The sequence below is a fragment of the Runella sp. R0.1_18 genome (genome assembly GCF_057652155.1).
In genome coordinates this window covers 173,015-230,685 of sequence record NZ_JBYFCK010000006.1, presented here as the reverse complement: position 1 = coordinate 230,685, position 57,671 = coordinate 173,015, and the positions used below count along the sequence as shown (strand labels likewise).

Here is a 57,671-nt window from a genome sequence, read left to right as displayed (position 1 = left end):
TACCAGCGCCCCATTACAATCAAAGGCTTTCACCGTTACTCCTTCCAGCCCTTGGGTTTCACCCGTTTGTTTTAACCCATCGGCATTGTAATCAAAAAACACCGAGCCTCCCGTTTGATTAGCCCCACAAACCAACGGTTCGCAAGCAGCTGGTGCACTGAAGGTGGTGCTAGTAACCGAGCAGGAAGTCGTTGTTGAAAAATTGGCACTTACCGATAACCCACTTGCGCCATTGGCAGGAATTTCAAAAGCAATCACTTGGGGTGAAACAATGGTTTGAGAGCCAGTTGCCCCAAAACCATAATTGACACTGATTGACCCAGGCGTAATTGTTCTGGTTGCGGGTACACTCCCCGCTGGCCCCGTTACCGTGATGGTTTCGCCCGCTGGCGCGTTTTGCCAGGCTACTTCAACGCTGACCGTGGCCTTGCTGCCATTGTTTTGGTAACAACCCGAAACCATTGGCTTGACGGTAATAGAGCAAGTGGCAGTACAGGTTACTGCCGCTACTGTGATGGTTGTATCTTTGGTACAGTTATCGGCCCCGTTGAAAAATCGAATCGTGTAAGTTCCTCCTGTATTGGGAATGGCCGTTTGTACATCCATTGGTAGTGTACCGATGGCCATTGCAGCTGCATAGTTTGGAGTACCCGAATAAGTTGCTCCTGTTGAAACGCCAAATTTAGTGGCATCCGCAGCCACCGTTAGGGTGATCTTTCCATTATTTTGGGCAATACTCGATGCACAGGTGGGTGCAGTTTGGTCAAGGGTAAAAGTGGGAGATACACAGGGTGCTCCAGTTAAACTTACTAAACCAGTACCTCCTAGGCCAGAGGTGGCTCCAAGACCAGTATTTTTGGGGTTATTTGGTTGAAAGAGTTCAGGAAACTGAGCCTGAAGCGCAGCTGTGGTTGCAGGAAGTGTAGCTACTAATGCAGCCCCCATCGTGACACCGTTAGCCCGCGAATAAACCCCTGCTGCATTGTATTTAGTAACCCATGTTGCGAAATCATAAGTAACTCCTGCAACTGTAACCGTACCCCAAGGGTCGGGTACTGGTGCTCCACCCAACACAGACCAAGTAACCCCTGAGCCAATAGATGGTAGAGTAGAGACCGTAGAGTTATCTCCTTTGTTGGTAGCAGTATTGGTAGCAGTAACAAGGCTTGGGCTGTCAAACCAAATACCACCGCCACCGCCACCGCCACCTGGGGCACCGACGTGTTGAGTACCAGCTCTTGCTGGACCACCACGACCACCATTGGCAGTAATAGTAGCATTGCTTAGGGTGGTAGCCTTGATATAAATCTGTCCACCTGCTCCTCCTCCAGAACCACTTGATGGGTATCCGTTACCTCCAATACCCTTTGATCCGTTAGCAGCTATTTGATAATTATTACCAGTTATAGTATCGAAGTCAAGAAAAATGATGCCCCCTCCAGTACCTCCCGCAGTGTTAGGGCTACCAGAACCAAGTCCACCTGCACCACCCATCATAAGCTTGGGATTAGTATTATTTAGAAAATGGTTGGCATCAGTAATAGCAGTACTTAGTGCCTCTGCGCCAGGCAAACCATTGGCATGTTGTCCGTTACCATATGCAGTACCTCCAATACCTCCCAGTCCTCCGCCTGTCCATGAGCCACCACCGCCGCCACCAGCAGCATAGGCAGAAGAGAACGTAGTTCCCGCAGTTCCTCCACCAGCACCGTAAGAACCACCTCCACCTCCTCCAGCGCCTGCATATTTAGAATCATCATTTTGTACATCAAATGGTGCATTTCCACCATTACCTATCAAGCCAAAAACCCCTCCATTCTTACCTGCTATAAAGTTGCCTCCAGTTCCAGCTTGACCTATACCTTCGGCGGTAGCCGTAGCTTGGGTTGGCGATACGCTTGAGGTGTTGTTAAGACCAGCTATAGTAATTTTAGCAGCAGTAGCCCCTCCACCGCCACCACCACCTATAATACCTCCTCCTCCTCCAGCCCCAGATGCTATGTGTGCGCTACCTGTGACAGCAGACGAAAGGTCTACAATAGCTGACATCCCATCTTTAGCCGCATTGGGAGGTGCAGACCTAGTAAAACCAGCTCCTGAGGCATCAATGCGGGCGTTTAATGTCAAATTAGTACCCGAAAGAGCCACTACCCCCCCTACTGTGCCATTCCAAGGCGTTGGCGTAACAATTCCAGTGACCACCACATCTGTTGCATCTGGCACCCAAATCAGTTGCTTAACCCCTGTGCTGTAAGTTCGGTTTACTGGTGTAGTAAAACTGACAGTCGAGCCTGATATACCAGCAACTGTTTTGATTTCATAGACACCCATATTGGGGCCATTCATTTCCATGAGTATTACTTTGTCGCCAGCAATGAGTGTATGTGTTGCACCTGCAGTAGTAGCACCCAAAGTTACACTTGAAGCACCCACCGTAGATACCTGTTTGTAAGAATTCACTACGCCCGAAACGTTGGTTTGAGCCCGCACCTGATTCAAAACCGCAAACAGGAACAAACACACCCCTCGAACAAAGATATTCACCCTCAGCACTTTAAATGTCTTTAAGAGTATCATTTTATTCATTATTTTAACTGCTTTCGTGTTACTTATTTATTTTTTTTACTTTAATTTCGACACATTTAACAGCCTGGCAATCCGGCTCGGCTAAGGTCAGGAATTGATTGGCGGCCACATTCTGCATTTCAGTGTGTTGCCCTGATGGCCAAGTGATACTGAGTTTATCTATTTTTGAGGCCGTTCCTATCCCCAAAATTTGAGTGAGTGAATTACTCATCCCGAAACTCTCGCCAGCTCTTACTTCTCTTAGGATGGTTTTAGTTCCTAATCTAGCGGTGATTCGCGCCCCAACGCTGCTTTTATTACTTTGAGTCCCAATCAACCTGACGCTTAAAAAATGATTTTCGTTTTTGTTATTAAGCCAAAGGCGGTCGGGGTCGGTACTACCATAGTTATAGGAAGTGTACAAATCCAAAAAACCATCGGCATTCAAATCGCCCCATGCGAAGGAACGAAGGGGCATATCTCCAGTGGGGTTGGTCAATGGAAGAGCGATTGGCGTAAAAGTCAAATCATGGTTATTTTTGAAAAAAGTTGCCCCAGTTATACCTGATACCAATAAGTCCATGTAACCATCATTGTCAAAGTCCTGCATCAGTGCATGGAGAATGCCTTCTGGAACGACTCCCAATAGTCCTGAAGCAGCAGTGATATCCGTGAAATGCCCATGGCCATTATTGAGCATCAATCTGGAGGGAGAGTGGTGGTTGGCAATAAAAGCATCCAAATCGCCATCATTGTCAATGTCCTGAAACTCCGTTACCCAAGTTTGGCTACTATCGGCCATGCCAAAAGATTTGGCCTGTTCTAAAAAGGTACCGTTGCCTTGATTTACAAAAAGTTGATTTATACGTCTGGGGTCGAGAGAGTCATGAGGAGCAAAACGGCTGCATTTTGATAGGTAGAGGTCTAAATCTCCGTCGTTGTCAAAATCAGTAAAAATACTGCCGTAGTTGCCTGAATTATCGGAAAGTGGAACTGTGTTAAGATTAATCCCGAGAGTATTTCGTTGAAATGAGCTATTCCCCAAATTTCGCCATATTCCGCTGGTGCCCTCGTCATGACAGACAAAAATATCTAATAGACCATCTCTGTCTATGTCGGCAATAGCCGAGGCTTGGGTATATATACTATCTTGTGGAAGTCGAGAAACAGAATATGTACTCGCAGAAGCATTAGAAGTAACTACCCGAACTCCATCGTATGCTCCACCAGTAAGAATATCAAGAACACCATCGTTGTTCAGGTCGGCCAACACTATACTGAGAGGGCTTCTATTTTGTACTAAACCGATGGACGACTCGCTGAATGTACCGTCAGCAAGTTGGTAGAGAATATAAAACTTTCCAGTGTTGTCAGCCCGTACGATATCATCTCTTCCATCCTGATTCACATCGGCAACTGCTTGGTGAAGAAAAGAATAGAAAGCACTATTTCTTGGCAATTTAGATGAAGCATCAGAAAATGAAATCTGAGCAAACAAATCACTGTTTAAGAATAGTAATATGATGTACAGGGTTAGTCTTTTCATAGTTGCTTTAAAATCAGCGCGTTCACAACACATCTAGTACCTCTCACAGTTATTGTATTAGCACCAATTGATGGATTAATACAATAAAAACCTGCATCAAGAGTATGATTTACACTCACTCGGGTGCACTTTTCTTTCAGTTGAGTAATTGAGGTTGCTAATATTGACTTCTATCTATTAACGGTCTTTTAAACTAACGCCCCATACATTATTTGGCGCTTGCATTGTTTGGGCTACCATTGACATAACACGGAACTCCCACAACGGGCGTTTGGGCACGTACTAAATAATTGACCGTACATTGCAAAATCAACACAATGTATCCAATGACAGGCAAATAAAGTTTTTGAGTTTTCATTCAAGAAAATTCTAAATAGTTGAAAACGAAATTGATGTGCTCCTACTTAGTAACCATCTTCTCATCTATTCACATGCTGTATAATGCGAAATAAATTATTTCATTTTTGTAAAATATATACCCAAAAATGAAGGATTACTTCAAAAGAAGGCCACAATTTGGTTTGTAGCAACTACCATACCATTTTTCTCAAATGATATACTTTATTCTAAAAAATCAGCATATTAAACACTAGTTATTTATTCCATTTTAGTTATTAAAGGAAATAGCCCACCAATAAAAAACGCTATTTACGGATATATAGAGTGTATTAAAGCCCACTCTATGTATGTCTTTTAAGTGTTTAATCAAAAGTTTTTGAAACATTCAAACTAGTCTCGGTACAGGCGTAACATTTGTAGTAGCAGCTAACCTTTATGTTCAACTATTTAAGGATCGATACACACCACACAAAACCCTCATTTTCAAAAATTTACACCTTTAATAAGTACAAAAAAAATAGGCTGCCTTTTGGGCAGCCTATTTAAAGTTGATTTAACTATCCTCTATTTATTTTTTCACTTTTCGCACTGTAAATGGCACACAAACTTCGGCTGGGCAACAATTTGCACCCGCTTCGATGATGACTGGGCAACAGCCGTTGGCTGGACACGTCTGGTTCGTCGCTGTGAAAGTATAGACTCCCACTTCCGAGAACAACACCACATTCCCCGTCGCGACTGCCGTCGTGCCGCCGTTTTTGAACCATTGTACATTCGTTAAGTTGGCAGGAACTCCTACTTCTAACTTCTGACCCGCGCACAACTCAAACGGTACCGTGAAACATTGTTGGTCGATGTCGTCTTCCCCACCTTTGCCGTTGCCTGGCGTGCTGTCTCTGTCTTTCTCGTTGGCCTTGCTGATTTCAGCCGTGTTCAAGTGTACTCCCGCCTGCGTCGCTCGCACTTGGTAGCGTAACGTTACCGTATCGCCTGCCGCAGCGATGTTACCAATGTTCCACTTAATCACGTTGCCGCTGATGGTCGCACTGCCACGACTCGCTACAAAACTGCCGCTCACAAATTGAACCGTCGTCGCGGTGCTGTCAACAACTTCTACTCCCGTCGCGTTCTTAGTCCATTCGTTCCATACTTTGATGGTGTAAGTCAGCACATCACCAACCCGCGCTATCTTCGTATTAATTGACTTCTTCAACGCCAAGTCAATCGTATCGATACAAGTCTGCGCATTAATCGTCGCTGGGACGCGGCTTGTACTCACTGCCGTCGGACACGTTGGGTCGGTACTACGTGCTTGGGCGTAAAAGACTGTATTTGCGGCTACCGTACCACTTGGTTTGAAACTCAAGCCTGTCGCTAATACCGTGCCGCCCGTTTGTTGGCTAAACCATTCTACCGTTGCTAGTCCTACCACCGTCGCCTTCAAAGTTGGGAAAGTATCCCCGATGCAAGCCGTCAAACTTGGCGTCAGCAATTGGGGCAAGGCTGGATTACAGTTACAATTAACGCCCGCGATTGTCGTATCAGTCTTACAAATTGCGCTCAAACTATCGGTAATAATTACACTTTGACCCGATGGAATACCCGATACCGTGTAAGGATTATTTCCACTCAACGTCCCTTTGTTCACTTTCACAATACCCAATTTGTTGGTCACTGTGAAGGTAAAACTATACGTCTGAGCATCGTTTGAACAAACGGGTGCCGCTGAACTAATCGACGATTTAATACAAGGGGCAGGGCAAGTAGGTACAATTACTTTCACCGTATCTTGGCAGCCATTTACCGAATAAACAAAATTAAACGACTTGCCTTGGGCGGTGGCGTTGGTGATGCTTACCAAACCTGAACTGCTCACCGTCGCACCCGTTGGATTGCCCGTCAATGCTGACCATGTGCCTCCCGTTGGACTCGCTGACAATTGAACACTTGATGGTACATTGCCGTTTGAACAAACCAAGGTCGTGTCTTTCTCTGCGCTTGGTTTGGCATTCACCGTCACTACTACGTTCGCCGTGTCTTTACAACCAGCCGCATTTTGAGCTACCAATACATAAGTCGTTGTACCAGTTGGTTTCACAGACGCTGGCGTCGTCACTACCGTGCCATTCGCTGTACCTACTGTCCACACGGGGCTCAAGTATGTGTTGTAATTCGCAATTTTCGTAGTCAAATCAACTGATTCACCTGCGCATATTGTGGCACTTCCGTCGGCAATCACGGGTTTGGCCAAAACTACTACTTGCGCTGTATCCGTACACGTTTGGCCACCACTTGTTACCGAATAGACAAACTTATACGTGCCCGCTGCATTCAAACCGCTGATATTGCCACTGGCATCTATCGTCGCTGCTGACGGATTGGCGGGGCTGCCAATCGGTGCCCACGTACCGCCCGCAGTTACTGCCGTCAGCTTCGCTGTTTTGCTCGGTTGACATACATTTGCTGCATCTGGGCCTGCATTGGGTTTTACACAACCTGCGCAAGGTGCTACTGTTACTGCTACCGTGTCTTTGCAACCTGCGGTCGTCGTGTAAATAAACTGGTACGTTCCTGCCACACCCATGCCCGTTACGTTGTTACCAGAAATCGTCGCGGTCGTTGGTGTTGTCCCCAACTGTGACCAGCTTCCTCCTGCGGGGCTTGGCACTAAGGTATAACTTGTCGCCAAAGTATTTGTCGCCGCATTTACACAAGCCAAGGTCGTGTCTTTCCCTGCATTTGGTTTGGCATTCACCGTCACTACCACATTCGCCGTGTCTTTGCAACCAGCCGCATTTTGTGCCACCAACACATACGTCGTTGTACCAGTTGGTTTCACAGACGCTGGCGTCGTCACTACCGTGCCATTCGCCGTGCCCACTGTCCATACTGGACTCAAATAAGTATCGTAATTAGTAATTTTCGTAGTCAAATCAACCGACTCACCTGCGCAAATCGTCGCAGAACCGTCGGCAATCACTGGCTTGGCAAGTACAGTCACTTGCGCCGTGTCCGTACAAGTTTGGCCACCACTTGTTACCGAATAGACAAACTTATACGTACCTGCTGCATTCAAACCGCTGATATTGCCACTGGCATCTATCGTTGCTGCGCTTGGGTTGGCGGGGCTGCCAATTGGTGCCCATGTGCCACCTGTCGTCACTGCCGTTAACTTCGCTGTTTTGCTCGGTTGGCATACATTCGCCGCATCAGCACCTGCATTTGGTTTCACACAACCTGCACATGGCGCGACCGTTACTGCGACAGTGTCTTTGCAACCTGCTGTTGTTGTGTAAATAAACTGGTACGTACCGACTGCCGTCATTCCTGTTACATTGTTGCCTGAAATCGTCGCCGTCGCTGGAGTTGTCCCGATTTGCGACCAGCTTCCTCCTGCGGGGCTTGGTACTAAGGTATAACTTGTCGCCAAAGTATTTGTCGCTGCATTCACACAAGCTAAAGTCGTGTCTTTACCCGCATTTGGTTTAGGATTCACCGTCACAACTACGTTCGCTGTGTCTTTACAACCAGCCGCGTTTTGAGCGACCAATACGTAAGTCGTTGTTCCAGTTGGCTTTACAGAACTAGGCGTTGCTACTGCTGTGCCGCCCGCTGTGCCTATCGTCCACACGGGGCTCAAGTAGGTATCGTAATTCGTGATTTTTGAGGTCAAATCCACTGACTCGCCTGCGCAAATCGTCGCAGAACCGTCGGCTATCACTGGCTTGGCATTTACCACCAAACGTACAAAAGCCGTATCCGCACAATTCACATCTCCCGTCGTGTTTACTACCACTGCGTAATATTTTGTTCCAGCCGTGGTTAATGCTGCGCCACTTGGTGTAAACGTCGCACTCGTCGCGCCGCTCACTGCTGTGCCTAAGCTACTCGTCGTATCTGCCAATGGGCCATACCATTTGTATTGCACGCCCGTGCTTGGCGTTGCGGTGTAAGCTGATACCGTACCGCCTGCACATATCGTTTGTACTTTTGGCGTAGCCAACGCTACAGGTTTTGTACAGCAGCTTAGTGGTTTAATGGTAAACGTAAAGTCTTTGAAACAGCCATTTTCGCCGTTATAAATTCTTACCAAATACGTCACATCCGCTGCGGGATTGTTGATATTTCCAACGATTACCCCTCCCGTCAAACTACTAATCAAGGTTGCATTATCATACGTTGCCAACGTGGAAGCATCGCCCGTCGTGTACGCGACTTTATCTCCAACAGTACCCGTACCCAACACAATACTACCCTTACCTCCCGCACAGGTAGGTTGAGTTACGGTTACGGTATAATTTGGTTTAGTACATTTATAAAACCCAAAGTCAACGCTATAATTGGTTTTTCCATTGTCCAACGGCTCTGCATTGTTCCCAAGCGTAATTGGTTTACTAATAATTCCGCAACCTACTACCGCAGTACCGTTGTCATCGTTTTCGACGTCATCGTCGGGGTCTGGTGCAGGGTCATTTCCTGTACTACTAGCGAAGTCTTTCAACGGCCCATTGAAGTTACCATCGGGTACTTGAACGATGTAATTACCCGCTGGTAAATTGGTAAACGTATAAACACCTGGCAATCCGCCCACGGTGGCCGTAATGGTGGTTGTTACGTATTCGTCGGGGTCAGGCTTGTTGTTATTGTTTCGGTCTTCAAACAAGATGACGGTTACGCCATTAATACCTGTTTCGGTTCCGTCCACTTTTCCATTGTTATTGGCATCATTCCAAACTAAGTTACCCAAATTATACGGCCCCGTTGGAATGATAATTCCCGCATCCCAAGTCAAGTCCACTTCTCCAGCCGTTAGTTCAGTTACTTCGGTTACACCCGTTGAAGTGGGGTCAGAATCCGTCTCATCGCTTGCGCCATTGACTGTTCCTGTATTGGTGGTAAAAGTTTGCCCCGTTGCCAATTTAAATTTCACGAAGTACTTTCCTGGGTCAAGGTTTTCAAACAAATAATACCCAGGACGGCCATAAATGTCGTTAGAAGTGGTATCTCTGGATACGGGCGCCCCGTCGGCCGCATCGGGTTGGGCGATTCCGTCACCGTTGTCTTTGTACAAACAAACGATTACACCGTTTACCCCGTTGGTTGTTGATTCGTCTTGTACGTTGTTCAAATTTTGGTCAAACCACACATAATTCCCTAAGGCTGCTTTGTCCAAATAGATGCCTTGATCCCACCGTAAATCAACTTCCGCAGCATCAATAGTTGTAATGTCAACCACCGTCACGCGTTGACCATTACAAAGCGTCGGTACGCCGTCCGAATCAAGGCTATCTCCTGGAGTTACGACGTTGGGAGTGCTAGTGCTGTACCCTGCTGGCACAAAAAACACCGCAAAATAATTACCTGGAGCCAAGTTAGGGAACAAATACAAACCCCCATTTCCTGTTGCGGTATAGCTAATAAGCGGGTCATTTTTAGGGTCAGCGATTCCGTCGCCGTTATCTTGGTGCAATTCCACTCGTACCCCATCTACTCCTACTTCACCCGTGTCTTGAATACCGTTTTTGTTGGCATCAATCCACACTCGGTTTCCATATACTCCTGGTACCAATGGCTTTAATTTAATCCCTACTTTGTTGGGTTCAGCGGGCAAGAACGGGTCATTGTTGTCGTTCCGTTTTGCTTTGAAAGCAAACGAGTTCCACGCAATTTCGCCGTTGGTAGGTGCATTTACTGGCGCGCGCATGTCCCACGTAAGTTCAACTTCGTCGCCAGGATTTAAGATTTTTGTTCCAAAGTCAAATTTTAATCCCTGAACCGTGGTTGGGTCGGTGGGCAAAACGGTCGTCCAATTGGGTGGGTTACATCCTGAAGGCCCACTCGCAACGTAATCCGTCCGACACGGATTCTGAACGGTCGTATAATATACCGTTACCCCCGTTGGCGTAATCAACGGCGTAACCAAGTTAGGCCGCCATTGGGTCAAACGGGCGGTGAGGTCTTTTACGCCAATATCACCAATGTAAGGTAACATATCAAGCACTTCAATGCTCGACGCAGGCACATTTCCGTTGTTGCGAACAATCAATTTATAATTGGCAATCCCACCAGGCATGGTTTGTCCAAAATCGGGGTGTTTGCTGTAAACCGTATCGCACTGGCCTTTTACCCACTTCACCGACTCCAACTGAGCAACCGAAGTAAGACCAATATAACCCGCTGTAAAACAGATAGTGTCTGCTTTAGAGCCGTCCCCGTCTAAATCAAACTTATCGACGGTTTCGTAACGATCCATGGTTTCATAAATATTTTCTTTGAAACATTTAGCGGCACTACTTCCCGTAAAAAAGGCTGGGTTTTTAATCCCCGCAGGTTGGCTATAGGCATCTTTGGGAGCCCAAGCAGCTTCATTTGACGAAAGGTTTCCGCCTGTACCAAGGGTATTAATTTTTGTTTTTATGCTAAACCATACGTCGCAACCTGAAGGCATGGGCGTGTTCCAAGATAAGCGCACCAAAGTTCTACCCGTACCGTTATAATTGGGAATAATTTCAGTGTTGTCGGCAGGAGGAAAATTACAGCTCGTGGGGTGGTACTGAATCGCGCCATCATAACTCAACCCTAGTGGAAGTAAATCCATTACCACAGGGTTTTGGAGGGGTTGCCCTCCCGACAAGTTCAGCGCTTGAATCATTGACCACACCGTCGTACCAATATTTTGAGAAACACCATAGAAAAGAGCGTACTGGCTTGATGGTTCACTTGTCAGCCATTTATAAACTAACAGCGAGCTGTAACTATCCAGAGGAGCCACAGGGATGGTTTGACAAGCCGACGCAGGCGTAATGGTTACTCCTGGTGTCGAACTTACGGCAGTCAGACAGTTGGTCACCGACGTTGCAGTACTACCTGGCGCAAGGGTTACTTTGATCCCCCCATATTGCACCAACGCTCCCGCAGGTAAAGAACTAATCTCGGTTTTAAAATGCGTTATGTATTCACCCGAAGGAGGCGCATAAGTATAGTCCGTCATCAAAACTTGAAAATACGTGGTTTGGACGTTTGTTTTCACCCAATACGTAATTGTTTCAGTCCCTGCCATATTCACCCTAGAAACCTGATTGACCGCCGTAGCTCTCAAATCTGCGGGCAAAATATCTTCAAGCACTACGTTATCTAATGGTACATTACCAGTATTGCTTGCTGAAAACTCGAACAATACAACATCACCAGGTCGGATTTTTGAAGAGTAAGTACTTTTTCCTATTGCCAACTTGGCTTCTGGTGCTACCAGCTTATCCGTTACAGTAAGCGCAGAAGTACAACTTTCAGTAGTTTGGGTAGCGTAGGTGGCCCCTCCTTGATAGGTAACAGTACTGCCGTTGGTGGCCGTAATGGGCGAACCTCCATCGGGTGTGTAGGCCACTGTGACATTATTTGTAACGTTATCCCCCGCGCTAAAACTTCCACTTGGATACGTAACGTCTATTTTAACAAGTACCCTTGGGGCGTAGGCACTGCCAATTTGGAAGGTCGAAGCAGGAAAAGTACAGGTTACTTTTGGTGCTCCAGGTGTATTATCAACAACGCAAGTACCCGATGGAACCGAAGGCAATGGAGAGCCGTCAATAGCCGTGGCTGTGACGCCATTGATAACGGCATTGGCTGGCAGATTATCAACCATCACCACTGAGCTGACACTAGTTGTTCCAATCCCAGTTGCGCCATAATTACCTGGAAACTGGAGGTAAATATCGTAAACAGTAGAATTATCAATTGCTAAGCCTCGTCCATTGGATTTCGCTGGGCAAAACTTATTGCTTGAATGCAAAGTTGTGGTGACAGTTGCGGTAGCGGGGGTTCCTGATCCCGAAACAATGCTCGCTGTCATCGTACCCGTCGTACCATCTACTTTTCCAAAATCACCTTGGCCCAACAATTCGATGATACCTGTATTCCCAGCTTTCAGCGGGTTTTTAAAGGTAAAGGTAGCTGTTCGTCGATCTGCCGAAAAAGTGTAGCTGTCGATATCCGTTGTTAACCCTATCACTTGGTTGGGAAATGAAATCGACGAAGGAATGGTCGCCGTCATGGTCACGTTGGGGCAATCGCCCGTACCCGCCGCACAACTATATTTAAGCGTGTAGGTAAACGTTTCTCCTGTCAGGATGTCTGATTTGTTGGAGGAAGCTTCAATTGAGAGGGTTTGAGCAAACGTTTGGCTGCTTAAAAAAACAACACAAACAAACATAAAAAACCACATTTTCTCAATTCTTTGAACAAATAAATAGGGATATTTTCTTTTCATTTGTAGGTATTTTTTTAAAAAAACTCATTTACAGGTATATTATATTAATTTTCTCTACCTGTTTTATAAAACATTGCATCCTACAACTTCAAATTCCATACCATTGGATATTTTTTAAACCAAAATCCATTCTAAAAATACATTCGGTCAAAAAATAGATACCATCGTATCATTATTTTATCATTTTTTTTCCAAAAATCGGCTGTACAACAATTGAACCAAATACGAATAGGAATAAAGAAACTTTATACACAACAAATTCGGCAGTTAAATTTGGTACATAAGTTAATATCCCATTAAACAACACTATTGATTTTTAACCCGCCCTACCTTTCACCTCACAACAAAAAAGGCCACCCCGAAGGGCAGCCTTTTTTGTAACAATCCACTCGCTATCTACTTCCTCACTTTTTTCACCGTGTAAGGAATACACAAGTCAACTGGACAACAATTGGTACCTGGCTCGATGATCACTGGACAACAACCGTTGGACGGGCAGGTCTGGTTCGTGGCCGTGAAGGTGTAAACGCCATCTTCACTGAATAACACTACATTGCCCGTCGCCACAACTGTTGTACCACCATTCTTAAACCACTGCACGTTTGTCAAATTCGCAGGTACACCCACCTCCAATTTCTGACCCGCGCACAACTCAAACGGCACCGTGAAACATTGCTGATCGATGTCATCTTCGCCACCTTTGCCGTTGCCTGGCGTACTGTCTCGGTCTTTTTCGTTGGTCTTGCTGATTTCGGCCGTGTTCAAATGTACTCCTGCTTGCGTGGCGCGCACTTGATAGCTCAACGTCACGGTGTCGCCATTGGCCGCAATGTTTCCAATGTTCCATTTTATGACGTTACCGCTAATGGTCGCACTGCCTCGGCTTGGGCTAAAGCTACCGCTCACAAATTGTGCCGTCGTTGCTATTGAATCCGTTACTTCTACTCCTGTCGCGTTCTTCGTCCATTGGTTCCACACTTTTACCGTGTAGGTAAGCACATCACCTACCCGCGCTATTTTGGCGCTAATTGACTTCTTCAAAGCCAAATCAATGGTGTCAACACAGTTCTGTGCGTTAATATTGGCAGGAACTCGGCTTGTGCTGATGGCTGTGGGGCAACTTGGGTCAGTGCTGCGCGCTTGGGCGTAGAACACTGTGCTACCCGTTACGGTGCCAGTTGGCTTATAATTCAAGCCCGTTGATAACAATGTTCCGCCTGTTTGTTGGCTAAACCACTCTACTGTCGCCAAACCTACTACGGCCGCTTTTAAGGTCGGGAAGGTATCACCGATACAAGCCGTCATACTTGGTGCCAACAACACGGGTACTGGCGGGTTACAGTTACAATTAGGGCCAACAATGGTCGTATCTGCTTTACACAAAGCACTCAAGCTATCAGTGATAATCAAACTCGCACCCGATGGAATACCTGTTACGGTATATGGATTGTTGCCCGTCAATGCTCCTTTGTTCACCTTCACGATACCCATTTTGTTGTTTACCGTAAACTTAATACTGTAGGTTTGAACGTCCTGCGAACACAATGGTGCCTCGGTCACAATCACGCTTGATTTCACACAAGGCACAATCAAACCTGCATCCACTGTCAAGTTATCTTTCGCAATACCCGTGCCTAAGGCGTCAATTGGCACCACTTGACTCCGTCCTGTCGTTGGGCCAAAATCACTGTCTTTGGTATCATCAGCGCCTTCGTTTTGCTTCGTTGTGATTTTACACGTATCGGCCAAACTCGAAAGAACAAGTTGCACAAAATAATTGCCACTCGACAGGTTGGTAAACAAATATTTACCCGTAGCATCTGTGGTATCTTTGGCTACCAAAACAGGCATTGGCGTAGTAACACCCTCCAAGCGATACAGTTCTAAGATTACTCCAGCCACTCCTTTTTCCGCTGGCAAATCTTGTAAACCATTGTTGTTCACATCTTTCCAAACGAAATCCCCAATTGAACCTTTGGGCGAGTATAAACCTGCATCCACCGTTGGGTTATCTTTGGCCAAACCTGTGCCCAAGGCATTGATCGTCACCACTTGGCTCAAGCCCGTTGTTGGGTTAAAGTCAGAGTCTTTTGTATCATCACCACCCTGGTCTTGTTGACTGCTAATCACGCAACCCGCTGGTAAGCTCGTCGTTACAATTTTTACTTGGTATGTACCACTTTCCAAATTCGGGAATAAGTACAAACCTTGGGCGTTCGTTGTGTCAGTTGCCAAAACCGCGCTGGTCGTTGCGTTCAACAATTGAACAATCACGCCCGCCACTGCTGGCTCGCCCGACTCTTGAATTCCGTTATTGTTTTGGTCTTTCCAAACGTAGTCGCCAATCGAACCTTTGGGCGAGTACAAGCCTGCATCCACCATTGGGTTGTCTTTGGCCAAACCTGTTCCCAAGGCATTAATCGTCACCACTTGGCTCAAGCCCGTTGTTGGGTTAAAGTCAGAGTCTTTCGTATCGTCACCGCCTTGGTCTTGTTGGCTACTAATCACGCAACCCGCTGGTAAGCTCGTCGTTACAATTTTTACTTGGTATGTACCACTTTCCAAATTCGGGAATAAGTACAAACCTTGGGCGTTCGTTGTGTCAGTTGCCAAAACCGCACTGGTCGTTGGGTTCAACAATTGAACAATCACACCCGCTACTGCTGGCTCGCCCGATTCTTGGACGCCGTTGTTGTTTTGGTCTTTCCATACGTAGTCACCAATCGAGCCTTTGGGCGAGTACAAGCCTGCGTCCACCGTTGGGTTATCTTTGGCCAAACCTGTGCCCAAGGCATTGATAGTCACCACTTGGCTCAAACCCGTTGTTGGATTAAAGTCAGAGTCTTTCGTATCGTCACCACCCTGGTCTTGCTGGCTGCTAATCACGCAACCCGCTGGTAAGCTCGTCGTCACAATTTTCACTTGGTATGTGCCACTCTCCAAATTCAAGAATAAGTACAAACCTTGGGCGTTCGTTGTATCAGTCGCCAAAACCGCACTCGTGGTTGCATTCAACAATTGAACAATCACACCCGCCACCGCTGGCTCGCCTGATTCTTGAACGCCGTTGTTGTTTTGGTCTTTCCAAACGTAGTCGCCAATCGAACCTTTGGGTGAATATAAACCTGCGTCCACCGTTGGGTTGTCTTTGGCTATTCCTGTTCCCAAGGCATTGATAGTCACCACTTGGCTCAAACCCGTGGTTGGGTTAAAGTCAGAGTCTTTCGTATCGTCACCGCCTTGGTCTTGCTGGCTGCTAATCACACAACCCGCTGGTAAGCTTGCCGTTACGATTTTCACTTGGTAAGTACCGCTTTCCAAATTCGGGAATAAGTACAAACCTTGGGCGTTCGTTGTGTCAGTTGCCAAAACCGCACTCGTCGTTGCGTTCAACAATTGAACAATCACACCCGCCACTGCTGGCTCGCCCGAATCTTGAATTCCGTTATTGTTTTGGTCTTTCCATACATAGTCCCCAATCGAACCTTTGGGCGAGTACAAGCCTGCGTCCACCGTTAGGTTATCTTTGGCCAAACCTGTGCCCAAGGCATTGATTGTCACCACTTGGCTCAAGCCCGTTGTTGGGTTAAAATCAGAGTCTTTCGTATCATCACCGCCTTGGTCTTGCTGACTGCTAATCACGCAACCCGCTGGTAAGCTTGCCGTTACGATTTTTACTTGGTAAGTACCTGAGTTCAAGTTTGAGAACAAGTACAAACCTTGGGCGTTCGTCGTATCGCTCGCTAAAACTGCACTCGTCGTTGCATTCAACAATTGAACAATCACACCCGCTACCGCTGGCTCGCCCGAATCTTGGACGCCGTTGTTGTTTTGGTCTTTCCATACGTAGTCGCCAATCGAGCCTTTGGGCGAGTACAAGCCTGCATCCACCGTTGGGTTGTCTTTGGTAATTCCTGTGCCCAAGGCATTGATAGTCACCACTTGACTCAAGCCCGTTGTTGGGTTAAAGTCGCTGTCTTTTGTATCATCACCACCCTGGTCTTGCTGGCTGCTAATCACACAACCCGCTGGTAAGCTTGCCGTTACAACTTTCACTTGGTATGTGCCACTCTCCAAATTCGGGAATAAGTACAAACCTTGGGCGTTCGTTGTGTCAGTTGCCAAAACTGCGCTGGTCGTTGGGTTCAACAATTGAACAATCACGCCCGCTACCGCTGGCTCGCCCGAATCTTGGACACCGTTGTTGTTTTGGTCTTTCCATACGTAGTCACCAATCGAACCTTTGGGCGAGTATAAACCTGCGTCAACCGTTGGGTTGTCTTTGGCCAAACCCGTTCCCAAGGCATTAATCGTCACCACTTGGCTCAAGCCCGTTGTTGGGTTAAAGTCGCTGTCTTTTGTATCATCACCACCCTGGTCTTGTTGACTGCTAATCACACAACCCGCTGGCAGACTCGTCGTTACAATTTTCACTTGGTATGTACCACTTTCCAAATTCGGGAATAAGTACAAACCTTGGGCGTTCGTTGTGTCAGTTGCTAAAACCGCGCTGGTTGTTGCGTTCAACAATTGAACAATCACACCCGCTACTGCTGGCTCGCCTGATTCTTGAATTCCGTTATTGTTTTGGTCTTTCCAAACGTAGTCGCCAATCGAGCCTTTGGGCGAGTATAAACCTGCATCCACTGTTGGGTTGTCTTTGGCCAAACCTATGCCCAAGGCATTGATAGTCACCACTTGACTCAAGCCCGTGGTTGGGTTAAAGTCGCTGTCTTTTGTATCATCACCACCCTGGTCTTGTTGACTGCTAATCACGCAACCCGCTGGTAAGCTCGTCGTTACAATTTTTACTTGGTAAGTACCGCTTTCCAAATTCGGGAACAAGTACAAACCTTGGGCGTTCGTTGTGTCAGTTGCCAAAACCGCACTCGTCGTTGCGTTCAACAATTGAACAATCACGCCCGCCACCGCTGGCTCGCCTGATTCTTGGACACCGTTGTTGTTTTGGTCTTTCCAAACATAGTCGCCAATCGAACCGACTGCAGAGTTAAATCCAGCATCAAAGGTATGATTCGCTCCTGCATTTGGCGTTGTTTCACAAATAACAGGATAACCTTGGAGTGCGACAGGAGCCGTATTGGTAGCAATTGCAAAATCACTATCGTTTTGGTCATTACCACCGTCAGTAGTACTGTTTAATTTTGTCAACTGATACCCTATTCCGCCAATCAGTAAGGAACCCGTCGTCGTATTAAATTTACTATCTTCTTTCCCTATCACCACATAATATTGCGTGTTTGGTTGAGGCCCCAAGACATTGGGTTTGGCCGCGCCTAAGGTATCTACCACGTTGGTGGCATCGAAATAATATTCCCCCAGTGCATTGGTGGTATCTTTGGCAAGGAAATTACCCGCTTTGTCGTAAAGGCTTACGACTACGTTAGGGATACCAGGCTCATTACAAGGATCTTGCACTCCGTCTTTATCGGTATCTATCCACAAACGATTACCAATTTGGATAGGAGCCAAATCACAAAGTGCTTCTAAATCCCCTAACGCAATGGCTTTGCTGAAGAACGTAGTATTCATCGTCACTGGAGTCACTTGGTATCGTCTGGCACTATTACCATTGGTATTGTTGAAATACGTAACTCCCGACGAAACCACATCAAAAGGATCCAACACAGTTACCGCCAACTCATTGCGACCTGCGATAAATGCCATACCGCCATAGCTCGTTTCTAGGTGATCTGTCTGATAATTATCACCCGAATAAAACTCTCCTCCACCAGGTCCATGATTATTACCTACTCCTCCCGCTGAAGTATTTGTACCTACTTTACCATTATTTTCTAGGATGAAATTTCCTGCTTGCGCATCTGCTCTCAACACATCTCCTGCTATTGTAGAACGAATGGTAGAAGTTCCGTAGGTTTTATAATTTCTATCGCCTGTTTGGTGACCAAAACGATCAAAAAAGCCCAAAACCATGTCGCCATCTTCCAAAAACTCAATGTCTGACAATACTGGTTGAGGATATACCGTAAATTCAACTTCATTGAAAGCTTTGTCAATTGCCCCCGTCCAAGCTTGCCATCTTTCAACGGATTCTTGGCTGTAAGTACGCCCGTGTCGGTAAGTAAGCGGAACCGTCAGCACAGGGGTAAAAATTGACGAACCATCGTCGGGCAATTCATACACAATGCTTTTGAGTTGGTCTTTGTCTTGGGTCAGTTCGGCAGGGCAAGTAGTTCCTACGTACACCTTTCCTTTGTGGTACTTCAAGGCAAACGGATAAGCTCTGTCTTCAAACTTAGCTCCTGCTACTGACCAAATTTTAATACCACTTAAAATCGCGTTGGCATCACCTCCTGGGTTATCATTGATGGTAATATCCAAACGATCGTCGGTGACGGTTACGTTGTTAAACATTTGCGAAACACTCGCATTTGCCGCTATGGCCAAAGTTTGCGCCGTTGCTTCTACCCTATTGGTCTGGTTTCTTGCCGCAGCATTATTGCCAAAGTAAAGTTGGACATTGTACGTACCATTCGGTACACTAATCAGGTACTGAAAGCCTGCTCCATTTCGGAATGTCGAGTACGCTGCTCCTGTACGTCCAGAAGTAGTCGTCACTCCTCCCGCAAAAAACTCATCTCCTATGAATCCATTGATTAATGCGCCATTGACGTTTCCTCCCGCTTTGATGTACAAGGTATCATAGCTGCTACCACAGGCTTTGGGGATGTTGAAGGTCGTCAAAGCACCTGGCGAGCCGTCGGTATTAATGGCGATTTTATGTAATTGACTTCCTTTGGGATTCACCACCCAAAGGGCCGAATTATCGTGCGAAATATCCATATCGCCCACTCCCACCTTACCAATGAGTGGGAAAGTAGTAGGGTCAGTACTAGGCGCAGTTGGTACTCCTAATTGACGAGCTGCATCATCACCAATTGTACCAAAATCTAAATTGTAAGGCGCTTTGGTCAAATCTGCCCAAACGCTGTTGGTCAAAGTCGCCGCATACGGATCCGAAGTTTGCCAAATGATACCTAAGTCACCTTTGTTATCTCCATCTGTATCTTTCAACCCTGCATGGCGTTTGAGGAACGAACCTGTAAACAACTGTTTGGTCTGGTTGTTGTAAGCAGTGCTCCACACAGAGCCAAACTCGCCTTTGTTGGATAGATATTGGGGTGTAGGCGTTGTTCCAGTCGTATTATAATTAAACTTCACCAAGACTTCTAAAGGATTGACTCCATTACCCGAAGCACCGTTGACAAAGCAAGTAGTAGTCATCAAGGGACTTGCCTGACAATAATCGTGCAAGCCCGTCAATCCCAAATCCACCGTACAATTAGGGGCAATGACAAACTGTACATCCGTACGGCCATCAACTCCATTATTAGTAGGGCGCGCCCAAGCAGGGAACGTGCTACTTACAAACTCAATCCGTACCGTATCGCTAGAGGCCGTCACGTTGGTAAGCGTATAGCGACCACGGTAGTCAGTTATGGCAGAATCAATCTTCACTCCCGCGCAGTTGAAAGCATACACTTTGATACCTGCAAAACCCAGTGAATCGGTGGTATTGAATACGCCGTTGTTGTTAAAATCATTAAAAATGGTTCCGCCGATGGTATTGCTACAAGGCGGAGCAGGACACAATACCGTATTTACTTTGATGGTTGTATCTTTGAAACAAACGTCGTTTCCTTTAAATACCCTCACGGTTATGATATTGCCTGCCGTTTGATTAGTCAACGTAAACGACCCCGTAAACGCTGTTGCCGAAGCGTAGGTCGTCGCTGTGCCTAACGCATACTTATCGCCACTTGCGGTGATTGTGACAGACGCGTTGTTCTGAGCAGTACCGTTGGCGCAAATAGCGTTTACCTGCGTAACGGTCGTGAATACAGGTTTTACACAGGCTGGTATAAAACCAGCGTCGAATGTGTGGTTTGCACCCGCACTTGGAGTAGCTTCGCAAATCACAGGAAAACCTTGCAGCGCCACGGGCGCAGAACTGCCCGCTAGTTCAAAATCATTGTCGTTTTGGTCATTACCGCTATTTTGGGTGCTGTTCGCAATCGTCAATTCGTATTTTTGACCTGTACTCAACGTGAGGACGCCGTCAGTTCGGTTGAACTGTGCTCCCGTTCCGATGGTTTCTTTCCCAATGACTATATAATATTGCGTGTTTGGTTGTGGTCCTCTGAAATTAGGTTTGGCCAAACCTACGGTGTCCACCACGTTCGTCGCATCGAAATAATATTCCCCCAGTGCATTGGTGGTATCTTTGGCAAGGAAATTACCTGCTTTATCGTAAAGGCTCACGACCACGTTGGCAATACCAGGCTCGTTGCAAGGATCTTGCACGCCGTCTTTATCGGTATCTATCCACAAACGATTACCAATTTGGATGGGTTGTGGGTTACATTGTAACTCCATGTCACCCAAGGCATAGCCTTTTCCAAAACTAGCAACGCCACCACTGTAAAGCGTATATGCTTTGTCGGCCAACCCTGTGGTGTTGTTGAGCCAAATAGCTCCTCCTGAATAAATTGTATTGTTGGCATCCATAGCCGCCATGATGACCTGGCCAGAGCCAGGCAATAATGCCAAACTACCCATGCTTCGTTCGTCGTGGTTGCTCATCCACGTATCACCAAAATAGAACTCTTTGCCGCCACGGCCTTGGCCATTAGGGGCATAAGTCGAAGACGCATTGTAATTTTGCTGCGCGGTAGTACCACCTACCGTCAATGGCCCTGCTTTACCGTCATTTTCGATTTCGTAAATGCCGTTGTTATTATACGCCCGCATCACGTCCCCACCCGTTACGCCTTGTTCGGCCAAAACGCCGTTAGGAAAATTATTGGCTTCGCCCGTTTGGTGTCCCCAACGATCCAAAAACCCTAAAATCATAGAGCCGTCCACGTCAAATTCAATGTCTGACAAAACAGGTTGTGGATAAAGATCGTGCAAGCCTGTCTGAACAGCTACTGTAAAGTCATCTGTCCAAGGGTTCCAGTGTGATTGTTTATCTAAGTCACTACCTGTGGTGGCCGTGTACGAGGTAGCCGCCCCACGGTCAAAGTCCAATTTAAAGTTAAGTACCTGGCTGAATGTACCCGTAACAGGCGTAAACTCATAAACCACGGCTTTGAGGTCACTGCGTAGCTGCGAAGTAGCAGCATCACATACCCCACCCACATAGACTTTTCCACGATAAGTTTTGGTAGCCCAAGGACGCCACTCACCTCCTACGCAACCAGGAGTAGGAATCGCCCAACTCGTTACGTTACCCGCCGTTGGGTTTGTTGTAGGTACGCGGTAGAGTTTTTTGGTGGCTAAATTAATGGTATAAAGAAATTCTTCATCTTCGGTAATGTCAATGTCGCCCAAGCTCACTTTACCAATTTGGGCAAAAGTCGTGGCATCCGTATTGGGAGAACCAGCAGCGGTATTTACTCCCCGAGTAGCATTATCTGCTATAGTGCCTGTGCTTTCGACCGTGTTCATGTCAAAGAACAACGTACCGTTGAGACCCGCCGCATCAGGACTAATTTGGTAAATAGCCCCACCGCCGTTAGGCCCCATGGCCGAGTGGCGCTTGAGGAAAGCAGCTGCAAAGAGACGACTGGTGGATTTTTGGTACGCAATCCCCCAAGTTGTCCCAATCTGATTGGTATTTGAGAGTTGTTTCTTATTGGCATTTGCCCCAGCACTTGTTACATCGTACGAGAAGCGTATCAAAGCATCGCCCGTGGCGGTAGTAGCCCCATTGACATGGCAAGGCACCATCACAAATGGGTTGATTTGGCAATAATCAGCCGTCAAGCCTAAGTCCACCGAACAGTTAGGAGCAATCACAAACTGTACGTCTGTACGCCCGTCAGTTCCATTGTAAGTCGGTTTAACCCACGAAGGGAAAGTAGAACGAACAAACTCAATGCGCACCGTGTCGTTGGAAGCCGTTACGTTGGTCATGGTATAACGCCCGCGGTAGTCAGTCACGGCGGAGTCAATCTTCACGCCTGCGCAATTGAAGGCATACACTTTGATACCCGCAAAGCCCAATGAATCGGTGGTATTGAATACGCCGTTGTTGTTAAAATCATTGAAAACGGTTCCGCCAATGGTATTGGTACAAGGAGGAGCAGGACAAAGTTTTTGATTCACCACAATAGTTGTATCGCGGTAGCACGCATCAGCCCCGTTGAAAATACGAAACGTAAGCAGCGAACCAGCGGTGAGATTATTGGCAGTAAATGAACCAGTGAAAGTCGTTGCCGCAGCGTAGAGGGTTGAAGTTCCAACAGCGTATTTATCACCCGTGGCGGTTATTGTTACTGAAGCGTTATTATTGACAACGACTCCTGAACAGGTTGCCGTTACTTGGGCAATGTTTGTTACTGCTGGCAAACACGAACGATAGCCGACATCAAAGCTGTGGTCGGTAGCACCTATATCGCCCGTAGTGAAAGCGATTTGACCATTTGTACCCGCGTCGGAGTCAATCAAATCGTTGCTACCTGCGTTGAGCGTCGTGATTGAATTAGTCCCTACCGCCGTTGGGAATTTTAATATATAATTGGTATTGGGCTGTAAGTCTATGCCATATTTAGCCGAGCTGGTATTCGTACCCGTTGCCGACGAAAAGTAATAGTTACCATTGGCGTCGGTAAGTACTGAGTCTATTTTGACCCCACCCGCATCGCATAAAATCACTTTTACGTTGGCCAGTCCCAGCTCACCCGCATCTTGAAAACCGTCGGCATCAGTATCTTGCCACACACGGTTGCCTATTTCAAGGGGGGCTAATTCTCCCGAAAGCTCCAAATCACCGAGCCCAATGGCTTTTCCTAAAGCCGTATTGGTTGTCCCAGTCACTGGCTCATAATACAACTGATACAGGTTGGTAGCTGCGGCATTGGTGGTTGAGAATTTCCCAGTTCCCCCCGAAACATAATTGATGGGATCCATCAGGGTCAGCATTAATTTGCCATCTCCTTTCAAAACGGCAGCAGCTCCCATCGACGTTTCGGCATGAATACCATATACATCAGCATTAAAAAACTCGCCGTTACCTGGTCCTTGGGCATTGGCTAGGCCACCTGTATATTGCTCTCCATTAATTGAATTAAAACGGCCATTACTTTCCAGCGTATATTCGCCTGTTGTACAATTTAAGCCTGCTATCTGAATATCTCCCCCAATCGCATGATAAATGAGTGTCGTATTGGTAGATAAATAATGATAATTTCTCGCTCCGAATTGGTTTCCAGAGCGATCCATAAAATCCAAAATTATATCTCCACGGTCAGAAAACTCAATGTCGGATAAAATGGGTTGAGGATAGGCGCTGTTGGTACCATTTACAAAAACATTACGTACATCGTTTGTCCAAGTGAACCACTTATTATCTCCAGCAAGGCTACTGGCTGTTCCTTTGTTAAAATCCAACAAATAATTGAGAATAGGGGTCGAATTAAACGTAAACGCCCCCGTAGGGTTATTTACTTCAAACACCACTGCCCGTAAATCGGTAGTACGGCTTCCTCCATTTTCTCCCGTTGTTACGGCACCGACGTATAATTTTCCTCGAAAAAACTTCAAACCCCAAGGCCGTAATACGCCGTTTGGTGCCGTAAAATTCGGCAAGTCGTATTCTGTCGCTTCGCTTACTCCTGTTGGGTTGGTGATGCTATTGAGTTTTAAGCGCACAATTTTTCGAGAAAACACATTCACCACAAACAAATACTGATCATCATCACTGATTTCAATATCTCCTAAGCCAACCTTTCCTATTTGGTCAAAAGTAGCGGGGTCATACGTTGGGGTAGTAGGCGAACCTGTTAAACCACGCTGGCTGTTTGTGCCAAGCACCCCCATTCCTTCGGGAGCACCTGAAACAGGGTCGGTACTTCCCAAATAACTTACCAAAACACCTGTATTGGCAGTCCCCCCTACCGTCTGGGTAGTAAGCGAATAACTCGACCCACTTCCGTAGGCAACCGCGGATGCCGCCGCCCGGGTGCGAAAACCGTTGTTATCTAAATCATAAAATTGGGTTACTTTAAAGGTATTGGTCGAACTATCCTCTAACATGTAAATCCCTCCTGTGTTCATCGGCCCAATGCCCACATGGCGTTTCACAAGCGCCGATGTAAACATTTTCTTGGCGGTTTTACTGTAAGCCACTCCCCAAGTAGGCCCCATTTTATACCCATTCATTTTGCGCGTAGGTGCAGTCGTTCCTGAGTTATTATAAGGATAGCCAACAAACCATGGCTCTGCTCCCGCCGTTCCACCTGCTACGGTAGGGTCACCGTGTACATAACATGGAACATAGACCATGGTATTGGCTGCACCACGGTTAAAGTCATTGGGATTATGAAGTCCAAAATTAATATTGGTGCTATTGCCTTTCGCAAACTGCACCGAACTCCCATAAGCAGCCCCTCCCAACGCCGATATATCAACAGAGTCATTGGCACATAATCCTGACGTTGGAAGCACAAACTCCACGCGGACATCGCCTGTACTACAACCCGCTACGTTGTAGTTGGGGGCGGTATTGCCTGAAGTGGTAGCTGTGCCACAGAGCACCCCCGAACCTGAACTGGTATTGTACACATTAACAATAACCCCTGGAATCAACGGCTCGTTGGTGTCTCGGGTACCGTTTCCGTTAAAATCTCTAAATACAGTACCTCTCACCTGGGCATATCCTTGTAAACAGGATAATGTTAAGCCCAGAGCAAAAAGGAAAGGCACCACGAAGCGACTGGAAGTAAAAGCTATTTTCATAACCAAAATTTGATTTAGGATGCGGACTGCTTGAGTTTGCAGCTAAACAGAAACAATTAGTGTGCCAATCCTTTAGGGATATTCAATATTTCTTTTTGGGACACAAAAACACCTCAATAGCTCCCTAAAGCGCCATATATGCGAACAAACGGCTTTAAACAAAGAAGAAACACCTACAGCTAAAAATCTGATTATCAAATTTTTAACTAAACAAAAAAGAAGATTAAAAGAAAATAAATATGTCTAATAACAAGACAAAAAACAGGTATAAATTCAAAAAGCAACTGGAATACAAAATTTCCAATATAGTACATTATATCATCAAAAACACGGGTTATGTCGTGTTTTAAAATATCACTAAAAGACATAATATTTATCTAATCCCTACCACTACTTCGGTGGTCAACAATGAGCGAGCTCGCCCCCGAAATGTACCCGATAAGGGAGCAATAGACTGAGGCTCTCCCGACGCTGCCAAATACACGTGATTGTTCCCAACGGCTTGTCCTTCCGTAGGGTCAAAGCCACGCCAACCTGCCCCAGGCAAATACACTTCCGCCCAAGCATGTAAATCATTCTCTTGCAATACATTACCATACAGATACCCACTTACAAAACGCGCCGCCAAACCGATACTTCGGCAGCAGGCCACAAACAGTTGAGCAAAGTCCCGACAAGACCCTTTTCGACCAATCAAGGTATGTTCGGGCAACATAGGAGCGCCTACTTCGCGGCGTTCATAAACATAGTCTTGGGCAATGGTTCGACAAAGCGTGGTCAAAAAAGGAACGGTCATCCACCGCACTGAAGCGGCCGTGTGACGGGCATACTGTTCGACATACGTAGTCACCCCTTCCCGTACGAGATACGGTTGTAAATATTTTTTTAGGGAGGCAGAATAATGAAACGGCAGGCGCTCGGTTTCAAACGGAAATAAAACAAATCCGAAGGGATTAAAGGCATTGGAAGCCAAGGTCATTTCCACCGAAATCGACAATCGGTCGGTCATTTCTCGAAAATAGGCGATTTGTTGGTGATTTCCCTCGGCGTCAACATTTTGTACCAGCATACTGGGCGTGGGTTCTATCACCATCGAATACCCAAGTAAGCGCTGATGTGGAGAAGCTTTCGGTTGCAGATAAATGGTATGAGCGTCGAGGCTAACGGCTTCGGAATACGAATAAGAGAGTTTATGCAAAACGTGTATATTCATAACAATGTACCCTGAGTTGAAAAGGCATATATATAAATAAAAAAAAAGGTGGAGATTTACTCCACCTTTTTATACTTTATCTCGAACTTTATCAAGTATCGGGTCCATCCAATCGTTTGGCAAACGCTGGACAGAATTTTGGAGCAGCATACTCCATTGCAGCGACAAATGCGCTAAATCATCTTTTTGAAAGCGGTGTTCGGTCAGATGGAAACTTCCTTCTTCATACATAACCACATCAATAGGATAATCAACGTCGTTGGCACTCACCCGCGTTGAATCAAAAGACAAAAAACCGACTTTCAGTGCATCCATCAAAGAGGAATCATACTTTAAACTCCTGAACAACAGCGGTTTTCCGTAATTAGAATTACCAATAACAAAAAACGGCGACGTTTCTCCCACCTCTACCCAGTTACCTTCAGGATAAAGCAGGTAGAGTTTGTGTTCGTCGTCGTCTTCCAATTGCCCTCCTACAATGGCGTGCAAATTGAAACGAAGTCCAGCGGCATCCAGCGCTTCTTTATCTTCTCGTGCCACTCGCCTTACTTGTTGGCCAAAGGCATTGACGGCCTTATACAGTTTGTTAAAATTCCCATCTTCTTCTTCTAACACTTCTCGAAAATACGTCACGGCTTTGTCACGCACCGAGCGTAGCCCCGATGTCATGATAAACAACGAATGATTTTCGAGCTGATGGACCGAAATTTTTTTGTTGGTACTCACTTCAGTACCCGATGTGAGGCGGGTATCGGCGATGGCTACCAGCCCAGAGGCGACTTTAATGCCAAGACAATAGGTCATTGTAAAAACTTAGGATTGAGATTGGTACTGAAACGCTTCGACAGGTTTGATGTCGAAATACGTTTCAAAAATTGCTTTACTTACCTCATTTCCGCGAATTTGGAATTGGTCGAGGTATTGGTGCAAACCTGTTTCAAAAATATCTTCAATGTCGGTATATTCGATTTCAGAGCGAAGTTTACCCATTTTTTTCTCCGCTTGGTTACTAAAGCGGTTGGAGGTAGGTGTGCCCGAAATTTCGTACAACGATAGCTCCGCTTGACGGATACAATGGGCCATTGCACGGGGGAAGAGTTTATCAAGAATCAAAAACTCAGCGATGTGCTTTGGTGTAAGTATCTGGTTTTGTTGACGATACATATTATAGGCACTTACCGACTTCAACACTGCTGTCCAGAGCACCAGTTCGAGTGTACTTCCTGTCACGTCCGAGTCAGGCATGAGGGTAAAATACGATACATCCAAGAAACGCGACGTTTTGTCGGCCCGTTCCATAAAACGCCCTAAGCGCCCAAAATGCCATGCTTCATTGCGCGTGATGGTCGCATCCACGATGCCGTAAAACAGCTGCGTTCCGTTTCGTACTTCCGAATAGAAATCCTGCATGTGGTTCAAATCCCACTCTTGTTTGGGTTGCACATTGCGCAGCCACAAATAAAGCTGGTTCAGGTTTTCCCACATTTCCTTCGAAATACTTTCCCGAATCGTCCGCCCATTTTCCCGTGCGGCCGAAATACAGGTATAAATCGAGTTTGGATTCCGCTTGTCGAACGTCATGAAATTAATCACGTTTTCGCGCGTGGGCTCATCGTAATGCTGATAAAACAAGTAGTTATCGGCAGTAGCAATCAGCAGTGGCTCCCATTGTTCGCTGACACTGGGAGGCAAGTCAAATGCCAAATTGAAATTTACTCCGATGAAACGAGCATAGTTTTCAGCTCGCTCTATATAGCGATTCATCCAGTAAATGGAATCTGCAACGCGGCTTAACATTGCCATACTATTAAGGTGGGGGTTGGTGAATGACAATCGCTAAACTACTGTAATAATCCGAAATGGCCAAATTTTTTACTGTATGTCTCTCTGTAAACTACTTTACCGAAAATTTATATACTGTTTTGGTATAATATTCTTCGCTAGGGCGTAAAACAACGCTGGGGAATTGGGGCTGATTGGGAGAATCAGGGTAATGTTGGGTTTCAAAACAAAAACCAATACGCTTCCGATAAGTAATGTTATTTTTACCTGTGATGTTATTGCTCAAAAAATTACCTGTGTAAAACTGAATCCCTGGCTCAGTTGTAAAAACTTCCATAAAACGCCCCGAAGTAGGTTCGTAGGCCGTTGCGGTTGGGCGTAAGGTCTTTGGTTCTCCATTGACTACCCAACAATGGTCATACCCCCCAGCTACTTTGATTTGGTCATCCTCAGGGTCGTTGATTCGCTCCCCTACGACATGTGGTTGAAGAAAATCAAACGGCGTCCCTTTCACCGCACGCAGCTCGCCCGTCGGTATCAAGTTTTTGTTTACTGGCACCAAATAGTCGGCGTTGATTGTCACGATGTGGTCGAGTACGTCTGTTTTTGCCCCAGTAAAATTAAAATAAGTGTGATTTGTCAAATTGACAATGGTCGTTTTGTCGGTCGTGCTGCGGTACTCAATTTCCAGGGCATTGTCGTCGGTCAAACGATACGTCACTTCCGTAGAAAGCGTCCCAGGAAACCCCTCTTCTCCGTCAGGACTCACGTACGACAGCTTCAAGGCATTTTCTGACTCTATCACTTCTGCCTTCCAAATTTTTTTATCAAAACCCTTTTTTCCACCGTGAATGCTATTGACTCCGCTATTAACAGCCAATGGGTATTCTTTTCCTTCCAAAGTAAACTTGGCATCAGCAATGCGATTTCCGTAACGCCCGATTAGGGCACCAAAATAAGGCGAAGCTTTCAAGTAACCATCCAAGTTGTCGTAGCCTAGCACCACATCTTCTTTCACGCCATTTTTGTCGGGCACTAACAAATGAGAAATAATTCCGCCATAGTTAGAGATGCGTACCTCTACCCCAGCTGCGCTACGCAAGGTAAATAAGTCGGCCGTTTGGCCATCGGGCAATTGCCCAAAAGTTGTTTTTGTAATTGTGTTCATCTTTTTGTTAGCCGTCTTTTTTGTCGATTTTTGAGCGAAGCTACCCACGCAAGCTCCCACACTTATCAGACATATCATTGTCAAATTAAATACAAACTGTCGCATAAAAATAGAAATTGGTGAGGTAAAACAACGTTTTCTTTTTTTCAAAGCATGAATCTTTCCAATTCTCTCCTTTATATAAACAAAAAAAACAGGAGTGTTTTATCAAAACACCCCTGTTTATACTAGCATTTTACTATGTTATTAATCCACTTTCACCACTTTCAGCGTGGCTTGTTTGTCTCCCGCATTGACCTTCAAGAAATACATCCCGTTGGCCAGCTCGCTGACGTTAAACTCCTCTTGATGCGTGCTGGTCTCGGGTGTAAATTGACGACTCAAAACCCGACGACCCGAAGCGTCCGTTAAGGTAGTTTCCACTGCTCTCCACTGTTCTTGCTGCGCCTACTCCTATCCCATCAGCAGCAAGATAAATTACTCGTAGAAGTCAAGGTCGCCTTCATTAAAAAGCATATCTATTTTACAAGCAACCCCTTCCTAACTATGGCATTTTTCCAGAAGATGCGTAGTTTTGTGGTTGTCTAAATTTATCATCGTTATCGCTGATTACTTATACTTCTACTCGTTTTGCTCCACCCAGCTATGTCAGTTCGTCTTTGTTTTTTTATTGCGCTTTTCCAATTGGCGGGTTGTATTTTACATGCCCAATCCACACCTCCTTCAGTGAATACCTTGAAAGGTGATTACAAACGTGCGACCAACAATCGCCAGCGGTTGGATATTTTAAAGCAACTATTTGCTTACTACAGACCAATTGATGTCGATTCAGCACAAATCATTTTGGATTTAGCGTTGCCCATTGCGCGTCGTTCAAAGGATACCAAAACAGAAGTTTTTCTTCTAACCAAACAAGATACGCTGTATCGAATAAATAAGGCAGATCCTAAAACAGGATTTGCGGTGTATTTTCAAGCACTTCAGCTGGCAGAGTCCATTTCAGATAGTGCCGCCTTTAGCGATATTTACTACGGCATCGGCCGTATTCAAGATGAGCAGCAGAACAAAGAGGAAGCCGTAAAAGCATTTCTTACAGCCATTCAAACCGCTAAAACGGGGGTTGCTCTTTACAATGGGTTGGAATCGCTTGCGGTACACTATGCCAATAACAAAAACCTTACCGAAGCCAAAAAATACTTCAAAAAGGCAGAAAACCTGGTCATTGGCTCAGCAGATATTGCCAACTATCGTTTGAGGCTTTTTAGTAACATGGGCGAGTTTTATTCACAATATAAGCAAGATACAACCAAAAGTGTCTCCTACTTTCGCAGTGCTACACTCAGTGCAGTTACCAATCCTCAAACTGACCTTACCCGCTACTTAATAGAGACCAAAGGTTTAGCGATGACCTTGTTAAACCTCAAAGACTATAAAAACTGCATTTCACTTTGTCGTAAATTGATTATTTATCGAAACAATCACAAACACAACATTCAACTTATTGTAACGCGAACTTTTCATTGAATTATGTCAAAAAAGGGGATTTAAAGGGCAATACATAGCATAGAGAGTGAAAGAATCGTATTTTGGAGTTACCAAGCTTCAAAAACTAACCAATTTCTCCCTATGCTGACGGAAATATACTACGAAGTGGACGAGTTCAACAAGAAACATCTGGAAAAATTGCGGTTTATGCAGCAAAGATAGATTGGTATCCTAAACGCCAATTAGGCTGTATGACTATGAGCGAAATCATGACAATCCTGATTTACTATCATTATTCTCACTACAAAAATTTCAAGAATTACTATGAGGAACATGTGAGTAAAGAACTCAAAAAAGACTTTCCAGATTTAGTGGGTTATGATCGCTTTGTATGGTACATTCCCTTAGCTTTTTTACCCATGTTTCCATTTATATCGTTGTAAGTTATCTATTCGGACAGGTATCTATTTCATTGACAGCACCAAAATAGAAGCTTGTCACCCTAAACGAGTACACCAGCACAAAGTCTTTAAAGGGCTGGCCGACTGGGGAAAGACCTCTGTGGGATGGTTTTATGGAATAAAAATACACCTCATTATCAACCGCGTCGGCGTTCCGAAATTTAGGAGAGGTTATACAAACTTGCTTCACAACAGGAAGTTGCTCAGATACTAATATTTCCACTCTTTTTTACCTTCTCAAGGACCTTTCTGGATGGGTATTTGGTGACAAGGGCTATTTGATGAATGAAGCCAAAATGGCATTTATTGAGTACAATAATGAGGTCGATTTCTTTGCCAAACCACGCAGCAATGTAAAGAAAAAATCAGCCAAAGAAATTCCTTTACAAGCCCAAAAGATGGCTAAAAAAAGACCTGTTATTGAAACCGTTATTGGTATTCAAAAAAATGTAATGGATCTTGAACACACCAGGCATCGAAAAGCTACGAATGCTTTTACGCATTCATTGGCTGCTATATGTGCCTATTCTTTTTACCAAAGAAAACCCAAAGTTAGTATTACAGCACCATTGGAATTGAGCCAGTATTGTACCCCAATCGCTGCATAGATATTGAAAAGTTCACGTTAAATTAGGAACAGACCTTGAACAAGGTACGGGACTAGGACTCGTCTTGGTCAAGGAGTTGGTAGAAGCCAACCAAGGAAGTATTGAAGTAAACAGTGAACCCAACAAAGGAACGCTGTTTAAACTTTATTTCAGGACAAGCCTAGCGGCGGCATTATCCTGAAACAATCCTCATTTCTTATGCCTGTGGGGTACTTTTAGGCCCCTTAGAATGCCCCCCTCGGCGGAAAGGGCGTTTGTTACTTTTAGGTTTTTTGTTGGGCGACGCAGGTTTATACACAGGAGCATCACCGAGGCTTACTGGCAATGCCAACTTTGGCAGTTCCTTTCCAATAAGTCGCTCAATAGCGGCTAATTTTTTTTGGTCTTTTTCGTTGATAAACGTCACGGCCGTGCCTGTCGTAGCTGCGCGCGCTGTGCGACCAATGCGGTGAATATAATCTTCAGGGTCGTGGGGTGCGTCAAAATTTACGACCAAATCAATTCCCTCTACGTCAATTCCGCGTGAGAGAATATCCGTTCCAATCAGAATCGGTAACGCCCTGCTTTTAAACTCCCGCAAAATCTCTTCACGTTCTTTTTGCTCAAGGTCGGAGTGAAACGCTTTAGCCTTTACTTTGGCCTTTCGAAGCTCTTCATTGAGTTTTTTTACGTTTTCCTTCGTGGAAGCAAAAATGATAATGCTTTCGTAGCTCCCCTCCTTCAAAATATGTTTTAACAACGGTATTTTTTGGGCGTCGTAGGCCAAATATATCTGTTGCAAAATTCCCTCGGCAGGTTTGGCAACGGCAATACTGATTTGTTCGGGATTCTGCAAAATCGTCTTGGCCAACGTTCTGATTTTGGGTGGCATGGTTGCCGAAAACAAAAGTGTTTGGCGTTGCGAAGGTAAATAGCTGATTATCTTGATAATGTCATCATAGAAACCCATGTCCAGCATACGGTCGGCTTCGTCCAAAATCAAGTGTTGCAGGTGCTTGAAGTTGATTTCGCCCATTTGTAAAAGCGCAATCAAACGCCCTGGCGTAGCGATGATTACATTGCCACCGTCGGCCAAAGCACGGCGTTGTTGGCTCCATGCCGCGCCATCTCCCCCACCGTAAATGGCAATAGAACTTACGCCCGTAAAATAGCCCAAGCCTTCGATTTGTTGGTCAATTTGGATGGCCAACTCGCGGGTAGGCGCTAAAACAAGGGTATTGAGGTGCCGAATTTCGTCGGGTGCAATGATAATTTTATTCAGAATTGGCAACAAGTAAGCGGCAGTCTTACCCGTTCCCGTTTGGGCACAGGCAATGAGGTCTTTATTGTCAAGAATAACGGGTATTGCTTGCGCTTGGATGGGGGTAGGTTCATCAAAACCCATGGCATTTAGTCCATCCAAAAGCTCATATTCAAAGTCAAAATCGTCGAAAGTCAATGGTGATGTGATTAAAGGTGAAAGTACAAAAATAGGTTTTTTAATACAATAATCTACTTATCCCCTTTCTTTTACCACAATAAAGCCCTAACCTACCCCTTCCCGCCTCTCACCAAAAGCCAAATGGCCAAAGAAAGTTCGCCCAAAGCCATAGGAGCGCTTAAAATCGCTTCGATTTGTTTACGATAAACCGAAAAATCAGCTATAATCTGTTGGGCTGTATGAATGCCCACGTAACAAATTCCCGCAAAACAGACTAGAAAACCAAGCCATTTTGGGGTTTTAGGCGACGTTAAAATCAAATACCCTAAAACCAACAAGTGAACGCCAAACAAAATTAGCCCCAACGACCACCCCCGCAAGAAATCTTCTAAATACGCCATGACCTCCGCTGCTTTTTGCATTTTGGCCGAATCTAACAAAGGGAGCAACGGAAGTAGCGCCGCACCAAGCGAGAGCGAATAGACCCAGCGAAGCACCGCCGCCAGCATCGACAGGTGTGAATTGGTACTGTAAAAGAAGCCGTAAAGCGCCCAACCTACCACTACATCCAAGAGTAAAATCCCGACGAAGGTGGCTACCACCCAATATACGAGCGAAGGTGTTTGGTTAAATTGTTGAAAAGTCGCCAACGTATCTCCTTCTACGTACAAGGTTTCAAACGCATAACCGTAGCCAACTCCCGCCAATAAGGCCATCAAAATCAATGAACTACCTGCAATCAATGCCATCTGCCTACGTGTTTGACTGGTTGTTTTCATCTCTGTATTCATTCTTTTGTGTTAGTGTTCATTTTTCACAAAAGTAATCCACCGCCGAGGCACGAGTCGTTGACTAAAGTTAAGAAAGGAGGAAGCACTCTCAAAAATTGTCCTTTGGTAAGGTTAGTAAATGCCGAGCCTCAGCTTTTTGATTCACATCGACTTACTTGAATCCTTTGTGAATACCTGCTCCAATGACCACCAAAAAGAAAATCACCTATACCCTCCTTTGTTTCATTGTTATTGGAATTGGCTACGTGGCCCAGTACGCCTATCGTTTTGCCCAAATTGGAGCGGCTTACAACGCCAAAGCCGTTTGTTCATGCGTGTACGTATCGGGACGGCCGCTCACCTCCGTGATTGCCGAAGATTTGTACGCAATCCCTTACGGCACCAACACCGTTGACACCACTCAGCAAACCGCAACGGCTACGATTTTGGGCATCATCACCAAAACAGCCATGTATCGACCCAAGCTCGGATGTACGCTCGTCAACGAAAGTACGATTGAAGAACTTCGTCAGCAGCCATCGGTTACAGTCTCTACCGATGCCGCCCTCGTGGCCGATTCTGTTTTGCCCGCTCCCCAACAAACTGCGTTGCACAAGACCTTTGACTGGGCTTTTTCGGAGCCCGATGCCCAACATCCGATTCAGACTCGCGCCGTCGTGGTGTTACATAAGGGAAAAGTTGTAGCCGAACGTTACGCCAAAGGCATCGCCCCGACGACGGCTCTCACGGGCTGGTCGATGACCAAAAGCGTGACCAATGCCATGATTGGCCTTTTGGTCAAAGACGGCAAACTCAACGTCAATCAACCTGCCCCCATCACCGAATGGGCCAACGACGACCGCAAAAAAATTACGCTCGATAACCTGCTTCGCATGAGTAGCGGCCTAAAGTTTGAAGAAAACTATTCGACCATCAGCGACGCAACCAAGATGTTGTTTTCGGTAGCAGCGGCAGGTCGCTATGCCATCCATAGCCCCTCAGAAGTACCCCCTGCGACCAAATGGTATTATTCGAGCGGCACGACGAACATTTTACAAGAAATTGCTCGTCGGCAGTTCAAATCACACGCTGCGTATATTAACTTTCCCCACGAACGGTTGTTCAAAAAGCTAGGAATGAGCACCGCCCACCTCGAACCCGACCCTTCGGGCACCTACGTGGGTTCATCGTTCTTGTTTGCTTCCGCCCGTGACTGGGCAAAATTTGGCCAACTCTACGCCCAAGACGGTCTTTGGAACGGAGAACGCCTTCTTCCTGAAGGTTGGGTCAATTACTCCTCACGCGAGACTCCTCATTCGGAAGGGCGTTATGCTACTCAATTCTGGACGTACGTGCGCCAAGCAGGCTTACCTGCCGACAGTTTTACCATGAATGGCTTTGAAGGGCAGTTTGTCCTAATTGTTCCTTCCAAACAACTCGTCGTCGTGCGTTTGGGCTGTACGCCCCAAGAGAAGTATTTTGACGAAGTGAAGTTTTTCAAAGAAATTGCGGCTCTCTTCTAACAAGTATAGTGGTCGTAAACGGCGAAACAGGGAGGTTGGGAGCAACCTCCTGCACATTGCCGTGGGTTTGGTTGCTCACAACCAAACGAAAACCGCAGAAAATAGAGGTTGTGAGCAACCTCCTGCACATTGACGTGAGTTTGGTTGCTCACAACCAAACGAAAGCCGCAAGCAGGGAGGTTGTAAGCAACCTCCTGCACTTTTATAATTTCTTAAACTTCAACGTTAACTTCGTCATGCGAGGTGGATCATAGAGCGTACTTCGGGTTTCCATCTCAAACGCATCTTCATACACGTTGCGCGGATAAATGTTCCAGCCGCCCGTTTTGGCCACGGTATCACGCAGGGCAATGACATTTTGTTTTTGGTATTTTTCCCACTGAAAACGTTTATTTTCGGTCGCTCCTTTAAAATGCCCCTCAAACGTACCATCAGGCAAAAAACGCACCCAATCCATGTATTCATCAAACTGAACACCGCTGATATGCGGAATGTGCTTACCTTCTTTAAAGACAGGGGCTTCGTCCATCAGAATTTCTTGTATTTGCCATTTAGACACCGCCGTTAGTCTGGCTTGGGCCTCGTCAACATTCTCGGCAGGACGGTTACAGCCCGACAAAATCAGTAGAAAAATGGGTAGAAAATGGTGCAATTTCATCGTTTTTTTTCGTATTTTTAGCCCTAAATAAGCTTCCCGAAAGTTCTGAAACTTTCGGGAAGCTATCTCTCCGTACAAGTATAGTGCATTTTTTCCAAAACCATGAACCGCATCGACCGCCTTACAGCCATCTTGATTCAATTACAATCTAAGCGCGTAGTGAAAGCCCAAGAAATTGCCGACCGTTTTGAAATTAGTCTTCGTACGGTTTACCGCGACATTCGCGCGCTCGAAGAAGCAGGCGTACCGATTGGCGCCGAAGCAGGCATTGGGTATTTTCTAGAAGACTATCACTTACCCCCTGTTATGTTTTCCAATGAAGAGGCCAGCGCCTTGCTTTTTGGAGCTAAGTTGGTGAGCAAAATGGGCGACGCTTCGCTCAATGAAAGTTTTGAATCGGCACTTTACAAAATTAAGTCAGTGCTTAAACGTTCAGAGAAAGAACACCTCGAAGACCTTGATAGCCGAGTAGCAGTACTAAACCGTCGCCGTCAACAACCGTTTTCGGAGCATTTGCTCAATCAAATTCAACAGGCCATTGTCCGCCAACACGTTTTGTTGATTGATTATGTATCTAACTATCAACCACAAGCTACGCAACGAGAAATCGAGCCCATTGGCCTTGTTTATTATAATTCACATTGGCACTTGATTGGCTATTGCCGCCTTCGGGGCGACTACCGCGATTTTCGTACCGACCGCATTCAGCAATTAGTCAATACCGAGAAGTTCTTCCAAAAACAAAACCTGTTGACCCTTCAAGCTTACCTTGGCCGACTTCGGGTGCAGGAAGAATTGGAAGAAACGGTCGTTTGGGTACACCGTGGTGCGGCGGTTTTTATGCAAGAACAAAAATACAGTTGGGGGTTCATTTCGGAAGAAACCCAGGGCAAATACGTCCGTATGACGTTCATGACCCAGTACTACGAAGGCATTGGTCGGTGGCTGCTGTCGTACGGTAAGCACATCAACGTCGAAGGCCCTCAAAAACTGAAAGATACCATGCGCGACATCGTTTCGGAAATGGCTGAACACTATCTCCAACCCTACTGACATACTGTTGTCACCACGGCCTTTTACCTTTGTAGTGTCAAATAAAACAACACATTATTTAACCTACAACAAGCCATGACAACAATTAATCCTTACTTGAGTTTTTTGGGTAACACCGAAGAAGTTTTCCTTTTTTACAAATCCGTTTTTGGTGGCGAATTTGCTGGTTTCCAGCGCTTCAAAGACATCCCTGGCTCCGAATCAATGCCCGCCAACGAGTTAGAAAAAGTGATGCACGTGGCCCTTGAAATTGCACCAGGCTACGTACTCATGGGTACTGATTCGCTCGAAAGTGCAGGCCACACCGTCAACATCGGCAACCACATTTCTCTCTCTATCGGAACTGACAGCAAAGAGGAAGCGGAACGCCTCTTCAACGGTTTGTCGGCAGGCGGAGAAATCGAAATGCCCCTTCAAGACACTTTCTGGAATGCCTACTTTGGTGCTTTTACTGATAAGTTTGGCGTCAAATGGATGGTGAATTACGACTATCCTCAAAAATAATCGCGTTGCTATTACCCCACTTTTTTTAACAGCCATGAATAACAAATATACCAAACCGTTCACCGCCCTCGTCTTTACAACCCAAACGACACTTCCACAGTTAGGCACACTCGTTGGGCACGTTGCCCAAGATTTATACCGCGAAGCAGCGGCACTAAATTTACTTCCAACGGGGCCTATCCACTGGAATTATGTAGGTTTGGACGGTAAGCCTGACACGGTTTTTACCCTCGACATTGTCTTACCCGTTCAAGGCAAAGAAGTGCCTTCTGGTCGCTTTGCCTTTCAAACCATTCTACCTTTCAAGTGCATATCGCTTGTACACGAAGGCCCTTGGGAAGAGCTTCCTCAGGTGTATGGAAAAGCCATGAGTTTCATCCATTCGCAAGGCTTGCAATTGAGTGGTGCCAACCGCGAACTCTATGTGATGATGGACTTTGGAAATAGCGAAAACAACGTCACTGAGGTGCAAATTGGGATTTTATAGAATAAATATAGTTTGAGTGTTTGAACCTCCCGAAAGTTAAAAACTTTCGGGAGGTTGTTTTTTAGTTATATAAGCGCCAACGCCCGCTCGTTTGCTTTTTCTTCTTTCCAATGTTTCCAAGTCGGACCCAACACTTTGTTCATGCCTTTGTCAATCACAAAATGACGGGTGATGTTCCATAAACCACGTAGGCGCGTAAACATCGTGTCGTTGGAACGCAGCGCAATCGAAAAACCGCCGTCCACATAATGGATGAAATGCCAAAAAGTAGAGGGGATAAAAATGGTTTCGCCGTGTTCGAGGGTCGTATCCCAACCTTGTGCTTTTCGGAAAGCGGGATAACGTTCGTAATCGGGTCGTAACACATTGACGTGGCTTTGTACCGTAAACGGATGTTGGTACAAATACGGGCTTTGGTCGGGGGCAAAAAGCACCACGCGTTTACGGGTCTGAAACTGCGTCAGAAACACCGAAGAACAATCAATATCGTAGTGCAGATTGACAACGGCATCTTGTCCTCCAAAAAACATAAACGGATACTCTTTAACAAATCCGTCGGTGATGGTCGGGATTTGCACGTCCTTGACTAAGTCGGGCGCGTGTTGAAAAATGTTAAACAAAAACATCCGTAACTCCGTCGGCCCCGCTTGAATCAACTCCAAGTAGTCGCCAAAAGGCATGTGGATTTTGGGAGCCATATAGCCTTTTCCCGCATCGTGAAAATCGTTTCCAAAGAGCGGCACGTTCAGCTGTCCGTAGTGTTTTTTCAAATACTCAAAAGTCCACTTTTGAGTGGCTGGCCAATCGGCGGCCAAATCTTTAAATACTACGGGTTTGCCTGGCAACAAGTACTGTTCTCTAAATTCTTCGGGAGTAAGCCCCGAGCGCTTTTCAATTGGCTGTAGTTTCATGGTATAACGCTGGTTCTGAAGTGGAAAATAGTGTTGTTAAAATAACGAAAAACCAAAAAAAATGACTCCCACTGTTCTAACAATTTAATATACGTTTAATGAGCCTTGGACTTTCTGCATGACAACTCACAGCGCATTCCCCCTCAATAATTTGACATAACTTTTCGATTCACTTGCAAGATTCGGCTGAGTTAGTAAATTTGTCCGTCAACAGTCAGATTTTATACTTAGATTATTTCTCAAACCTCCAAAAACATAAACCTACCATGCTCGAAGCTGCTGTACAAACCAAAATAGACCAATGGCTTAGCGGAAATTACGATGCTGATACAAAAGCAACGATCCAACAACTCCTTGACCAAGAAAATAGTACCGAACTTACCGATTCGTTTTACAAAGACTTAGAATTTGGAACAGGAGGTTTGCGCGGTCTGATTGGTGTGGGTTCCAATCGGATGAACCAATACACCATCGGAGCAGCTACGCAAGGGTTGGCCAATTACCTCAACAAAAATTTTGCAGGAGAAGCCATTAGCGTAGCGATTGCCCACGACAGCCGCATCAAATCGGATGAGTTTGCGCGAGTAACTGCCAATATTTTTTCGGCCAACGGCATTGATGTGTATCTTTTTGAAGCCCTTCGCCCAACGCCAGAACTGAGCTTTGCCATCCGTCTTTTGGGCTGCAAAAGCGGCGTTGTTGTGACAGCTTCGCACAACCCAAAAGAATACAATGGTTATAAGGCATATTGGGACGATGGCTCACAAGTAGTAGCACCGCACGACCGCAATGTGATTGCAGAAGTAAATGCAATCCAGTCGATTGACGACATTAAATTTGAAGGTGATAGCGCTAAAATTCACCTCATTGGCAAGGAAGTGGACGAAAAATACCTCGACCAAATTGTCTCACTTTCTATTTCTAAAGACGCCATTACGCGCCAAAAAGACCTTAAAATTGTCTTTACGCCCATCCACGGAACGGGCGTGACGTTGGTACCACCGCTGCTCCAAAAAATGGGTTTCGAAAACGTGACCGTCATTGCCGAGCAAGCCGAACCTAACGGAAACGGACAGTTCCCAACGGTGGTTTACCCCAACCCCGAAGAGTCAGAAGCGATGTCGATGGCGGTAAATAAAGCCAAAGAGATCGACGCTGATCTTGTACTGGGCACCGACCCCGATGCTGACCGCGTGGGAATAGCCGTTAAAAATCACCACGGTGAAATTCAGCTCCTTAACGGTAACCAAACCGCTACGTTGCTCATTTATTACCTCCTTCAAGCGTGGAAAGAAGCAGGCAAATTGACGGGTAAAGAGTTTGTTTGTAAAACCATCGTCACCACCGACCTCATCGACAAGATGGCGGCAGGTTATGACGTTTATTGCTACAATACGCTCACGGGCTTTAAGTACATCGCCCAAGTAATCAGAGAGTTAGAAGGCCAACAGCAGTTTATCGGTGGCGGCGAAGAAAGCTACGGTTACCTCATCGGAGATGCTGTGCGCGACAAAGATGCTATTGCAAGTTGCGGAATGATTGCCGAGTTGACGGCCTATGCCAAAGACAAAGGCTTGAGCTTGTTTGATATGCTGATGGAAGTCTATAAACAATTTGGCTTCTACTACGAAGGGCTCATATCATTGACCAAAAAAGGAAAAGCGGGGGCCGAAGAAATCCAACAAATGATGGCCGACTTCCGCGCCAACCCTCCGCAGTCGTTGGCAGGCTCGCCCGTGGTTCGCATCGACGATTATAAGTTTTTGAAACGTACGGAAAATGGCACAACCGTTGACATTCCTTCGGGAAGCATGGGTATCGAATCATCGAACGTACTTCAATTCTTTACCGCCGACGGCACCAAGTTTACTTGCCGCCCATCGGGAACAGAGCCTAAAATCAAGTTTTATGTAGGCGTAGTAGCACCGCTCAACAACAACGAAGAGTTTGATGCCGTCTATGCGTCGTTGAAACAAAAAGTAGCCTCTATCGGGGAAGAATTGGGATTGAAATAAGACCAAATAATAATTTTTTTTAAAAATTTTTGGGCAGATAAAATAATTTGCCGTATATTCACGTTACGTTTAGAGTCCCAGTGACAAACTGGGGCTTTTCATCATAGGTTAAGTGTGAGAAAAGCCATTCGCATATAGCGAGTTGGCTTTTTTGTTTTAGAGGTTCTTCCGTATTTTTACACCCAACCAAATTCTACCATATACAACGTACAACCCCTAATCAACTCGTAATGAGGAAAATAAATACCTTACTATGGTGTCTTACCCTGTGGGCTGGGGTAACGCTCTCGTACAAAAGTTTTGCCCAAGATGCCAACTACGAACGCGACTATAAACGTGCCGTAGCACTCTATAAAACAGGCGAATACAACCTCGCCATGGCTGATTTACTGCTGTTGACGGCCCGCAAATACCAACATGGTCTGGTTCCTTTTGCACAGTACTATTACAGCTTGGCGGCCCTCAAAAACAACCGACCCCTCGAAAGCCAACAAATGTTGCTCCAACTGAGAGAACGCTTTCCTGAATGGAAAAAAATGGACGAAGTGTCGTATTTACTTGCCGATTTGTCGTTTCGGGACAAGCAGTACAACAAAGCCTTGGAGTACTTATCTGAAATCACCAATGTGTCGGTCAAAAAGGACGTAGAACCGCTCAAACGCGTGTATATCAACCCCGTTCAAGATTTAGCGTTGCTAAAAAAACTCAATCAGCAACATCCTTCCGACAAGATTGTGGCCCTTCGATTGATTGACGTTATTCAACGAACCTCCAACGACAAAGCTGATTTGGAACTGTCTGATGACCTTACGAATCGCTTTGGGATTGCTCCTACCAAGCCCAAAAACGATGTAACTCCGATGAAAAAAGCAAACACCAAAGGTTATTACAACATCGCGGTGATTTTGCCTTTTAAAGTAAAGGAGTTTTCACCTAACCAGCGCGTTCGTAGCAATCAGTTTGCTTACGACATGTACGAAGGCATGAAACTTGCCAAAGCCAAGCTCCAGCAAGAGGGGATTTTGGTGAATATGTTTACCTACGACATAGGCAGCGACCCCGAAGACATGCTGAATGTGGTCAACAATACCAATTTTGCCCAAACCGACCTCATCGTTGGCCCTGTTTACAGCGAGCCCGCCAAACTTGCCGCTGATTTTGCCCAAAGCAATGGCATTTTTTACGTTCACCCCACTTCACTCGTGACCGACCTAAGTGCTACTTTTTCCAATACACTTTTGCTGCAACCTTCTTTTGAACGTCAGGCGTCTCAAAGTTTTGATTATATGCGGTCGTTACCCACTGCTACTTCCAAAAAAGTAGCCATCTATTATGGCAGTTCCCGCCGCGACTCCACGTTGGCTGCTGCTTACCGCACCAAAGCCACCGCTTCGGGCTATCAGGTATCGGATTTTCGTCGTACCCGCGAAAAACTAGACAGCACTGCGACCATTTCGAGCGTAAACAAACCAGGTCATATTGCCGTTTTTAGTAGTAATGAAAACGATGGAAACAAAATATTGGGTCTGATGGATAAACGTCATATCAACGTTCCTTTGCTTGCCAATTCTACGGCCTTTAACGTGGGCGTAGTCGGGGCAAATACATTTAACAATAGCCCTGTTTATATCATTGATACCGAATTCATTGATATTGCCAAATCCCAAGTCCGCGATTTTCAGAATTTGTATTTTTCAAAACGTAACACCGTTCCGTCGATTTATGCTTTGCAGGGATACGACCTCGTGTTGTTTTTTGGGCGAATGCTTCACAAATACCAAAACCAACTACGCAACGGACTAGATGTACGTTCGTACGACGACGATTATTTATTATCGGGTTTTAATTACCAACATTCCAACGATAACCAAGTTGTACCCATTATCCAAATCGACGATGCGAGGTGGGTGCGGGTCAATGCTCAGTAACCAATGAAAATAGGGTTCACACAGAGCATCTGCGAGAAAAAGATTATTAACTCAATTATTTTTGCCAAATCAGAAATGCAAATCACTCAAAGTCAAGCACTTTTCGAAAAAGCCAAACAATACATCCCTGGTGGGGTCAACTCGCCTGTACGTGCCTTTCGTGCCGTAGGCGGCTCCCCTATTTTTATTAAATCGGCCAAAGGCCCGTACCTCTACGACGAAGACGGCAACCAATACCTCGAATGTATCAACTCGTGGGGGCCCATGATTTTGGGACACGCCCACGAGCTCATCGAAAAAGCCGTTTCGGATGCCATTCAAAACTCGTTTTCGTTTGGCGCTCCCACCCGCAAAGAAGTTGAAATGGCCGAATTGATTATTAGCATGGTACCTTCGGTCGAAAAAGTACGGATGGTTAACTCGGGCACGGAAGCTACGATGTCGGCCATTCGGGTAGCGAGAGGCTACACGGGCCGCGACAAAATCATCAAGTTTGAAGGCTGTTATCACGGCCACGGCGACAGTTTTTTGATTGCCGCAGGGAGTGGCGCCGTCACGATGGGCGTCCCCGATAGCCCAGGCGTCACCAAAGGCGTCGCCAACGACACACTCACGGCTCCTTTCAACGACCTCGCCGCCCTTACCAACCTCGTCGAAGCCAACAAGGGCGAAGTGGCGGCGCTGATTTTAGAACCTGTGGTTGGGAACATGGGTTGCGTGCTGCCCAACGAAGGCTACCTCCAAGCCATCCGCGACTTGTGTACCAAAGAAGGTATCGTTTTGATTTTTGACGAAGTAATGACAGGATTCCGTTTGGCCAAAGGCGGCGCGCAAGAGCGTTTTGGCATTGTGCCTGACATGACCACGATGGGTAAAATCATTGGGGGAGGGCTGCCCGTAGGTGCTTACGGCGGTAAGCGCGAAATCATGGATTGCGTATCCCCCGCAGGGCCTGTGTATCAAGCAGGTACGCTCTCGGGAAATCCGATTGCGATGTCGGCAGGTTTGGCCATGTTGCGTTACCTCGACAGCCACCCTGAAGTCTATACCCGTCTCGAAGCGGTGGGGACAACCATCACAAACGGTTTCAAAGCATCGCTCCAACAACTCGGACTGAACTATACCATCAACCAAATTGGGTCGATGTTTACGTTGTTTATGACCGACCAGCCCGTGACTGATTTTAGCTCGGCCAAAACGTCCGATTTAGCGTTGTTTGGGCGGTATTTTCAGGCCATGTTGAAGCGCGGCATTTACCTTGCCCCTTCGCAGTTTGAGAGCTTATTTTTCTCGTACGCACTTGAAGACCAGCACGTTCAGCAGTTGATTGAGGCCAACGAAGAAGCGTTGAAAGAGGTGTTATAATTTCTCATTGAGCTAACTCCTACGAGCGCAGAAATAACTGTGTTCGTGGGAGTTAGTCTTCCAGTACATGTACCCTAATGGAGCTTATTTTTTAATGACTGTTAAAGTTGATTATTTAATAGGGAAACTAAACCTACCTTCTTTAATCCTAACCGTTTTAATAGGTGAGCCTCCCGCCAACTCTATCTCAAAACTCCCTGTGATAGCATCTTCGGAAATAGACTCAATGATCATTTTACCCGTCGAATTTCCAGAACTGTACGTAGTGAAGGCATCAAGTGAATAAAACACCAATCCAACTCCGCCTATCCCCAGATTATAAGTACCTGTTGCTGAGGGTTGTTTAGACATTACCAAACTCAATACTTCTTTATTGCTTTTTTGACCTGAATAGAGAATATTTTGCGTTCCATCTGGGTTTTTTACGCCCAAACTACGGCTCACCGTTACAGACTCCCACAGGTTTCCATCAATGGTTGCTTTCAAAAAAAAGGCAGGTTCGACGCTTTTCTTCTTGCAAGACTCTCCCAAAACTAGCAAACACAATAAAATACCAATAAGATGTTTCATAGCTTCAATAGTTAATTATAGATTTTACTTAATCGCCTCAAAACAATACGTATGGTAGCCTGTACGGCTAAAAATCCGCCCCTTTTCACCGTCTTTGCCTGGTAAGCCCGTCACAAAAACTCCGAAATGACCATCCAATTTCCCATCCGTATCTGAGGGAATATCCCACAATAATTTGGTGGTTTTCAACTCCCTTGCGCGAAGGCGACCCTTGGAAAGATAGTACAAAATACCCCCAGCATAGTATGAACTCGTGTAAGAAAGTGTTTCATTGCCCAGTTTCCAAATCTGCTCACCCGTATCGGCATCTACGCAATAAAGTGTACTCATACTATCATACAAAACCATGTAGCGGTTTTCAAAAATCCCCTGTATCTCTGCAAAGCTAGGTAAATCTTTTACCCATAATCGTTTGCCTTTCTGCCAATCCAAACACGTCACTAAATTATCTCCAATCAGATACAGTTTTGACCCTTTTAAAACCAACTTACTTCCATCCATTCCTTGGGGGCGTTCTGGAAATATCCGAAGATGGTCGTATTCCCATATTTTTTTTGTCAAATTGTAAAGCCCCAAATATCCGATAAGTTCGCCTCGATTTGCCCCCAATTCATTAAAAACGACAATCAGCAAAGTATCTTTTCCTGAGACAACAGGCTGTAAATCCATCCCAATTCCTACTGTTTGTTTTGAGATAAGTTCCCGTACATGTTGACGACTATAATTGGGTGACAGAATTTTCTCTTCCTTCCCCGTTTTGATATTGCCCCGATAGATATGGGGTTCCCAAATGCCCTGATTGTATAATTCAAGGGGAGTACCAAACATAAAATACTCATCCCCCAAGCCATAACAGAGCGGAGTACCAGAGTAGTCCGTTGTTTTTTTCCATACGGTAGTACCCGTTTCTACATTGATACAATAGTTTCGTGGCCCTGCATGATACAACAGTAGATTATCTTTGACATAGACTGCTTTACCCCAATAATCACCCACATATATTTCATCATTAAGTCTAATGACATCACGCCAACGCCAAATCGGTTTTCCCGTATCAAGATTGAGCAATCGAAACTCATTTTCCAAAGTAGTGGGGTTGGTATAGTAGGTATCTAACAATCCATTCTTAATAAAATGAACAAAAAATGGCCCAACTCGGGGTCTATTAAAATCTGAAATATTTTCTACTTTCCAAATTGATTTTTTTTGAAAAACCACTCCGTTTTCATCCACTTTTTCAAGGTTAATCCGCTCCTTGCAGGAAGTCATGGTTACGCCCAACAGCGTAACCATAATTGATATAAAAGCCCGTTTCATCGAAAAGCAATAGACATATTTCCTCCTGCGCGATTACCATTGAAAGCAGCATTCAATTCATTCCTTGACAAATCACTCCGTCTCATCTCCTGATGATTATTGCCAGCCAATTCTCGTATATCGGCATTCGACGACCACGCCGTATTTTCGGCTATCTGTGAGCGGCGCGGTACAAGGCCGTCGGTTTGGTCGCGGGCAAATATCGTTACCTCGCGCGTTGTCTCAATGTTAACTAAAGTCATATATAGCTGTTTTAACGTACTGATTTTTAAACAAATACTTCATTTTCAAGCCTTTTTTAGGCTCTGTTCTCAGGTTATTTTCTTAAAAGCAGGGTAAAACAGGGTAATTGTTGGCAAGCTAGAAGCTTTCTTAGAAAAACGCAAGTAGTAGTTGTACTTTTGATTAAACGGTAAAAAAATGTCGTCTTTTTTCAAAACCTACTGCCGAAAGTGTAGTTTTGAACAATAGAACGATTATCCGATTTGTCTTATGCCCAAACGCATTATTTATTGGTTCCGAAACGATTTACGTTTACACGATAACGAAGGCTTTTTCAAAGCAACGCAGAATGCCCAAGAGGTGATTCCTGTCTATGTCTTTGATGCGCGTCAATTTCAGCAACTCGACCGCCTAGGATTTCCCAAAACGGGCACATTTCGGGCAAAATTCCTGCTCGAATCCGTCCAAAACCTGCAAGATAACCTCCGCAAAAAAGGCGGTAACTTGGTCATTCGTACGGGCAAACCTGAGGTTGTCTTGAGCGAACTAGCCCGCGAGTACGCCGCTGAGGCCGTTTACACAAGCAAAGAAGCCGCCCAAGAAGAGGCCGACATCGAAACGGCACTTTCCAAAAAACTCAAAGTCGATAACGTTGGTTTTGAAGTCTTTTGGCAATCTACGCTCTACCACCCCCGCGATCTTCCATTTTGGGTTTCGCGTATTCCTGATACTTTTACGGAGTTTCGCAAAGCAGTCGAAAAACAGTCAAAAATACGCCCGACATTTCCAGCACCTGTGGCCGTTCGCCTACCCGAAGGGATTGAAATTGGAAAAATTCCCGAAATCTACGAACTGATTCTCTTTTCGAGCCTCCCCGTTTCTGACGCCCGTGGCGTGCTTGCTTTTCACGGAGGCGAAACGGAAGGGTTAAAACGCTTACAAAATTATTTTTGGGATACCGATCACCTCAAAGTCTATAAAGAAACCCGCAACGGCCTGCTTGGCGAAGATTATTCTTCTAAGTTTTCGGCTTGGTTGACCTACGGCTGCGTTTCGCCACGCCACATCTACGAAGAAGTAAAACGCTACGAAGCACAGCGTGGCGCCAACGACTCGACCTACTGGCTGGTTTTTGAACTCCTTTGGCGCGACTACTTCCGTTTTATTACCCTAAAATTTGGCGCCCGTATCTTCAAAGTAGCTGGAATCCAACACAATATCCTGCAAAAATGGGAGAACAACCGAGACCTTTTCCAAAAGTGGATAAACGGACAAACGGGAGTGCCTTTTATCGATGCCAACATGCGTGAACTCCAATTGACAGGCTTTATGTCGAACCGTGGACGGCAAAATGTGGCTAGTTTTTTGGCCAAAGATTTACACCTTAACTGGACGTGGGGAGCGGCTTATTTTGAAAGCCAACTCATTGATTATGATGTATGTAGCAACTGGGGTAACTGGAATTATGTAGCGGGTGTGGGCAACGACCCGCGCGAAAATCGCTATTTCAACATTCACACCCAAGCCACACGCTACGACGAAAAAGGTGAGTACGTCAAGACCTGGCTTCCTACCCTGGCAAATGTTCCTGCGTCAAAAATCCATCAAGTTTGGAACCTCAGCCCTGTCGAGCAAAAAACTTTTGGGGTACAGCTCGGCAATGATTATCCCAAACCCATCGTTAATGGCAACAAGTGGTTAAAAAAATAACCCCTTTCTCTTAATCAAATCTACCATAAAACGATGAAAATCAAACACTATCTACCTCTTTTGAGTACGTTTCTTTTTGCCTCAGTCGCTGCTTTTTCGCAGGATTTTATCCCTGCATACGACCGTTTTTCGGGTAAAGAAACCTCTTATCTAACCCTCGAAGACGGCACGAAAATAGAAGGTACACTCGAAGACCTCGACCGCCGCAAAGGCTTAATCGAAGAAGTAACGATTAAAGATGCCAACGGCAAAAAATGGAAATTTACGCCCGACAAAATCAAGTCGATGTACTTGATGCCCAGTGGTTTCTCGAAGTTTTCAACCAACATGGACGTAGGAACTAAGGTTAAGAAATGGGACGCGACTTACATCGACAGTGAAATCATTAAAAAAGGGTATGCCTATTTTGAAAAGGCCAAAGTAGCCATCAAAAAAGACCAAGAAATGCTTTTGATGCAGCTTCTTAACCCAGGTTTTAACAGCAAAATCAAGGTATTTCACGACCCTTTTGCGGCCGAAACCATGCGTGTCGGCATTGGAGGAATGACCATGGCGGGTGGCGACGACAAATCGTACTACGTACAGGTAGGTGACAACGTAGCCAAAAAACTCAAAAAGAAAGACTACGACGACGAATACAAAGTGCTTTATTCGAGCTGCCCTTCTTTGCTCACTAAGGTGGGAGAAAAAGTCCGCTGGACAGAATTTTCTAAAAACGTGTACGAATATACGTTTGAATGCCAGTAATCAATTTAAGGGGTAAAATACAAAGCTACAAGTGACAAGTTTGGAAGCGGCAAAGAGCCAACAAACCGCAACAATTTGAGCATTTTCACGAATAAACAGCCAATTCTAAAATCAGATTTTAGAATTGGCTGTTTATTTTTCACCAAGAATAACTCAAGAAAATCCGTTTACCGCACCAACTTTGGGGTATATTTTTAAGCCAATACCCCCTCTTCTGCCAAATACTTCCACACGGTGGAAATGTTACAAACCCTAAGATTATTTCTTAACCAAAAATCATCAGCTTGTGGCGTAATTACCAAATTTTGATTTGCCTGCAAATCATCCATGGCCACGGTATTACCCCTTGAAAGCGTTGGATGGTTACCATATTTTATTTCAATCGCTACTTTTACTTTGGTATTTTGTACCAACACTAAATCTACTTCTGCTTTATCCTTCGTACGATAAAAGTAGGGCTCCACATCAGAGCGAAGATTAGCTATTATTTGCTGGATAACATACCCTTCCCACGAGCCCCCCAAGGCTATATTTCCCAACAACCCTTCAAAGTTCCGTATGCCCATTAGGTAATGTAACATACCTGTATCTGTAAAAAAAAGCTTTGGTGATTTCACTAAACGTTTGCTTATGTTGACAGAATATGGGTACAAGCGACGAATTAAAAGAGCAGATTCTAGAAAATCAATGTAGGTTTTTACCGTAGGAAGTGTGATATTCAACGAATTAGCCAAATCAGTGTATGTCAACAGCCCACCTTGCACGTTAGTTAGCATACTTAATAAATTTCGAACTGTGACAGGCGTTGCAGTCAATCCTAAAGCAGGCAAATCTCGTTCAACATAGGTCTGAATAAAACCTCTAAACCATAATTCCATTGCTTTGTCATTGGGTGCCAATAGCGCGTCAGGAAATCCTCCTCTGAACCAATGATCTTGGTACCTAATTCCCGCATGAACTACCTCCCGAATATGCAGGGGAGCCATTTCCAAATACAGTATTCGCCCAGCGAGTGATTCGGAGCTCTGTCTTAACAAATCGGGTGAAGCCGACCCCAGTAGAATAAATCGGCCTGGACGCCGATTTTTATCAATCATCGAGCGTAACAACGGAAATAATTCTGGCATTCGTTGAATCTCATCTAACACCACTACTTTTTCCTCATGTTCTTCAAAGTACAAATCGGGCGCAGTTTGAAGCTTCGCATAGTCGGCAAAGTACTCTAAATCTAAATAGATGCTTGGTCGGTTGATTTCACGAATCAGCGATTTTACAAAAGTAGTCTTTCCAACTTGCCGAGGCCCCAAAATGGCAACGCTTGGTAGGTAAGCCAATGCCTCCGTCACTTCTGTATAAATGCTTCTTGTAATCATAGTTTTTTCAAAATAAACAGACAAAATTAAAATTTCATTTTAGAATTGTCTGTTTATTTGCTCATAAAGATTATTTTTTACCAAGAATAACTCAAGAAAATCCGTTTACCGCACTAACTTTGGGGCAAACGGATTCCAACAAACAAGAACGTTATATACCAAAAGATGACAAACTACATCGAAGCCAACAAAGATAGATTTTTGAGCGAGTTGCTCGACTTGCTCCGCATTCCATCGGTCAGTGCCGATCCTAAATTCAAAGACGATGTGCGCCGCTGTGCCGAAGCTGTCAAAGAGGCCATTCTGAAAGCAGGGGCTGACCTCGCCGAAATCCACGAAACGCCAGGCCACCCAGTGGTTTATGGAGAAAAAATCATTGACCCTTCGCTCCCCACGGTATTAATCTATGGTCACTACGACGTGCAGCCCGCCGACCCATACGAGCTTTGGGACTCGCCACCGTTTGAACCAGTAATCAAAAACGAGCGGATTTATGCCCGTGGTGCTTGCGACGATAAAGGACAGTTTTACATGCACATCAAAGCCCTCGAAACGATGGTGGAAACGGGCACCTTAACTTGCAATGTCAAAATCATGATTGAAGGGGAAGAAGAGGTAGGCTCTGACCACCTCGGAACGTTTGTGAGAGAAAACAAAGAAAAACTCAAAGCCGACGTTATCCTCATTTCGGACACCAGCATCATTGCCAACGACACGCCTTCCATTGAAGTAGGTTTACGCGGGCTGACTTACCTCGAAGTAGAAGTAACGGGTGCCAATCGCGACCTCCACTCGGGCGTGTATGGTGGAGCTGTAGCCAATCCTATTAATGTACTTTGCGAAATGATTGCGTCGTTGAAAGACGAAAACAACCACATTACGATTCCAGGGTTTTATGACAAAGTACAAGAACTAAGCGCCGACCAACGCACCGCACTCAACGAAGCACCGTTTGATTTGGACGAATACAAGCGTGACTTGGCCATCGACGAAATTGAAGGCGAAACGGGATATACCACCATCGAGCGTACAGGCATCCGTCCTACCCTTGATGTGAATGGGATTTGGGGAGGATATATTGGAGAAGGTGCCAAAACGGTATTGCCTTCTAAAGCCTACGCCAAAATCAGTATGCGCCTCGTACCCGACCAACATAACGACGAAATTTTGGAGATTTTTACCCAACATTTCTTGTCGATTGCGCCGCCGTCGGTCAAAGTTGTTGTAAAACCCCACCACGGTGGACTTCCGTACGTTACCCCCGTTGACTCGGTCGAGTACCGTGCCGCAGAACTTGCCATGAAAGAAGCATGGGGCGGCAAGCAACCTGTGCCTACGCGTGGCGGCGGAAGTATTCCGATTGTGGCATTGTTTGAACAAGAGTTGGGTTTAAAGTCTATTTTGATGGGCTTCGGGCTTGACATTGACGCCCTTCACTCACCCAACGAAAGCTACGGTTTGTTCAATTTTTACAAGGGAATTGAAACCATTCCATTGTTTTTCAAGCATTATGCTGCATTGAAACGATAATTGACGTCAATAATTCTCTCTGTCGCGACGAGTAGGGTTTCTTAAATGAAGCCCTACATCAGGGTTTTTCGTTAAAAATTCCCTATTTTGCATCGCTAACACTCGTTAGTCGGAAAACCCACCGTAAAAATTAAACATTTCCTTTAAAAAAGATTATTTTTCCTATGAGCGAAACTTCAAGCCTCTTCAAAGCGGGCGTCGTAACAGGAGATGGTGTGAGCGAACTTTTTCGTCATGCCAACCAAAATGACTACGCCCTTCCTGCTGTCAACGTAGTAGGCACCAACTCCATCAATGCAGTTCTAGAAACAGCGAAAAAAGTAAACTCGCCTGTCATCGTCCAATTCTCAAACGGCGGTGGAATTTTCTACGCAGGAAAGAGCATTTCAAACGCGAACCAACAAGCTGCCATTGCGGGCTCAATCTCAGGTGCAATGCACGTTCACCAAATGGCTGAGTTGTATGGTGTTCCAGTAATTTTGCACACCGACCACTGCGCAAAAAAATTACTTCCTTGGATTGACGGTTTGTTGGATGCAGGCGAAAGATATTTTGACCAACATGGTAAGCCTTTGTTTAGCTCACACATGATTGACTTGTCAGAAGAGCCTATCGAAGAAAACATCGAAATCTGTTCAAAATATTTTGAGCGTATGTCAAAACTTGGAATGACGCTTGAAATCGAACTAGGCGTAACGGGTGGCGAAGAAGATGGCGTGGATAACACCGACGTAGATAGCTCTAAACTATACACTCAGCCTTCGGAAGTAGCGTATGCGTACGAAGAATTGAGCAAAATTTCGGACAAATTTACCATTGCGGCAGCCTTCGGAAACGTACACGGCGTGTATAAGCCAGGTAACGTAAAATTGGCTCCAATTATCTTGAAAAATTCTCAAGACTATATCCAAGAAAAGTTCGGAACAGGGCCACTTCCAGTAAACTTCGTCTTCCACGGAGGTTCGGGAAGTAGCCGCGAGGAAATCCGCGAGGCCATCCAATACGGCGCTATCAAGATGAACATTGACACCGATATGCAGTGGTCAACTTGGGAAGGTGTCTTGAAATATTACAAGTCAAAAGAAGGATACTTGCAGTCACAGTTGGGGAACCCAGAAGGATCAGACTCTCCCAATAAAAAATATTATGACCCACGCGTATGGCTTCGTAAAGGCGAAGAAAGCATGGTTGACCGCCTTGCAGTTGCTTTTGAAGACCTAAATTGTATCAACCGATTGGGATAATTTCGGCGTGATTTTTGTACTAGAAAAGCGGTGAAAATAAAATTTTCACCGCTTTTTCATTTTACCCCTTTTTTCATTTATTTTTAGTGCATGAACGACGCCATACTTCAGTACTACCTACCCCATCAGCTCTCGCCCAAACGCCTCGACCGCTACCTCGCATCAGGCTGGTTTCGGACTGTAAATATGCTATTTAGAGCAAAGGTAACGTGCTTCGATAACGACATATGCTCCCCCATCAATATCCGTATCAACCTCGCGGAGCATGAGCATTCGAAGCGCATGAGAAAACTACTGAATAAGAACGGAAAGCTTTTTCGGCACGAAATTCGCAAGGCAACCATTACCCGCGAAAAAGAAGAGCTATTCCACCAACACCAACGTCGATTCAGAAGTTTTTTGAGTAATTCTTTGGAAGAATTTTTGGTACTTACACCACGCTTCGAAACCTACGAAATCGACGTTTATGACGATGACCGACTGATTGCCATCAGCTACTTTGACCAAGGCCACAACAGCCTGATGAGTCTGCTGGGGCTGTTTGACCCAGGTTATTCTTCGTACAGTTTGGGGATTTATACCATGCTTCTCGAAATGGAATATGCCAAATCGACCGAACGTCAGTGGTACTATCCTGGCTATGTTCACGAACGGCCTTCTATTTACGATTATAAACTTCGAATCGGAAAACCCGAAATTTACGATTGGCAAAGTCGCCGCTGGCTTCGCCACATCGACCCGCATAAATTACCTAACTGGGCCGACCACATCAAGAACCGTACTTACGCGCTTGAACACGCCCTGCAAATGGTAGAAATTAGTTTCCAACGCAAAGTTTATCTTTTCTTTGGTTGGCATTATTTCAATTCTCTCTACGAACAACTATTCCACTGCCCACTTATGCTTGTCTTGTCTGACGGGCGCGTGGTGGCTTACGACGTAGAACGCGATCAGTACGTATGCGCCAAATTGGAGATTTACGTACCATTCCGCGATATTCAAATGACATTGGCTCCCGATTTTGACGTATCAGTGCATCACACGGACGTCATGCGGGTTGTCGAATTTACCTATCGTACCGCAAGTGCCAACGACATGGTGAATTATATTTGGAAAACCACCTACCCGCAACAAGAGATTAGCTGGTGGATCAAATCAAAATTAATGAACTAGCAAACTTGCCAAGTTTCTACTCCGACGCAATCAAACTTGGCAAGTTTTTACTCAGACTCAAACCAAACTTGCCAAGTTTCTACTCCGACGCAATCAAACTTGGCAAGTTTTTACTCAGACTCAAACCAAACTTGGCAAGTTTCTAGGCATCTAGCCATTTTTTAAAATTCTCTGCTTTTTCGCGGCTCACGTAGATTTCATCATCATCACGGTGACGAAGTTTGATTTTTAATCGCCCATTAAAATGCGGCTCAATGCGCTCAATAGCCGAAATTTGGCTCAAATACTTCCGATTGAGTCTAAAAAATTGTTTCGGATTTAACTTTTGCTCCAGCTCGTCGAGGGTATCGTCCACAAAATACTTCTTTTGCTCTTTGGTCACCAAAAATACCACTTTGTCTTCCGCGTATAAATACGCCACTTCGGGCACTTCTACCACGTCGAAGCGCGCACCTGCTTTCAGCAAAAAACGCGACTTCCAGTCGGTGCGTTGGCTCAACATCGCCTCTAACACTTTCCCGATTTTGTCCTGAGAATTGGCCGCTTGCTGTTGATTAAATTTCTCAAAAGCGGCCTCTAATTCATCCTTCTCAATTGGTTTTAACAAATAATCGACGCTATTTACCTTAAACGCTCGAATGGCATATTCGTCATAAGCCGTCGTAAAAATGATGGGCGCTGTTATATCGACCTGTTGAAACAACTCAAACGACAGGCCGTCGGCGAGTTGAATATCCATTAAAATCAAGTCGGGCTGCGGGTTTTCGTTCAACCATTTTGCCGCAGTTCGCACACTTTCCAGTTTAGCCAAAATAACCGCTTGGGGTTCAATATACTTGACGAGTGCTTCCAATCGCTTGGCCGCCAAAGGCTCATCTTCTAAAATAACAATGTTCATTGTTGAAAGCGTTTAAGTTATACTTTTCTTCTGATTATTAGTAACCAGAAGCACCGAAGCCAGAGGCGCTACAAAAAGGAATACTTACTTCAAAAAAATCAACAGTTTCTTTCACCTCAACAGGTGCAGACGTAACGAGCTTATAGCGACTTTTCAGGTTACTTAATCCAATGCCCGTTGATTCCAAAAACTGCTTATTTTTGGGTTGAAACGTATTTCGAACCACTACTCGATCTCCATCAACAAACAACGAAATCGTCAAAGGCTTTTCGCTAGAACATTCATTGTGTTTCAACGCATTTTCCACCAACGTCAGCAGCCCTTGGGTGACAATCGAACGGGTTCCATCTGCTTTATCAACTGACAAATCATATTGTAAATTTTCCCCGAAACGCATTTTATGAATAAACAAATATGCCTCCACGATTTTAAGCTCCGTTCCCAACTCCACCGTTACGCGGTCGTTGTTTTGTAAATTATAACGAAATACTTTAGAAAGCCTTTCGACCAAATTTACCGCATTTTCGGGGTCTTCGGGAATAAGCGCACTCAGGATATTGAGCGAATTAAACAAAAAATGGGGATTTACCTGATTTTTGAGGGCGTCATATTCTGCCCTAAGCAGCGCCTGATTGAGTTGTTCTTGTTGGAGTAATGACTTTTTCCAGCGGTCGGTCAATTGCTGAATCACATACACCGACGTAAATGCAATGGTCATCAAGACGTACGTCAGGCCGCTTGAGACATAGACTCGGGCGGGAAATGCTTCTTTTTTTACCAATTGAATAATTATTAACACCAACGTACTGATGATAATTGCCACGAGCACACATACCAGTACATAGGCACCCAGCATCCGCTGCACGGGCCAGTTGGCCGCACGGCGCATCAACAACGGCATCAAGTATTCTTGAATGCGGCTAATCGCCAGGGCTGATGCAAAAATAAGTAGTGTCCACGTCCAGTTTACCTCACCTGTTTTGAGGTTTGTATTCAAGAGTAAAATCAACGCTGCCGAAATCGACCAGCTAATAGCATCAGTTCGGTTAATGGCAAACTTCATCGGTGTTTTTCTCCCATTCATAAAAGCCAAAGTAAAGGAATTATTTAGTATCAAAACTACAACATCCCGTAAATTGTACCACACACATCTACGACGACCCGTCGGATGTACGGTGTGAACTGTCGGAACCAAGGAGTCAACAAAAAACGGGTGATACTAAGTAGGAATCCTACTCAGCATCACCCGATGCGCACACTTAACACTCCTATTTGTTACTGAACCGTCACTTTCCGTTCGATTTCAATTTTTTTGGACACCACATTCAATTGTTTTACTACACGGTTTTGGCCCGACTCAATTTCCAAATTATACACCCCATCCGACAACTCATTGATGTTGAATTTGGCCGAGTAATTCATCTCGTTTTTAGCCACCGTTTGTTTGAAAAGCACATCACCATTGGCATCTTTAAGCGTCAAAAACACTTTTGCAGGTGCGTTTTTTCGGATGGCTACTTTAATTTTAGCGTCGTTTGTCACGTAAGCGCTGCTTTCAAAAGCAGCTTCGGGACGAGTGGATGTTTTTTCTTCTTTTGTAGGGTGAGCAAAAGCTACCGTAGAAGTAAGCGCCAAAGCGCAAGCAATTGATTTGATGAACGTTTTCATGGTTTGACTGTTTTAAATTGGCTGTGATTATGAAAGAAAAAAATTAATTTACTGAAATAACGCGTTCGGTCTCCGACTTTGGTGAAGTCAAATGGAGGTGTTTGACAACGCGGTCTTGATTGGTGGCAATTTCGAGCTTGTAATTACCATCTGACAAGTCATTTACGTTAATTTTAGCAGCGTACGACATTTCGTTTTGGGTGATTGTTTCACGGTACAAAATGACGTTTTTAGCATCCCGTAGCGTAATATATACGCGCTCTGGCGCATTTTTTTTCACGGCCAAGCGTATGGCCGCATCCTTCGTTACAAACGCACTGGTTTCAAAAGTTACTCCTGTTCGGTTGTCCGAAACCCGACTAACTTTTTTTT

Annotated in this window: 37 protein-coding genes and 1 pseudogene (2 of these 38 running past the window's edge); 16 read left to right on the top strand and 22 right to left on the bottom strand. The window is 45.3% G+C overall.

Translation table 11 applies throughout. The features are described 5' to 3' along the window. The 10 genes from AC23P2_RS13220 to AC23P2_RS13175 all read right to left on the bottom strand — a co-directional run. Positions 1-2,577 carry the beginning of an SdrD B-like domain-containing protein gene (locus AC23P2_RS13220; protein WP_487773632.1) on the bottom strand. 7,248 nt of this gene lie to the left of the window's left edge, so 2,577 of the gene's 9,825 nt are visible here — the first part of the coding sequence; it begins with the start codon at positions 2,575-2,577; its stop codon lies beyond the left edge, outside the window. Between the two features lie 28 nt (positions 2,578-2,605). After that, on the bottom strand, positions 2,606-4,111 hold the full coding sequence (locus AC23P2_RS13215) for a CRTAC1 family protein (protein ID WP_487773631.1): 1,506 nt from the start codon (positions 4,109-4,111) through the stop codon (positions 2,606-2,608). A 208-nt stretch (positions 4,112-4,319) separates the two neighbouring features. Continuing rightward, positions 4,320-4,469 (bottom strand): hypothetical protein, encoded by a 150-nt coding sequence (locus tag AC23P2_RS13210; RefSeq protein ID WP_487773630.1) that lies wholly within the window; start codon positions 4,467-4,469, stop codon positions 4,320-4,322. Positions 4,470-5,018: 549 nt separating this feature from the next. Then, positions 5,019-12,716 carry an SdrD B-like domain-containing protein gene (locus AC23P2_RS13205; RefSeq protein WP_487773629.1) on the bottom strand — a complete coding sequence of 2,566 codons (7,698 nt, stop codon included), beginning with the start codon at positions 12,714-12,716 and terminating at the stop codon, positions 5,019-5,021. A gap of 396 nt (positions 12,717-13,112) precedes the next feature. Beyond that, positions 13,113-25,496, bottom strand: coding sequence for an SdrD B-like domain-containing protein (locus AC23P2_RS13200; RefSeq protein ID WP_487773628.1), 12,384 nt, complete (start codon positions 25,494-25,496; stop codon positions 13,113-13,115). A gap of 373 nt (positions 25,497-25,869) precedes the next feature. After that, on the bottom strand, positions 25,870-26,709 hold the full coding sequence (locus tag AC23P2_RS13195) for a transglutaminase family protein (protein WP_487773627.1): 840 nt from the start codon (positions 26,707-26,709) through the stop codon (positions 25,870-25,872). Positions 26,710-26,778: 69 nt separating this feature from the next. Further along, positions 26,779-27,513: a proteasome-type protease gene (locus tag AC23P2_RS13190; protein WP_487773626.1), complete on the bottom strand. Its 735-nt coding sequence runs from the start codon at positions 27,511-27,513 to the stop codon at positions 26,779-26,781. 9 nt (positions 27,514-27,522) lie between these two features. Next, positions 27,523-28,506 carry an alpha-E domain-containing protein gene (locus tag AC23P2_RS13185; RefSeq protein WP_487773759.1) on the bottom strand — a complete coding sequence of 328 codons (984 nt, stop codon included), beginning with the start codon at positions 28,504-28,506 and terminating at the stop codon, positions 27,523-27,525. A 97-nt stretch (positions 28,507-28,603) separates the two neighbouring features. Then, complete coding sequence (locus tag AC23P2_RS13180) at positions 28,604-29,659, bottom strand: aldose epimerase family protein (RefSeq protein ID WP_487773625.1); 1,056 nt, start codon at positions 29,657-29,659, stop codon at positions 28,604-28,606. Positions 29,660-29,905: 246 nt separating this feature from the next. Further along, complete coding sequence (locus AC23P2_RS13175) at positions 29,906-30,082, bottom strand: T9SS type A sorting domain-containing protein (RefSeq protein WP_487773624.1); 177 nt, start codon at positions 30,080-30,082, stop codon at positions 29,906-29,908. A gap of 222 nt (positions 30,083-30,304) precedes the next feature. Between AC23P2_RS13175 and AC23P2_RS13170 the strand changes: the two genes are divergently transcribed. The 4 genes and pseudogenes from AC23P2_RS13170 to AC23P2_RS13155 all read left to right on the top strand — a co-directional run. Further along, the gene (locus tag AC23P2_RS13170; RefSeq protein WP_487773623.1) at positions 30,305-31,183 is read left to right on the top strand and encodes a hypothetical protein; all 879 of its coding nucleotides are present in this window, start codon (positions 30,305-30,307) and stop codon (positions 31,181-31,183) included. A 411-nt stretch (positions 31,184-31,594) separates the two neighbouring features. Then, positions 31,595-31,819 (top strand): transposase, encoded by a 225-nt coding sequence (locus tag AC23P2_RS13165; RefSeq protein ID WP_487773758.1) that lies wholly within the window; start codon positions 31,595-31,597, stop codon positions 31,817-31,819. After that, positions 31,779-32,213 (top strand): transposase, encoded by a 435-nt coding sequence (locus AC23P2_RS13160; protein WP_487773757.1) that lies wholly within the window; start codon positions 31,779-31,781, stop codon positions 32,211-32,213. The genes AC23P2_RS13165 and AC23P2_RS13160 overlap by 41 nt, the downstream gene beginning before the upstream one ends. A 46-nt stretch (positions 32,214-32,259) precedes the next feature. Beyond that, a pseudogene (locus tag AC23P2_RS13155) lies at positions 32,260-32,394 on the top strand (ATP-binding protein); the annotation flags it as partial. A gap of 15 nt (positions 32,395-32,409) precedes the next feature. On the opposite strand, the gene AC23P2_RS13150 reads toward AC23P2_RS13155, so the two are convergent. Both AC23P2_RS13150 and AC23P2_RS13145 read right to left on the bottom strand, forming a co-directional pair. Continuing rightward, complete coding sequence (locus AC23P2_RS13150) at positions 32,410-33,651, bottom strand: DEAD/DEAH box helicase (protein ID WP_487773622.1); 1,242 nt, start codon at positions 33,649-33,651, stop codon at positions 32,410-32,412. Between the two features lie 92 nt (positions 33,652-33,743). Beyond that, positions 33,744-34,412, bottom strand: coding sequence for a DUF4386 domain-containing protein (locus tag AC23P2_RS13145; RefSeq protein ID WP_487773621.1), 669 nt, complete (start codon positions 34,410-34,412; stop codon positions 33,744-33,746). A gap of 194 nt (positions 34,413-34,606) precedes the next feature. Between AC23P2_RS13145 and AC23P2_RS13140 the strand changes: the two genes are divergently transcribed. Then, positions 34,607-35,926: a serine hydrolase domain-containing protein gene (locus tag AC23P2_RS13140; RefSeq protein ID WP_487773620.1), complete on the top strand. Its 1,320-nt coding sequence runs from the start codon at positions 34,607-34,609 to the stop codon at positions 35,924-35,926. Positions 35,927-36,128: 202 nt separating this feature from the next. Here AC23P2_RS13140 and AC23P2_RS13135 read toward each other — a convergent pair whose 3' ends face one another. Then, positions 36,129-36,584 carry a hypothetical protein gene (locus tag AC23P2_RS13135; protein WP_472487745.1) on the bottom strand — a complete coding sequence of 152 codons (456 nt, stop codon included), beginning with the start codon at positions 36,582-36,584 and terminating at the stop codon, positions 36,129-36,131. A gap of 102 nt (positions 36,585-36,686) precedes the next feature. Here AC23P2_RS13135 and AC23P2_RS13130 point away from each other — a divergent pair, with 102 nt between their 5' ends. From AC23P2_RS13130 to AC23P2_RS13120, 3 genes are all read left to right on the top strand, one after another. Further along, the gene (locus tag AC23P2_RS13130; protein WP_472487746.1) at positions 36,687-37,637 is read left to right on the top strand and encodes a helix-turn-helix transcriptional regulator; all 951 of its coding nucleotides are present in this window, start codon (positions 36,687-36,689) and stop codon (positions 37,635-37,637) included. Positions 37,638-37,712: 75 nt separating this feature from the next. Continuing rightward, positions 37,713-38,141: a VOC family protein gene (locus AC23P2_RS13125; RefSeq protein WP_487773619.1), complete on the top strand. Its 429-nt coding sequence runs from the start codon at positions 37,713-37,715 to the stop codon at positions 38,139-38,141. A gap of 34 nt (positions 38,142-38,175) precedes the next feature. Then, entirely contained in the window at positions 38,176-38,628 is a 453-nt protein-coding gene (locus AC23P2_RS13120; protein WP_487773618.1) for a GyrI-like domain-containing protein, read from the top strand. Between the two features lie 65 nt (positions 38,629-38,693). Here AC23P2_RS13120 and AC23P2_RS13115 read toward each other — a convergent pair whose 3' ends face one another. Beyond that, positions 38,694-39,539 (bottom strand): cupin-like domain-containing protein, encoded by an 846-nt coding sequence (locus tag AC23P2_RS13115; RefSeq protein WP_487773617.1) that lies wholly within the window; start codon positions 39,537-39,539, stop codon positions 38,694-38,696. A gap of 266 nt (positions 39,540-39,805) precedes the next feature. On the opposite strand from AC23P2_RS13115, the gene AC23P2_RS13110 reads away from it, so the two are divergent. The 3 genes from AC23P2_RS13110 (at position 39,806) to hemL (ending at position 44,847) form a co-directional block, all read left to right on the top strand. Continuing rightward, a complete protein-coding gene (locus tag AC23P2_RS13110; protein ID WP_487773756.1) occupies positions 39,806-41,554 on the top strand; it encodes a phospho-sugar mutase in 1,749 nt (582 codons plus the stop codon). Positions 41,555-41,784: 230 nt separating this feature from the next. After that, entirely contained in the window at positions 41,785-43,482 is a 1,698-nt protein-coding gene (locus AC23P2_RS13105; RefSeq protein WP_487773616.1) for an ABC transporter substrate-binding protein, read from the top strand. Positions 43,483-43,557: 75 nt separating this feature from the next. Next, positions 43,558-44,847: a glutamate-1-semialdehyde 2,1-aminomutase gene (gene hemL, locus AC23P2_RS13100; RefSeq protein ID WP_487773755.1), complete on the top strand. Its 1,290-nt coding sequence runs from the start codon at positions 43,558-43,560 to the stop codon at positions 44,845-44,847. A 111-nt stretch (positions 44,848-44,958) separates the two neighbouring features. Here hemL and AC23P2_RS13095 read toward each other — a convergent pair whose 3' ends face one another. The 3 genes from AC23P2_RS13095 to AC23P2_RS13085 are packed head-to-tail and all read right to left on the bottom strand — an operon-like array spanning position 44,959 to position 46,976. Then, positions 44,959-45,417 carry a DUF6252 domain-containing protein gene (locus AC23P2_RS13095; RefSeq protein ID WP_487773615.1) on the bottom strand — a complete coding sequence of 153 codons (459 nt, stop codon included), beginning with the start codon at positions 45,415-45,417 and terminating at the stop codon, positions 44,959-44,961. A gap of 24 nt (positions 45,418-45,441) precedes the next feature. Beyond that, positions 45,442-46,710 (bottom strand): outer membrane protein assembly factor BamB family protein, encoded by a 1,269-nt coding sequence (locus AC23P2_RS13090; protein ID WP_487773614.1) that lies wholly within the window; start codon positions 46,708-46,710, stop codon positions 45,442-45,444. Between the two features lie 20 nt (positions 46,711-46,730). Beyond that, entirely contained in the window at positions 46,731-46,976 is a 246-nt protein-coding gene (locus tag AC23P2_RS13085) for a hypothetical protein (RefSeq protein ID WP_487773613.1), read from the bottom strand. Between the two features lie 250 nt (positions 46,977-47,226). Between AC23P2_RS13085 and AC23P2_RS13080 the strand changes: the two genes are divergently transcribed. After that, a complete protein-coding gene (locus AC23P2_RS13080; protein ID WP_487773612.1) occupies positions 47,227-48,666 on the top strand; it encodes a DASH family cryptochrome in 1,440 nt (479 codons plus the stop codon). 33 nt (positions 48,667-48,699) lie between these two features. Further along, positions 48,700-49,413 carry a hypothetical protein gene (locus AC23P2_RS13075; protein ID WP_487773611.1) on the top strand — a complete coding sequence of 238 codons (714 nt, stop codon included), beginning with the start codon at positions 48,700-48,702 and terminating at the stop codon, positions 49,411-49,413. A 194-nt stretch (positions 49,414-49,607) separates the two neighbouring features. Here AC23P2_RS13075 and AC23P2_RS13070 read toward each other — a convergent pair whose 3' ends face one another. Then, positions 49,608-50,786, bottom strand: coding sequence for an ATP-binding protein (locus AC23P2_RS13070; protein ID WP_487773610.1), 1,179 nt, complete (start codon positions 50,784-50,786; stop codon positions 49,608-49,610). Positions 50,787-50,951: 165 nt separating this feature from the next. On the opposite strand from AC23P2_RS13070, the gene AC23P2_RS13065 reads away from it, so the two are divergent. The 3 genes from AC23P2_RS13065 to AC23P2_RS13055 all read left to right on the top strand — a co-directional run bounded on the left by AC23P2_RS13065 (position 50,952) and on the right by AC23P2_RS13055 (position 54,733). After that, entirely contained in the window at positions 50,952-52,316 is a 1,365-nt protein-coding gene (locus AC23P2_RS13065) for a dipeptidase (protein WP_487773609.1), read from the top strand. 164 nt (positions 52,317-52,480) lie between these two features. Further along, the gene (gene fbaA / locus AC23P2_RS13060; protein WP_487773608.1) at positions 52,481-53,560 is read left to right on the top strand and encodes a class II fructose-bisphosphate aldolase; all 1,080 of its coding nucleotides are present in this window, start codon (positions 52,481-52,483) and stop codon (positions 53,558-53,560) included. A gap of 90 nt (positions 53,561-53,650) precedes the next feature. Further along, complete coding sequence (locus AC23P2_RS13055; RefSeq protein WP_472487758.1) at positions 53,651-54,733, top strand: hypothetical protein; 1,083 nt, start codon at positions 53,651-53,653, stop codon at positions 54,731-54,733. Positions 54,734-54,875: 142 nt separating this feature from the next. Here AC23P2_RS13055 and AC23P2_RS13050 read toward each other — a convergent pair whose 3' ends face one another. The 4 genes from AC23P2_RS13050 to AC23P2_RS13035 all read right to left on the bottom strand — a co-directional run. After that, positions 54,876-55,631 carry a LytR/AlgR family response regulator transcription factor gene (locus AC23P2_RS13050; protein ID WP_487773607.1) on the bottom strand — a complete coding sequence of 252 codons (756 nt, stop codon included), beginning with the start codon at positions 55,629-55,631 and terminating at the stop codon, positions 54,876-54,878. A 37-nt stretch (positions 55,632-55,668) separates the two neighbouring features. Then, complete coding sequence (locus tag AC23P2_RS13045) at positions 55,669-56,694, bottom strand: sensor histidine kinase (protein WP_487773606.1); 1,026 nt, start codon at positions 56,692-56,694, stop codon at positions 55,669-55,671. Positions 56,695-56,906: 212 nt separating this feature from the next. Continuing rightward, complete coding sequence (locus AC23P2_RS13040; RefSeq protein ID WP_487773605.1) at positions 56,907-57,299, bottom strand: T9SS type A sorting domain-containing protein; 393 nt, start codon at positions 57,297-57,299, stop codon at positions 56,907-56,909. A 43-nt stretch (positions 57,300-57,342) separates the two neighbouring features. Beyond that, positions 57,343-57,671: the 3' portion of a T9SS type A sorting domain-containing protein gene (locus tag AC23P2_RS13035; protein ID WP_183974040.1), read on the bottom strand. It continues 82 nt past the right edge of the window; only the last 329 of its 411 coding nucleotides appear in the window; its start codon lies off the right edge, out of view; the stop codon is at positions 57,343-57,345.

Excerpts from the sequence above, each read along its gene's own strand:
- AC23P2_RS13075 (WP_487773611.1), top strand. The coding sequence starts at position 48,700 with ATGAAAATCAAACACTATCTACCTCTTTTGAGTACGTTTCTTTTTGCC.
- AC23P2_RS13040 (WP_487773605.1), bottom strand. The coding sequence starts at position 57,299 with ATGAAAACGTTCATCAAATCAATTGCTTGCGCTTTGGCGCTTACTTCT.
- AC23P2_RS13050 (WP_487773607.1), bottom strand. The coding sequence starts at position 55,631 with ATGAACATTGTTATTTTAGAAGATGAGCCTTTGGCGGCCAAGCGATTG.
- AC23P2_RS13210 (WP_487773630.1), bottom strand. The coding sequence starts at position 4,469 with ATGAAAACTCAAAAACTTTATTTGCCTGTCATTGGATACATTGTGTTG.
- AC23P2_RS13085 (WP_487773613.1), bottom strand. The coding sequence starts at position 46,976 with ATGACTTTAGTTAACATTGAGACAACGCGCGAGGTAACGATATTTGCC.
- AC23P2_RS13125 (WP_487773619.1), top strand. The coding sequence starts at position 37,713 with ATGACAACAATTAATCCTTACTTGAGTTTTTTGGGTAACACCGAAGAA.
- hemL (WP_487773755.1), top strand. The coding sequence starts at position 43,558 with ATGCAAATCACTCAAAGTCAAGCACTTTTCGAAAAAGCCAAACAATAC.
- AC23P2_RS13140 (WP_487773620.1), top strand. The coding sequence starts at position 34,607 with ATGACCACCAAAAAGAAAATCACCTATACCCTCCTTTGTTTCATTGTT.
- AC23P2_RS13195 (WP_487773627.1), bottom strand. The coding sequence starts at position 26,709 with ATGAATATACACGTTTTGCATAAACTCTCTTATTCGTATTCCGAAGCC.
- AC23P2_RS13105 (WP_487773616.1), top strand. The coding sequence starts at position 41,785 with ATGAGGAAAATAAATACCTTACTATGGTGTCTTACCCTGTGGGCTGGG.
- fbaA (WP_487773608.1), top strand. The coding sequence starts at position 52,481 with ATGAGCGAAACTTCAAGCCTCTTCAAAGCGGGCGTCGTAACAGGAGAT.
- AC23P2_RS13095 (WP_487773615.1), bottom strand. The coding sequence starts at position 45,417 with ATGAAACATCTTATTGGTATTTTATTGTGTTTGCTAGTTTTGGGAGAG.
- AC23P2_RS13145 (WP_487773621.1), bottom strand. The coding sequence starts at position 34,412 with ATGAAAACAACCAGTCAAACACGTAGGCAGATGGCATTGATTGCAGGT.
- AC23P2_RS13180 (WP_487773625.1), bottom strand. The coding sequence starts at position 29,659 with ATGAACACAATTACAAAAACAACTTTTGGGCAATTGCCCGATGGCCAA.
- AC23P2_RS13070 (WP_487773610.1), bottom strand. The coding sequence starts at position 50,786 with ATGATTACAAGAAGCATTTATACAGAAGTGACGGAGGCATTGGCTTAC.
- AC23P2_RS13215 (WP_487773631.1), bottom strand. The coding sequence starts at position 4,111 with ATGAAAAGACTAACCCTGTACATCATATTACTATTCTTAAACAGTGAT.
- AC23P2_RS13080 (WP_487773612.1), top strand. The coding sequence starts at position 47,227 with ATGCCCAAACGCATTATTTATTGGTTCCGAAACGATTTACGTTTACAC.
- AC23P2_RS13205 (WP_487773629.1), bottom strand. The coding sequence starts at position 12,716 with ATGAAAAGAAAATATCCCTATTTATTTGTTCAAAGAATTGAGAAAATG.
- AC23P2_RS13135 (WP_472487745.1), bottom strand. The coding sequence starts at position 36,584 with ATGAAATTGCACCATTTTCTACCCATTTTTCTACTGATTTTGTCGGGC.
- AC23P2_RS13055 (WP_472487758.1), top strand. The coding sequence starts at position 53,651 with ATGAACGACGCCATACTTCAGTACTACCTACCCCATCAGCTCTCGCCC.
- AC23P2_RS13090 (WP_487773614.1), bottom strand. The coding sequence starts at position 46,710 with ATGGTTACGCTGTTGGGCGTAACCATGACTTCCTGCAAGGAGCGGATT.
- AC23P2_RS13110 (WP_487773756.1), top strand. The coding sequence starts at position 39,806 with ATGCTCGAAGCTGCTGTACAAACCAAAATAGACCAATGGCTTAGCGGA.
- AC23P2_RS13115 (WP_487773617.1), bottom strand. The coding sequence starts at position 39,539 with ATGAAACTACAGCCAATTGAAAAGCGCTCGGGGCTTACTCCCGAAGAA.
- AC23P2_RS13190 (WP_487773626.1), bottom strand. The coding sequence starts at position 27,513 with ATGACCTATTGTCTTGGCATTAAAGTCGCCTCTGGGCTGGTAGCCATC.
- AC23P2_RS13170 (WP_487773623.1), top strand. The coding sequence starts at position 30,305 with ATGTCAGTTCGTCTTTGTTTTTTTATTGCGCTTTTCCAATTGGCGGGT.
- AC23P2_RS13200 (WP_487773628.1), bottom strand. The coding sequence starts at position 25,496 with ATGAAAATAGCTTTTACTTCCAGTCGCTTCGTGGTGCCTTTCCTTTTT.
- AC23P2_RS13045 (WP_487773606.1), bottom strand. The coding sequence starts at position 56,694 with ATGAAGTTTGCCATTAACCGAACTGATGCTATTAGCTGGTCGATTTCG.
- AC23P2_RS13120 (WP_487773618.1), top strand. The coding sequence starts at position 38,176 with ATGAATAACAAATATACCAAACCGTTCACCGCCCTCGTCTTTACAACC.
- AC23P2_RS13065 (WP_487773609.1), top strand. The coding sequence starts at position 50,952 with ATGACAAACTACATCGAAGCCAACAAAGATAGATTTTTGAGCGAGTTG.
- AC23P2_RS13130 (WP_472487746.1), top strand. The coding sequence starts at position 36,687 with ATGAACCGCATCGACCGCCTTACAGCCATCTTGATTCAATTACAATCT.
- AC23P2_RS13185 (WP_487773759.1), bottom strand. The coding sequence starts at position 28,506 with ATGTTAAGCCGCGTTGCAGATTCCATTTACTGGATGAATCGCTATATA.